General features: G+C 71.4%; 55 protein-coding genes and 1 tRNA gene (1 of these 56 only partly in view). 9 read left to right on the top strand and 47 right to left on the bottom strand.

Annotated features, from left to right (window positions below):
- Positions 1-599 precede the first annotated feature (599 nt).
- From DQ239_RS08765 to DQ239_RS08755, 3 genes are all read right to left on the bottom strand, one after another.
- The gene (locus DQ239_RS08765) at positions 600-1,457 is read right to left on the bottom strand and encodes an HNH endonuclease (protein ID WP_113834011.1); all 858 of its coding nucleotides are present in this window, start codon (positions 1,455-1,457) and stop codon (positions 600-602) included.
- Entirely contained in the window at positions 1,457-3,028 is a 1,572-nt protein-coding gene (locus tag DQ239_RS08760) for an AAA family ATPase (RefSeq protein WP_158544809.1), read from the bottom strand. Before DQ239_RS08760 ends, DQ239_RS08765 begins: the two co-directional genes overlap by 1 nt.
- A gap of 218 nt (positions 3,029-3,246) precedes the next feature.
- Entirely contained in the window at positions 3,247-3,606 is a 360-nt protein-coding gene (locus DQ239_RS08755; protein ID WP_113834009.1) for a hypothetical protein, read from the bottom strand.
- 236 nt (positions 3,607-3,842) lie between these two features.
- Here DQ239_RS08755 and mobF point away from each other — a divergent pair, with 236 nt between their 5' ends.
- Together mobF and DQ239_RS08745 are read left to right on the top strand one after the other, a co-directional pair.
- The gene (gene mobF, locus DQ239_RS08750) at positions 3,843-9,368 is read left to right on the top strand and encodes a MobF family relaxase (RefSeq protein ID WP_233488955.1); all 5,526 of its coding nucleotides are present in this window, start codon (positions 3,843-3,845) and stop codon (positions 9,366-9,368) included.
- Between the two features lie 309 nt (positions 9,369-9,677).
- Entirely contained in the window at positions 9,678-10,700 is a 1,023-nt protein-coding gene (locus DQ239_RS08745; RefSeq protein WP_199582783.1) for a nucleotide kinase domain-containing protein, read from the top strand.
- Here DQ239_RS08745 and DQ239_RS08740 read toward each other — a convergent pair.
- From DQ239_RS08740 to DQ239_RS08645, 21 genes are all read right to left on the bottom strand, one after another.
- On the bottom strand, positions 10,686-12,182 hold the full coding sequence (locus tag DQ239_RS08740; RefSeq protein ID WP_147252052.1) for a MazG nucleotide pyrophosphohydrolase domain-containing protein: 1,497 nt from the start codon (positions 12,180-12,182) through the stop codon (positions 10,686-10,688). The two genes, DQ239_RS08745 and DQ239_RS08740, sit on opposite strands and share 15 nt — an antisense overlap.
- The gene (locus tag DQ239_RS20315) at positions 12,182-12,736 is read right to left on the bottom strand and encodes a C1 family peptidase (protein WP_158544808.1); all 555 of its coding nucleotides are present in this window, start codon (positions 12,734-12,736) and stop codon (positions 12,182-12,184) included. Before DQ239_RS20315 ends, DQ239_RS08740 begins: the two co-directional genes overlap by 1 nt.
- A gap of 181 nt (positions 12,737-12,917) precedes the next feature.
- Positions 12,918-14,240, bottom strand: a complete 1,323-nt coding sequence (locus tag DQ239_RS08730; protein WP_113834005.1) for an ImmA/IrrE family metallo-endopeptidase — start codon at positions 14,238-14,240, stop codon at positions 12,918-12,920.
- 6 nt (positions 14,241-14,246) lie between these two features.
- The gene (locus tag DQ239_RS08725; protein WP_113834065.1) at positions 14,247-14,642 is read right to left on the bottom strand and encodes a helix-turn-helix transcriptional regulator; all 396 of its coding nucleotides are present in this window, start codon (positions 14,640-14,642) and stop codon (positions 14,247-14,249) included.
- Positions 14,629-15,054 carry a holo-ACP synthase gene (acpS, locus tag DQ239_RS08720; protein WP_158544807.1) on the bottom strand — a complete coding sequence of 142 codons (426 nt, stop codon included), beginning with the start codon at positions 15,052-15,054 and terminating at the stop codon, positions 14,629-14,631. The genes DQ239_RS08725 and acpS overlap by 14 nt, the downstream gene beginning before the upstream one ends.
- 4 nt (positions 15,055-15,058) lie before the next feature.
- Positions 15,059-15,910: a hypothetical protein gene (locus tag DQ239_RS08715; RefSeq protein WP_113834003.1), complete on the bottom strand. Its 852-nt coding sequence runs from the start codon at positions 15,908-15,910 to the stop codon at positions 15,059-15,061.
- Between the two features lie 6 nt (positions 15,911-15,916).
- A complete protein-coding gene (locus DQ239_RS20110; RefSeq protein ID WP_147252050.1) occupies positions 15,917-16,351 on the bottom strand; it encodes a hypothetical protein in 435 nt (144 codons plus the stop codon).
- A gap of 315 nt (positions 16,352-16,666) precedes the next feature.
- On the bottom strand, positions 16,667-17,041 hold the full coding sequence (locus DQ239_RS08705; RefSeq protein ID WP_233488953.1) for a hypothetical protein: 375 nt from the start codon (positions 17,039-17,041) through the stop codon (positions 16,667-16,669).
- 113 nt (positions 17,042-17,154) lie between these two features.
- Positions 17,155-18,663 carry a TraM recognition domain-containing protein gene (locus DQ239_RS08700; protein WP_113834001.1) on the bottom strand — a complete coding sequence of 503 codons (1,509 nt, stop codon included), beginning with the start codon at positions 18,661-18,663 and terminating at the stop codon, positions 17,155-17,157.
- A 4-nt stretch (positions 18,664-18,667) separates the two neighbouring features.
- Positions 18,668-19,783: a hypothetical protein gene (locus DQ239_RS08695; protein WP_233488951.1), complete on the bottom strand. Its 1,116-nt coding sequence runs from the start codon at positions 19,781-19,783 to the stop codon at positions 18,668-18,670.
- The gene (locus tag DQ239_RS20865; RefSeq protein WP_233488950.1) at positions 19,717-19,959 is read right to left on the bottom strand and encodes a hypothetical protein; all 243 of its coding nucleotides are present in this window, start codon (positions 19,957-19,959) and stop codon (positions 19,717-19,719) included. The genes DQ239_RS08695 and DQ239_RS20865 overlap by 67 nt, the downstream gene beginning before the upstream one ends.
- Complete coding sequence (locus DQ239_RS08690) at positions 19,959-20,264, bottom strand: hypothetical protein (RefSeq protein WP_113834000.1); 306 nt, start codon at positions 20,262-20,264, stop codon at positions 19,959-19,961. Before DQ239_RS08690 ends, DQ239_RS20865 begins: the two co-directional genes overlap by 1 nt.
- A complete protein-coding gene (locus tag DQ239_RS08685) occupies positions 20,261-20,824 on the bottom strand; it encodes a conjugal transfer protein (RefSeq protein WP_233488948.1) in 564 nt (187 codons plus the stop codon). The genes DQ239_RS08690 and DQ239_RS08685 overlap by 4 nt, the downstream gene beginning before the upstream one ends.
- A 59-nt stretch (positions 20,825-20,883) precedes the next feature.
- A complete protein-coding gene (locus DQ239_RS08680; RefSeq protein ID WP_233488946.1) occupies positions 20,884-22,029 on the bottom strand; it encodes a peptidoglycan DD-metalloendopeptidase family protein in 1,146 nt (381 codons plus the stop codon).
- A gap of 3 nt (positions 22,030-22,032) precedes the next feature.
- A complete protein-coding gene (locus DQ239_RS08675) occupies positions 22,033-23,553 on the bottom strand; it encodes an ATP-binding protein (protein ID WP_113833999.1) in 1,521 nt (506 codons plus the stop codon).
- A 35-nt stretch (positions 23,554-23,588) separates the two neighbouring features.
- Entirely contained in the window at positions 23,589-25,118 is a 1,530-nt protein-coding gene (locus DQ239_RS08670; RefSeq protein WP_113833998.1) for an SCO6880 family protein, read from the bottom strand.
- On the bottom strand, positions 25,115-26,590 hold the full coding sequence (locus DQ239_RS08665; protein WP_113833997.1) for a type IV secretion system protein: 1,476 nt from the start codon (positions 26,588-26,590) through the stop codon (positions 25,115-25,117). Before DQ239_RS08665 ends, DQ239_RS08670 begins: the two co-directional genes overlap by 4 nt.
- On the bottom strand, positions 26,583-27,353 hold the full coding sequence (locus DQ239_RS08660) for a hypothetical protein (RefSeq protein WP_348519325.1): 771 nt from the start codon (positions 27,351-27,353) through the stop codon (positions 26,583-26,585). Before DQ239_RS08660 ends, DQ239_RS08665 begins: the two co-directional genes overlap by 8 nt.
- A gap of 74 nt (positions 27,354-27,427) precedes the next feature.
- Positions 27,428-27,718: a hypothetical protein gene (locus DQ239_RS08655; RefSeq protein WP_113833995.1), complete on the bottom strand. Its 291-nt coding sequence runs from the start codon at positions 27,716-27,718 to the stop codon at positions 27,428-27,430.
- Complete coding sequence (locus DQ239_RS20860; protein WP_113833994.1) at positions 27,715-28,782, bottom strand: hypothetical protein; 1,068 nt, start codon at positions 28,780-28,782, stop codon at positions 27,715-27,717. Before DQ239_RS20860 ends, DQ239_RS08655 begins: the two co-directional genes overlap by 4 nt.
- Positions 28,779-29,537 carry a hypothetical protein gene (locus tag DQ239_RS08645; RefSeq protein WP_113833993.1) on the bottom strand — a complete coding sequence of 253 codons (759 nt, stop codon included), beginning with the start codon at positions 29,535-29,537 and terminating at the stop codon, positions 28,779-28,781. The genes DQ239_RS20860 and DQ239_RS08645 overlap by 4 nt, the downstream gene beginning before the upstream one ends.
- Before the next feature lie 1,069 nt (positions 29,538-30,606).
- Between DQ239_RS08645 and DQ239_RS20305 the strand changes: the two genes are divergently transcribed.
- The 3 genes from DQ239_RS20305 (at position 30,607) to DQ239_RS08630 (ending at position 32,041) form a co-directional block, all read left to right on the top strand.
- Entirely contained in the window at positions 30,607-31,056 is a 450-nt protein-coding gene (locus tag DQ239_RS20305; RefSeq protein ID WP_158544805.1) for a flagellar protein FlhE, read from the top strand.
- A gap of 96 nt (positions 31,057-31,152) precedes the next feature.
- Entirely contained in the window at positions 31,153-31,662 is a 510-nt protein-coding gene (locus tag DQ239_RS08635) for a hypothetical protein (RefSeq protein WP_147252049.1), read from the top strand.
- Positions 31,663-31,765: 103 nt separating this feature from the next.
- Positions 31,766-32,041 carry a leucine zipper domain-containing protein gene (locus DQ239_RS08630; protein ID WP_113833990.1) on the top strand — a complete coding sequence of 92 codons (276 nt, stop codon included), beginning with the start codon at positions 31,766-31,768 and terminating at the stop codon, positions 32,039-32,041.
- Here DQ239_RS08630 and DQ239_RS08625 read toward each other — a convergent pair.
- From DQ239_RS08625 to DQ239_RS08570, 12 genes are all read right to left on the bottom strand, one after another.
- Positions 32,034-35,363, bottom strand: a complete 3,330-nt coding sequence (locus DQ239_RS08625; RefSeq protein WP_113833989.1) for a LysM peptidoglycan-binding domain-containing protein — start codon at positions 35,361-35,363, stop codon at positions 32,034-32,036. The two genes, DQ239_RS08630 and DQ239_RS08625, sit on opposite strands and share 8 nt — an antisense overlap.
- Positions 35,360-35,788: a hypothetical protein gene (locus DQ239_RS08620; protein ID WP_233488943.1), complete on the bottom strand. Its 429-nt coding sequence runs from the start codon at positions 35,786-35,788 to the stop codon at positions 35,360-35,362. The genes DQ239_RS08625 and DQ239_RS08620 overlap by 4 nt, the downstream gene beginning before the upstream one ends.
- On the bottom strand, positions 35,785-36,249 hold the full coding sequence (locus DQ239_RS08615; protein WP_113833988.1) for a pilus assembly protein TadE: 465 nt from the start codon (positions 36,247-36,249) through the stop codon (positions 35,785-35,787). Before DQ239_RS08615 ends, DQ239_RS08620 begins: the two co-directional genes overlap by 4 nt.
- Positions 36,246-36,659 carry a TadE/TadG family type IV pilus assembly protein gene (locus tag DQ239_RS08610; protein ID WP_233488941.1) on the bottom strand — a complete coding sequence of 138 codons (414 nt, stop codon included), beginning with the start codon at positions 36,657-36,659 and terminating at the stop codon, positions 36,246-36,248. The genes DQ239_RS08615 and DQ239_RS08610 overlap by 4 nt, the downstream gene beginning before the upstream one ends.
- A gap of 74 nt (positions 36,660-36,733) precedes the next feature.
- Positions 36,734-36,970 carry a hypothetical protein gene (locus tag DQ239_RS08605; RefSeq protein WP_113833986.1) on the bottom strand — a complete coding sequence of 79 codons (237 nt, stop codon included), beginning with the start codon at positions 36,968-36,970 and terminating at the stop codon, positions 36,734-36,736.
- A gap of 23 nt (positions 36,971-36,993) precedes the next feature.
- A complete protein-coding gene (locus tag DQ239_RS08600) occupies positions 36,994-37,902 on the bottom strand; it encodes a type II secretion system F family protein (protein ID WP_113833985.1) in 909 nt (302 codons plus the stop codon).
- Positions 37,899-38,762: a type II secretion system F family protein gene (locus tag DQ239_RS08595; protein ID WP_113833984.1), complete on the bottom strand. Its 864-nt coding sequence runs from the start codon at positions 38,760-38,762 to the stop codon at positions 37,899-37,901. Before DQ239_RS08595 ends, DQ239_RS08600 begins: the two co-directional genes overlap by 4 nt.
- Positions 38,759-40,174 (bottom strand): ATPase, T2SS/T4P/T4SS family, encoded by a 1,416-nt coding sequence (locus DQ239_RS08590; protein ID WP_233488939.1) that lies wholly within the window; start codon positions 40,172-40,174, stop codon positions 38,759-38,761. Before DQ239_RS08590 ends, DQ239_RS08595 begins: the two co-directional genes overlap by 4 nt.
- A gap of 101 nt (positions 40,175-40,275) precedes the next feature.
- Positions 40,276-41,019 (bottom strand): hypothetical protein, encoded by a 744-nt coding sequence (locus DQ239_RS08585; RefSeq protein WP_233488938.1) that lies wholly within the window; start codon positions 41,017-41,019, stop codon positions 40,276-40,278.
- A 43-nt stretch (positions 41,020-41,062) separates the two neighbouring features.
- Positions 41,063-41,641, bottom strand: coding sequence for an SAF domain-containing protein (locus tag DQ239_RS08580; protein WP_233488936.1), 579 nt, complete (start codon positions 41,639-41,641; stop codon positions 41,063-41,065).
- A 137-nt stretch (positions 41,642-41,778) separates the two neighbouring features.
- Positions 41,779-42,735: a hypothetical protein gene (locus DQ239_RS08575; RefSeq protein WP_113833980.1), complete on the bottom strand. Its 957-nt coding sequence runs from the start codon at positions 42,733-42,735 to the stop codon at positions 41,779-41,781.
- Complete coding sequence (locus DQ239_RS08570; RefSeq protein ID WP_233488934.1) at positions 42,723-43,373, bottom strand: hypothetical protein; 651 nt, start codon at positions 43,371-43,373, stop codon at positions 42,723-42,725. The genes DQ239_RS08575 and DQ239_RS08570 overlap by 13 nt, the downstream gene beginning before the upstream one ends.
- 229 nt (positions 43,374-43,602) lie before the next feature.
- Between DQ239_RS08570 and DQ239_RS08565 the strand changes: the two genes are divergently transcribed.
- Positions 43,603-44,238 (top strand): peptidase, encoded by a 636-nt coding sequence (locus tag DQ239_RS08565; RefSeq protein WP_113833979.1) that lies wholly within the window; start codon positions 43,603-43,605, stop codon positions 44,236-44,238.
- A gap of 107 nt (positions 44,239-44,345) precedes the next feature.
- Here DQ239_RS08565 and DQ239_RS08560 read toward each other — a convergent pair whose 3' ends face one another.
- On the bottom strand, positions 44,346-45,302 hold the full coding sequence (locus DQ239_RS08560) for a hypothetical protein (protein WP_147252047.1): 957 nt from the start codon (positions 45,300-45,302) through the stop codon (positions 44,346-44,348).
- A gap of 545 nt (positions 45,303-45,847) precedes the next feature.
- Between DQ239_RS08560 and DQ239_RS20600 the strand changes: the two genes are divergently transcribed.
- Positions 45,848-46,099 carry a hypothetical protein gene (locus DQ239_RS20600; protein ID WP_199582777.1) on the top strand — a complete coding sequence of 84 codons (252 nt, stop codon included), beginning with the start codon at positions 45,848-45,850 and terminating at the stop codon, positions 46,097-46,099.
- Positions 46,100-46,193: 94 nt separating this feature from the next.
- Here the strand turns inward: DQ239_RS20600 and DQ239_RS08550 are convergent, their stop codons facing one another.
- The gene (locus DQ239_RS08550) at positions 46,194-46,910 is read right to left on the bottom strand and encodes a GAF and ANTAR domain-containing protein (RefSeq protein ID WP_233488932.1); all 717 of its coding nucleotides are present in this window, start codon (positions 46,908-46,910) and stop codon (positions 46,194-46,196) included.
- Between the two features lie 434 nt (positions 46,911-47,344).
- Here DQ239_RS08550 and DQ239_RS08545 point away from each other — a divergent pair, with 434 nt between their 5' ends.
- Complete coding sequence (locus DQ239_RS08545) at positions 47,345-47,578, top strand: helix-turn-helix domain-containing protein (RefSeq protein ID WP_113833976.1); 234 nt, start codon at positions 47,345-47,347, stop codon at positions 47,576-47,578.
- Positions 47,579-47,640: 62 nt separating this feature from the next.
- Here DQ239_RS08545 and DQ239_RS08540 read toward each other — a convergent pair whose 3' ends face one another.
- The gene (locus tag DQ239_RS08540; protein WP_158544803.1) at positions 47,641-48,864 is read right to left on the bottom strand and encodes a tyrosine-type recombinase/integrase; all 1,224 of its coding nucleotides are present in this window, start codon (positions 48,862-48,864) and stop codon (positions 47,641-47,643) included.
- A gap of 111 nt (positions 48,865-48,975) precedes the next feature.
- A tRNA-Asn gene (locus DQ239_RS08535) sits at positions 48,976-49,048 on the bottom strand.
- Between the two features lie 145 nt (positions 49,049-49,193).
- Here DQ239_RS08535 and DQ239_RS08530 point away from each other — a divergent pair.
- Positions 49,194-49,403 carry a hypothetical protein gene (locus DQ239_RS08530; protein ID WP_113833974.1) on the top strand — a complete coding sequence of 70 codons (210 nt, stop codon included), beginning with the start codon at positions 49,194-49,196 and terminating at the stop codon, positions 49,401-49,403.
- A 1-nt stretch (position 49,404) separates the two neighbouring features.
- On the opposite strand, the gene DQ239_RS08525 is transcribed toward DQ239_RS08530, so the two are convergent.
- The 7 genes from DQ239_RS08525 to dusB form a co-directional block, all read right to left on the bottom strand.
- Positions 49,405-49,959 (bottom strand): hypothetical protein, encoded by a 555-nt coding sequence (locus DQ239_RS08525; RefSeq protein WP_113833973.1) that lies wholly within the window; start codon positions 49,957-49,959, stop codon positions 49,405-49,407.
- Positions 49,956-51,839: a DNA primase gene (dnaG, locus tag DQ239_RS08520; RefSeq protein ID WP_113833972.1), complete on the bottom strand. Its 1,884-nt coding sequence runs from the start codon at positions 51,837-51,839 to the stop codon at positions 49,956-49,958. The genes DQ239_RS08525 and dnaG overlap by 4 nt, the downstream gene beginning before the upstream one ends.
- Complete coding sequence (locus DQ239_RS08515; RefSeq protein ID WP_113833971.1) at positions 51,839-52,348, bottom strand: hypothetical protein; 510 nt, start codon at positions 52,346-52,348, stop codon at positions 51,839-51,841. Before DQ239_RS08515 ends, dnaG begins: the two co-directional genes overlap by 1 nt.
- A gap of 9 nt (positions 52,349-52,357) precedes the next feature.
- On the bottom strand, positions 52,358-52,987 hold the full coding sequence (locus tag DQ239_RS08510; RefSeq protein ID WP_113833970.1) for a YdcF family protein: 630 nt from the start codon (positions 52,985-52,987) through the stop codon (positions 52,358-52,360).
- Between the two features lie 54 nt (positions 52,988-53,041).
- Positions 53,042-55,747, bottom strand: coding sequence for a pyruvate, phosphate dikinase (ppdK, locus tag DQ239_RS08505; protein WP_113833969.1), 2,706 nt, complete (start codon positions 55,745-55,747; stop codon positions 53,042-53,044).
- Positions 55,748-55,825: 78 nt separating this feature from the next.
- Positions 55,826-56,254: a hypothetical protein gene (locus DQ239_RS08500; protein WP_113833968.1), complete on the bottom strand. Its 429-nt coding sequence runs from the start codon at positions 56,252-56,254 to the stop codon at positions 55,826-55,828.
- Positions 56,251-56,772, bottom strand: the final stretch of a protein-coding gene (gene dusB / locus DQ239_RS08495) for a tRNA dihydrouridine synthase DusB (protein ID WP_113833967.1). Its footprint extends 639 nt past the window's final position; 522 of the gene's 1,161 nt are visible here — the last part of the coding sequence; its start codon lies off the right edge, out of view — the gene reads right to left on this strand; it ends in the stop codon at positions 56,251-56,253. Before dusB ends, DQ239_RS08500 begins: the two co-directional genes overlap by 4 nt.

Below are 56,772 nucleotides of genomic sequence, written 5' to 3'. Positions count from 1 at the left end.
GTTCGTGTTCGATCCGCTCGCCGTCGACCCGGACGCTGTAGGGGTCGAGGTCGACCTCGATCCGGGGCAGCGCGGTGTTTCTACGGCAGGTCCTCCTTGATGCGTCCGCGCACATTGTCGACGGCGACCAGCAGACGACGGGTGCTCAGCTGGTCGGCCACGCGTCGTCGATGGCGGCCTGGGAGACGAAGACGACCGCGGGATCGACAGCCGCCGGGTTGGCGACGTTGTAGCCGAGCCGCGGCAACGGGGGTGAGGATCAAGGCGTTCGGGTCACGAGGGCGGCGACGGCGGCCAAGCGCCTCGTGGGACACGGTGTTGCCCCGGGGCCAGGAGCAGCACGTTGACCGGTCAGGGGTCGACGGCAGCGGGCATGCGCTGTAGCCACCACGACCCCGGAGTGGTCAGCGTCGCCTTGGAGCCCCCGGTCGGGCCGGTGCCGCCGCCCACCACGGTCGTCGTCCCTGCGGCTAGAGGAACCGACGCAGCGGACCGCACGTATCCGCCCGCGACGGCACTGAGGAGTGCACAGCCAGCAGAAGCGTGAGCAGGGACCGGCCAGCGACGACAACCGCGAGGCAGCCGCGCCCGGTCCTCGGTCAGTCGATCGCGATACCTTCACTGTCCGGGATGTAGCGAAAGCCCCCGGCGCAGAAGGACCAGGAGCCGCCGAGCGCCTCCATCAGCGTCGAACGCCAGTGGTTCACGCCGCGAAAGCCGGCGACTGAGCGCGCCAGCTTTTCAAGATAGCGCTGCACGGCCTGTGCTCCTCCGGTGGTGAACTCCTCCTGGCAGGTCAACTTGATCTCACCCATGGCCGAGATCGCGTTGTCCCCGTACAGGTCACCCAGCCGCAGGACAGAGAAGTGCCTGGCGAGCAGCTCGTAGGTCTCGGCCGACATCGTGGGCGACTGGATGACGGCGAAGTCCACCACGAGCACGCCGTCGACCAGCTGAACCTCCGCGGTCAGCCATCGCTCCGTCGGGAGCCGGTGGTGATAGGGATGGAGGAACAACGGTTGCCCGTCCTGGCGGTACCGGTCGCTCTTCATGTGGTTGCACCGCCCGCAGGCAGGAGCCAAGTTTGCCTGCAGGATGGCGAACTCGGGGTACACCGCCTTGGGCAAGTAGTGGTCGATCTGGCCGGCCTGCTGGTCGGCGCAGAGTACGCATCGGGCGCTGCGCTTCAAGATGGCCGGCTTGACGTCGGCCGTGCTGGTGTTGTCCAACGACGCCCAGTTGCTCTCCATGGCCCGGTGGGCGACCGACGTTCGGTCAGTGACCATCGGAACGAGCTGGACGAGGCCGGCGCCGGCGGCATGGTAGGCGACATAGGCAGTCGCGATCTCGGAGACGTGGTCGACCAACCAACTCTTGCCGACGCCGGCATTGCGTGACGCGATGACTGTCTCTAACAGAACGCCGTCATCGAGGGAGGGTGCAGCAAGGGACAGCATCAGTCGCGGGGGGCGGCCGAACGCCGGTATCGCACGACCATGGCGCGCCCCTGAGCGCTCAGTCCAAGCCGAAACATGCCCTCGATCTCGGTGACCGCATGCCGGCTGGCCAGCTCCCGAAGGGTGCCCTGAAAGTCGGTGGCCGAGCTGTCGAGGTGAAAGACGCTGCGGGTGATGGCGCCGATCCCTTCGGCGAACGTCTCGATATCGACGGCGGACAGCCTGGTCTCCTGACCGAACCGCGAAAGAACGTGGACGTGGTCGGCCGGGATCTCTTGCAGGACGACAGGGCTGTGGGTCGCCACCACAGCGAACGAGTCGTGCGCCTGCAGGAGATGGTGCACGGCTTTGAGCAAGGCAGCCACGAGCGGTGGATGTAGATGCGCCTCCGGTTCGTCGAGCAGGACCAGCGAGCGCTGCCGGAGGTTCGCCGCCAGCTGAGCGACGATGTTGAGCACGAACTTGTGGCCGGTGCTGGAGTCCGCGAACTCGCTGTGAACCCTGTCCGCGGGCAGGGTGACCAGTTCGGCCGGGTTAATTCCGATCCGCCCGAACGACGGCTCTGCGGAGAGATGCCGCAACGCTTCGAGTAGGTGAGGACGCTGGCCGGGATGATCCCGCGCCTGGCCGAAGGCGTGCTGAAACTCGGCGGTCAGCTCGTCAATGCCCTTGAGTTCCAGAGTTTCTGCCGCTACGCGCTGCCCCTCTGCCTCGTTTGCGGCTGACGCATCGCCCTCGGCCGAATTGTCGCCCGCAGCCAGGCCCCGCCCCGTAACCTCTGCCGAGGTCGAGCTGCTGAGGCGTCGCAATCCGCAGTAGGTGTAGCCGAAGAAGTTCGTCTCCCCCGGCTGCTCGACCGACGGACGCGACGGTGGTCGGACGAAACTGTCGAACGCGCTGTAGGACACGGCGATCACTGCACCGAAGAATGTGTCTTCGCCGGTGAGCTGCCCGAGTTCGCCGCCCGCCGGCTCGGAGAGCAACTCGGCGTCCCGCACTCGACTGGCCGCTGAGGCAAGATCGGCGAGCAGCTTCGTCTTGCCGACCCCGTTGTAGCCGATGACGACGTTGACGCGTCCGGGCAGTTCTCGGGTGTCATCGAACCGGAAGGCCGCGGTCGGTGCGTCTGCGCGGCCGGTCAGGCGAAAATCGAAGGACAGGACCCCAGGAGCCCTTTGGCGATGCTGAGCCGTGCGGAGTTCGGCGTCCAAAGCCGCCTCCGCTTGGCCGTAGCGTAGCAGCGATTTCCGCCACGCGCTCTCCCGTTCCAACTCCGCGATCTCTCTCGGGGACAGCAGGGTCACGTCCCGAATTGCGCGCAGGTAGTCGGCTCGCAAGTCCGGCCGGACTCGCAGCATCTCGTAGTACAAGGGGTCCTGCCCAAGGGAGTAGTAGTCCTTACTGAGCTGCGTGAAGGAGGTCGGTACGTCGGTGCGCCCTGCTTCTTGGCCGCGACGAAAGATCTTCACTCCACCGAGCACGACCGTCTCGCCGGACCCGAGTATCAGTTGTGCCTCGAACAGCGTTTTCAGCCCGAAGTCATCCCAGTTGTCCTCCCCCAGGTATGCCACGGCCGCCTCGCCCCGCCTCGGCATCGGGCGCACGGACCGCTGGAATCTCATGGGACACCTCACATCGGAAGACACGATTGCAGTACGGAAGAGGACCGCTCCGGTCAGCACGAGAGTGCCGCATCCAGGACCCGCCGGTTCGGCGCCGGCCGGGCGAAGCGAGCCGGTGGTCTGCCGGCTCGGATATACCCCGCCCCCCGGCGCGAGTTATTCAGCGTTCATGTCTGATCCGGACCAGCGGTCGAGCCGTTGCCGCCGTCTCGATGCTTCAAGCCCAGCTCTCTGACGATGCGCTCGGCGTCCTGGGCGGCATACCCCTTGACGACCGTGTCGCCGACGCGCACAGAGCGGGAGACATTCCGCCGCAGGTAGGTAGTGACGACGCCAGCCAGCGCGGCCCACGCCGCTGGTTCCTCGACGGTTGCAACCAGGAGGTCCATCACGGGGCCGTGCGAGTGCTCCATACCTTGGCTGTGAGCCAGCCCCGCCTCGTCGAGCAGGCGCCGAATCTCTGCACTGTGCTCCGGTGGGACCCGAAGCTTGACGTCGCCGCTCCACCCAAACGGCTCAATGATCAAGTTGTCGGTTCCTGGCTCAGCTCTTCGCACCGGCATGCCCGGATCGTTCCTCCAGAAGGCGGGGCCTGCAAGCGCCAGAAACTGCCGTGAATCACCCGCGTTCACACCCGCCGCGAGGGAGCCGGCCGAGGGAGGGCCACATCATCACGCGCACGCAGCCATCAAGATCATCGGCCACACACCTAGTGCATCCAGGATGATCTTGATGGGACAGCGCTTCCTAGCGTCAGGTTGTGATGACGTTGCACAAGCTCACCGCGGGCGATGGGTACACGTACCTGACCCGCCAGGTGGCCGCGCACGACGCCACGACACGCGGATTCGGGAGCCTCGGCGACTACTACAGCGAGAAGGGCGAGACGCCCGGCGTCTGGATGGGCCACGGCCTTGCCGGTGTGCCGGACTTCCCGCTCGGTGAGCGGGTCACCGAGGCGCAGATGGTGGCGCTGTTCGGCAAGGGACGTCACCCCAACGCCGAGGAGCTCGAGCAAGCGGCGCGACTCGCGGGCAAGGACCCGCAGCAGGTCGATCAGGTCAGCCGACTGGGCGCACCGTATCGCGTCTTCGAACAGGCCAACGAGTTCCGCCGTCGCTGCGCCGAGGAATTCCGTGACCACAACTTCGCCCGCGGCTTGGACGCCGTCACCCCGGTTCCGGAGGAGGACCGCGCGCGGATCCGAACGGCCGTGGCGAGCGCGATGTTCGCCGAGAGCTACGGCCGACCGCCAGCCGACGCCCGGGAGCTGTCCGGCCACCTGGCCCGGATCTCCCGGCAGGCCACGACGGCGGTGGCCGGCTACGACCTGACCTTCAGCCCGGTCAAGAGCGTCTCGACGCTGTGGGCCATCGCCCCGCCGGAGGTCACAGCCGTCATCGAGCAGGCGCACGCCGACGCCGTCGCGGACACGCTGGCGTGGCTGGAGGACCACGCGACGTACACCCGTGTCGGCCGCAATGGGGTGGCCCAGGTAGAGGTCCGAGGACTGATCGCGGCGGCGTTCACCCACCGCGACTCCCGTGCCGGCGACCCGGACCTGCACACCCACGTGGCGATCAGCAACAAGGTACAGACGCTCGACGGCCGGTGGCTGGCGTTGGACGGGCGACCGATCTACAAGAACAAGGTCGCCGCCTCCGAGCGGTACAACACCCGACTGGAGGCGTTGGTCGTCGACCGGCTCGGCGTCCGCTTCGCCGACCGGCCCGGCACCGAGCCGGGCAGACGACCGGTGCGGGAGATCGTCGGTATCGACGGGCCGCTCCCCCAGCTCTGGTCCTCACGGCGGCGGGCGATCGAGGTACGCCGCGCGGCACTGGCGGTGCAGTTTCAGGCCGACCACGGCCGCCCACCGACCACGGTCGAGGCGATGTCCCTGGCTCAGCGGGCCAACCTGGAGACCCGCCAGGCCAAGCACGAGCCGCGGTCCCACGCCGAGCAGCGCGCCTCCTGGCGGGCGCAGGCGCTGGCCACGCTGGGCGGCGAAGCTGGACTACGCGCGTATCTGAATGGTGTCCTGCGCAGTACCCGTGGCCGCCCACGCGGCCCCACGCGCGCTTGGGTGACCGAGACCGCCCAGCAGGTGCTCGCCGTGGTGAGCAGCGCGCGAGCGACCTGGCAGGAGAACCACGTCCGCGCCGAGGCCGAACGCGAGGCCCGGGCCGCCGGAATCGGACTGAGCGACGTGGATGGGGCGGTCGACGCGGTCGTCGCCACCGCGCTGTCATCCCCGCTGTCGGTCCGACTGGACGGCGGGGTGACACCGGGCCGGCGCGTCGCCGACGAACCCGCCCCACTGCGCCGCTCCGACGGCACGTCGGTGTACGTGGTGGCCGGCTCGGCGCTTTACACCTCAAGCGAGATCCTCGCCGCTGAGGAGCTGATTCTCGCTGCGGCCGGCAGACGCGACGGGCATGTCACCCCTGCTGCGGCCGTCGAGGTCGCGCTCGTGGAGTCGGTCGCCAACGGGGTGACGCTGAACCCGGGCCAGGTGCAGCTGGTCCGTGAGCTGGCCACGTCGGGCGCGCCGGTGCAGCTGGCACTGGCGCCGGCCGGCACCGGCAAGACCACCGCGCTGCGGACGCTGTCGGCCGCCTGGCGCGCCGGCGGCGGCAACGTCGTCGGACTGGCTCCCTCGGCGGCGGCGGCCACGGTGCTGCGCGAGCAGATCGGCGCCAGCACCGACACGCTGGCCAAGCTGATCCACGCGCTGACCACCGACCTCGACGTCCCACCCTGGCTGCCCACGATCGATCCGGGCACCCTCGTGGTGGTCGACGAGGCCGGCATGGCCGGCACTGCAGACCTCGCCCGCGTGGTCGAGCACGTCACCGCGGCCGGTGGATCGATTCGGCTGATCGGTGACGACCAGCAGCTGGCCGCCGTGGGCGCCGGCGGAGTGCTGCGCGACCTCGCCGCCACCCACGGCGCGGTCAGTCTCTCCCAGGTCGTCCGCTTCACCGACCCGGACGCCGGCAGCGCCAACCACGCCGAGGGCGCGGCATCGCTGGCGCTGCGCGAGGGCGACCCGGCGGCTCTGGCCTACTACGTCGACCACGGCCGCGTACATGTCGGCGACCTCGCCACGGTCACCGAGGACGCCTACACCGCCTGGGCCACCGACCGCGCCGCGGGACGCGACGCCATCATGCTGGCTCCCACCCGTGAGCTGGTCACCGAGCTGAACGCCCGCGCCCGCACCGATCGCCTGGCCCGGCAGACCGAGCCGATCGGCCGCGAGGTCACCCTGGCCGACTCGATGTCCGCCTCCGCCGGGGACGCGGTGATCACCCGTCGCAACGAGCGCACCTTGGCGCTCGGCGCCACCGAATGGGTGAAGAACGGTGACCGGTGGACCGTCACCGCCGTCCACGACAGTGGAGCCCTCGACGTCGTCCACCAGCGCACCGGCCGGCACCTCACCCTGCCCGCCGGCTACGTCATCGAGCACGTCATCCTCGGCTACGCCACCACCGTGCACGGCGCCCAAGGCGTCACGGCTGACACCTGCTACGCCGTCGCCAGCGGCACGGAGACCCGCCAGCTGCTGTACGTGGCGCTCACCCGCGGCCGTCACGCCAACCACGTCTTCCTCCTCACCGCCGGGGACGGCGACCCGCACACCGCGATCACCCGTGACGCGCTGCTGCCGCCCACCGCCGTCGACCTGCTCACCCGGGTCCTGGGACGCGACGGCAGCCAGACCTCGGCCACCAGCCACAGCCGGGCGCTGGCCGAACCAGCCGCCCGGCTCTCCTCCAGCGCCGACCGGTACTCCCACGCGCTGAGCACCGCCGCGGAGGACCGGCTCGGGTCCCACGCGCTCGTGGCGATCGACAGCGCCGCCGAGGACGCGGTGCCCGGACTGACCGCGCAGGACGCCTACTCGGTCTTGCGCGCGCATCTGGCGCTGTGCGCCGTCGCCGGCCAGGACCCGGTTGATCTCCTCAGGCGGGCGCTGGCATCGCCGCGCGGCCTGCACGACGCCCGCGACACCGCGGCGGTTCTCGACTGGCGCATCGACCCCACCGGTCACCACGCGGCCGGAACCGGTCCGCTGCCGTGGCTGCCCGCCATCCCCGAGACGCTGCGGACCGACCCCCGGTGGCGCGCCTACCTGACCCACCGCGCCGACGAGGTCGCCGCGCTCGCCACCGCCGTCGCCAATGAGGCCCGCGCCTGGACTCCGGCCAGCGCTCCCGCCTGGGCGTTGCCGCTGCTCGACCGTGACCCTGACCTCGTCGCCGACCTCGCCGTCTGGCGCGCGGCCCACGGCGTCAACGGCGCCGACCGGCGCCTCACCGGCCCCGCGCTGCCTGCGGCCGCCGAGGCCCGCGCCCAGCGCACCCTCAACGCCCGCATCGAGCGGCTGCTCGGCGAACCGGGCACGGCCGCCGCAGAGTGGTCGGCTCTCGCCCACGGCATCGGCCCGCGCCTCACCGCCGACCCCTACTGGCCGACCCTCGCCGAGCGTCTCAGCACGGCCGAGCGCGCCGGTATCGACGTCACCTCACTGGTCCAGGCGGCCGCCGGCCGTCCCCTGCCTGACGAGCAGCCGGCCGCCGCGCTCTGGTGGCGGCTGTCCGGGCACCTCTCCCCCGCCGCACTGGCAGGCGGTGCCGTCTCGGCACAGACGCTGCGCCCGGACTGGGCGCCGGCTTTGACCGCCGTCGTCGGTGGTCCGGCTGCCGGCCGGGTGTTCGGCGATCCGGGTTGGCCCGCGCTGGTCGCCGCCGTCAGCTCGGCCTGCCTCACCGGTTGGTCCCCAGAGCAGCTCTTGGACACCGCGTACGACCTGCTGCGCGCCGGTCACCCCGACGACGAGCCGCTGCGTCCCGAGGAGTTGACCACCGGGCTCGTGTGGCGGATCGGCCTGCTCACCGATCCTACGTCCGGTGGGCTCACCAACGCATGCCCGCCGCTCGACGACCTCGACCAGCTCCCGACGCCGGACGGCGTCCTCGATGAGGACTGGCTGGCCGGCCTCGCGGAACCTGAGGACCTGGACGACCCCGCTGATGCCGGTCGCGCGATCGGCCGGGCCGAGTTGGGCGACGCGCCCCGCGCCGCCCGGCGGCGCCTCCTCGAGCTCAACGAGCAGGCCGCTGGCTTCTTCGCCGCCCGCTTCCGCGACTCGTGGGCGCCGTCCTACCTCATCGGACGGCTCGGCACCGACGTTGCCGCGGACGAGCGGGTCACCCTCGGCTACGCGCCCGCCGGGTGGACTGAGCTGACCGACCATCTGCGCCGCTTCGGCGCCACGGACCCCGAGATCGTCGCCGCCGGCCTGGGCAGCTACGCCTCCACCGAGCGGGTCATCGACCGCTTCCGCGACCGACTGGTCTTCGCCATCCGCGACGGCGCGGCGATCCACGGCTGGATCGGCCGCCGCAACCCCGCGTACGACGGCGAAACAGCGAGTCGAGCCGTTCCCAAGTACCTGAACACCGCCGAGACAGACCTGTTCACCAAGGGGCGCGAGCTGTACGGCCTGACCGAAGGCGCCACAGCCCTGGCGGCCGGCGCCGTCCCGGTCATCGTCGAGGGCCCCCTCGACGCGCTGGCAGTCACCTTGGCTGGCGACGGCAGGTACGTCGGCATAGCGCCCCTGGGTACCGCGTTCACCGATGCACAGGCCGACCGGCTGCGCCCCTTCATCGGCGAAGGACAACCGGGGGTCATCGTCGCCACCGACGCTGACTCCGCCGGACAGCAGGCCGCGCAACGCATCTTCTGGCAGCTGACCGCCCGCGGCGACGACCCACGCCACCTCGCTGTCGCGACCGGCAAGGACCCCGCCGAGCTGCTGCAGATGGCCGGCCCAACCGCCCTCATCGGGGCCCTCGCTGCCTCCCCCAGCCTGGCGGGCACGCTCATCGACGCCCGCGTTGCCGTCTACGCCGACCGGCTGGACACCGTTGAGGGTCAGGTCCACGCGACGCGTCGCGCCGCCGAGGTCATCGCCGCTCTGCCCACCACCAGCTGGCCTGCACACCTCACCGAACTGGTGGCCCGCACTGCCATCGCACCCGACATCGCGCTGTCCGAGGTCTTCGACGCGATGGCCCACCGGATGGCTGCCGGTCATGAAAGCCGGAAGATGTCGCTCGATGGGCTCCAGCGCTCCGTCGACGCCAAGTCGCGGACGTCCAGTCTCGAACGGCCGGCGAGTACCGCGCCGGGAGCGCCCGACGACAGCGTGCAGGCGGCTCGGTTCGTCGCATCCCGGCGGTGCGCAACTCGCATGCCGACCGCCCCGAGGTAGCCCGAGCGAGGGTGAACTCCGCCGTTCCGCCCGACTGCCCAGGCTTGCCATCGGACGCCACCCCGGCCGGTCGTGGCGATCGTCCCCGGACTGCATAGCCGGCAAGGGCTCTGCACCTCTGACTCGATCGCTTGGCCCCCGACCTGCCGCACCCACGGAGCTGACCGCGACACCGTGGCACGACGGCCAGGATCGCCCGAAGCTTGTCAGCGGCGTCCCCTAACATCCGCAAGGACCCGGCTCCCGTCCGGCAGCCGGACCGCTGCATCGACGAACCGGGCCGGGCGCTCACGTAGGGCAGGTCACCGGATGGAGATGACGACGCGGGTGTGGTCGGGACGGGTCGCGGGGCGCCACGTCGTCGCCTCGGAGGTGCTGGCCAGCTACTGGACCTTCGCGGCTGAGCGCCAGCGCGTCTATCACGCTCGGCTGTCAGGGCAGTCCGCGCCGTGGACTTCCGACCCAATCGTCGCTCAGTACCGGTTCACTAACGCCTATCGCGCCGCCGATCGTGTATCGCAAGCCCTTATTCGCGTGCTCTACGACGGCCCGCAGGCCGCACGTGATGTTCTTCTCCGCACGCTATTGTTCAGGTTCTTCAACAGGCCTGACACGTGGCGGGCGATCGAGGCCGAGCGTGGCGAGGTCACCGCGGCAGACTTCGACGTCGACTCCTACGCCCGCATCCTCGACGATCTAATGCTGAGAGGCAGCCGAGTCTATTCGGCTGCCTACATCATCCCGTCTCCACCGTTTGGGCATGCCCGGAAGCACCGGAACCACCTGGCGCTGGTCGAGCACATGATGGCTAGTGGCCTCGACGGCAAGCTAGCGCGCGCCAGGAGCTTGGAGGACGTTTTTCACCTGCTCGCCTCCTACCCGTCGCTCGGGCCGTTCCTGGCCTACCAGCTGACGGTCGACCTCAACTACTCGACTTTGCTCGACTTTGACGAGGATGATTTTGTCGTGGCCGGGCCCGGGGCGATCAGTGGCCTGAAGAAGTGCTTCCCTGACGCTGACGGAGTCGCAGCGTCGGATCTCATCCGGTGGATGGTGGACACCCAGGAGCAGCAGATCGAGCACTACGGGATTGACTTTCACGACCTGTTCGGTCGGCGACTGAAGCTGATCGATTGTCAGAATCTTTTCTGCGAAACCGACAAGTACGCCCGCATCGCGCACCCCGCGCGGCGAGGAATCGGTAATCGCACACGCATCAAACAAAATTTTAGCGCCATGGGCCCGCTGTCGCTGCCCGCGTTCCCGCCCAAATGGGGTCTCGACCCGACACCGGTCGGCGCCAATCGAAACCGTTCATTAGCTCTCGCCTGACTCGACCAAGCCGCGTCGGCGCAGTTCCTCCGTGATGAACGCGTGCGTGTCCGGAACGCTCATGGGGGGAACGACAACGACTTGGTCGGGGGCGGCCGCGGCGAGCGCCTCGTATCCCTCTCTCACGCCGGCGGCGTTGTTGTCGTCGGACACGTGCGCGGTGAGAAATAGGAAGACGACATCTGCCTCCAGGTCCGACCACACGTCGTCGATGAGCGAGCGAAATGTGGTCTCTGAGAGGCCGAGGTTCCCCCCGGTCGCATACCAGCCGTAGGCCCAAGTTGACCACCACCAGCGGTCGAGGACGAGAGTTCCGCGTCGCGTCGCGTCGATCAACTCGTCGATGGACTCGCTGTGACAGGACAGGTGGGCCAGTTGCCGCGCGAGTGGCCCTACGGGCGGTCGGGTCTCCAGCAGGCGGTAGAGGCGGCGGGTGAAGTCAGCGACCCCGGACGGCATGTGCACGAACGAGGTCGAGTTCCGATCGACCACAGATTCGAGCAGGTCGCGCTGGGTGCTCTTACCCGCCTTGTCGAGGCCTTCGAAGACGATGACCTTTCCTGGCTTCAGGATCAGCGTCGGCGCAGGCTGTGGTTGCGGGGACGGTGGCGTGAAGGTGAGCGTACGGGCGCCCAAGTCCGCGCGGACTGTGCCGCCCCGGTGCTGCCGGAGGGCACGGAACATCGCGTACCCGCCGAGGATGGCGTACTCCCAGTCAGCCGAGCTTCGCTGAGCCACCTCCAGGTGGCTGGTCATCTTTCGGCAGGCCTTGATGACGTCGGCGGGAACACGATCGCCGGTGGCGAAGAAGCTGTGCTCGGAGGCCACGGAGAAGACGTAGGCCGCCAGCCCCTCCTCGATTACTGCGGCCCTGCCGCCGTCCTGAACCCGGTTGGTGTCCGGGCTGCTGCGTCGTTTCACCTCGAGCAGCCCACGCATGGTCGGCGACCAGCCGAGAAGCGCCATGTGACCCAGGTGAAGGGCATCGTGGTAGCGATAGTCGTCGTTGTCGTCGCTGTTGTCGTCGAGCGGGTCGCCGACCGCCTTCTCGCCGCGGTAGATCCGTACCACCGGTACGGGTTCGGCTCCTCGATCGGTCTCAAGCGACTCGACGAAGGTGATGTCGATCTGACGAGGGAGCTGTTCGGCGGGGTCAAGCCCGTCGTCGAACAGGACGTGCGGCGGTGGTGCCGGCGGCCGGACATACCGCTCTTCGGTCTTGTGGAGGTTGTCTGCGAGGACTTGTCCGAGGTCAACGTCGCACCGCCGGGCGAGTGCGGCCGCGTACCAAAGGAGATCCCCGAGTTCTTCGCGCACTTCCTCCCGGAAGCCGCGATAGCCTAGGGCGTCTCGCTCGCGCTTCTTCACCTCAGCCGCGAGATTCCCGATCTCACCGGCGAGCCCGAGCAGAGGCAGCGTGAAGTCGTCGGGCGGCAGGATGTCGGTGCGGCGCGCCTCCCGCTGGTAGTCGTCGATGTCCATCACGGTGCTCCGTTCGTCGGGGCCGGGGGGATGAGCACGGCGGCTTGCACTGCGTTCGCGACCAGGTAGTCCAGCGGCAACCAGCCGTACCCTCCGGCACCCCAGTACGGCCCCCAGCTGTTGCGGATCAAGAGTCGACGACGGGCATCCGAATGAGTGGCCGCGCCGACGGCCAGTACAGCGTGGTAGTCCCCCTCCGGGCTGCGGATGTCGGGGAGCTCGATGGACCCGTCTGGCCCGGCGTTCTCGAACTCGCGGGTCACCTCCACGATCAGGACGACGGGGTGTCCGGCGGCGAGTGCCTCTTCGAGTTGGTCCTCGACACCGTCGTGGGCGAGGTCGAACTCCAGGACCGTTGCTCGGTGCCACGGCGGCTGCCCGACCGCTGTGGGGGGATCCTCGGTACCCACGCCCAGGTGCCGGTTCCAGGGCCAGGAGGCCAGCGACGGCTGGCCGGAGTCGCGGAGTGCGACGGCGCCATGCTCTAGCAGCATTCCGCCGGTGGACGTGTGCCCACGAACGGTGCAATGCCACCAGATCGCCTCGGGAGCCATGGCCGCACCGCCGCCGTTCCCTGAGTACGCGTTGACGAGGGTCCCATGAGCGTGACTGAGGGCGAAGGGAAGGCAGACCGGTCGCGGACCCTGGTCCATCAGGGCGCCGGTAAGCAGGTGCCGGAGGTCGACGTCGGGTCGGTGGGGCGGACCAGCGCCCGGTTCCGATTCCGACGGAACGTCACTCCCGGTCATGCGTGTCCTGCTCGTCCTCGTCGAGGTCGATCGAGAGGAGTGCGCGGCGGCGCAACACGTCCGGGCTCGGCACGACCTCGACCTCCAGCCGGTACGTCTCCACCGTCGGCGCCGCTGGGTCGTAGGCGGAGCTGTAGGCGAGCTCAACGGCATCTCGCCCCTCGCTCACAGACCGCAAGGCCAGCAGCCGAGTTCCGGTGCCGGCGATCGAGACGGCGTCGTGCCCGCCGCCGGTCCGCACCGCGGACGCGTCGCCCCCCGATTCTGGAGGGCCACCCTGGGCGATTGCGCGACGCGCCGCCCGTCGCTGCGAGGCAGCCACGGAGCGGCGAGCGGCCTGGAACTGGTCGTCGACCACGGCCAGAGGGTGGGTCAACGCGGGTGGCGTGCTTTCCGGTGTGGAGGGCTCGGTCGGCGGCAGCAGGCGGACCGCGCCCGTGTTTCCCGGCACCCGGGCGAGCGCCCGCCCTACGGCGACAGCACTTGTCGGATGGAGCGGCGGGGACGGTAGCCAGTCGGGGTCAGCGACGACCGCGTCGGACTCTTGAATCGGCGGCGGCTGCCTGACAGTGCGCCCCGCGCGGCGTCGGAAGTCGTCGTCGGTAAGCCAGCGGTAGCCGGTCGTCCGGTTTTCGGGGAGAAGGACGACAACCTCGTCGCCCTCCGTGATGCTCAGCGCAGCCCCCGCCGAGTCCCAGCCAACGGGCCAGACGTCGACGGCGCCGTTCGGCTGATGACCTCGGCACAGCTCGGCCTTGATCGTGGCGGGCCGAATCTTGAGCAGCGCGTCACGTCGCGACCGGGTGATGATCTCTAGATTGGCCAATTGACGTGCCGCGGCCTCGTAGCTCGACCCGATGTCCCGAGCCAGGAGATAGACGACTTCCGGTGTCGCGGTTCGGGCGTCTTGGATGCCGTAGCGCGCGCACATCGCAAACACCAGCGGCGGCGGCATCAACAGCTGACTGGCAAAGATCTGAGCGAGGAACTCGCGGTCGGCCGTCGGGTGGTAGACGTCGTCCGCTGTGTCGAAGGTCGTCTCGCCGTAGTCGAGAATCCAGTGCGCGATCTCGTGAGCGGCGGTGTAGCGCTGAACCGCCGCTCCGCGCTGAGTGCTCAGCATGACCCCACCGTCGCCATGGGGAACCACCGCGCCGAGGAGGTTGTCGAGACGGTTGAAGACCAGCCACAGACCCATCTGGTCGATGATGGTGAAGACGTCGACCGGCGCCTCCTGATCGACGTCTAGGTCTGCCAGCAGCCTGTCGGCTTCCTGCAGCGCGTGCCGCATCTGCGCACGAGTCACCATGATCGATTAGCCGTCCTCAGGCGTGATCCGGCGTCGGGCTGCGGCGCGCGGCCGTACTCCGGCCTCGGTCGAGGGCTTGGCCGCGGCAAGAAACTCTGCGAACCGCAACACCTGTGCCCTGTCCTCCGGAGACAGCTCCGCGGTCGCCCGGTAGAGCGCCCGATCCTCCGAGACCGCAGGTTCGACGTCCTCTTCACCGAGGATCCACGCCACGCTTCGCCGGTAGAGACGCGCCAGCCGCCGCAGCTCCAACGCGCTCACATTGCGCCTGCCGGCTTCCATGGCGATGACGCTCGTCCTCTGGATGCCCAGCGCGCCGGCGACATCCTCCTGGGTGAGGCCGAGGGTTTCCCGTGCCGCTCGGAGTCGTCGCCCCACCGCCTGCTGCTCATTCGGTTCCATGGTCTCCACCTTCCTGGTGGCAGCGCGCGCATCCACCTGACGAGCGAGGCGTCGCGACGACGACAGCGATGGCGAGGTCATCCTCATGGCTCATCGAAACGGCGAGATCGACCTGCAGCTCTTCGGCCAAGGCCCACGCGGACCCGCGCAGACGCACGGCCGGCTGTTGCCCGTCAGACCCTGCGATCTCGATGTCGGTGGGGTCGATGTCGCCGATGCCTCGCCCGAGGGCCTTCATCACGGCTTCCTTAGCGGCCCATCGCGCGGCGAGTCTGGGCGCGGAGCCGTCGCAGTGCACCAGCTCGTCCACCGTCCAGCACAGCTGCTGGAAGGACGAGCCGCCGTTTGCGAGCATGGCTTCCAACTGCCCGATCCTGACGATGTCGACTCCGACCCCGGCGGATACCTGCATGTGCCTACGCCCCGGCTCGGGCGTCGGCCAGGAGGGCTGTGACACCTCGCTTGGTGTACGTGCCTTGCTCGGCGTCCGCGAAGGTCGCATTCACCATCAACTCACCGACCCCGAAGCCGGTCTGTTGCGCCAGGAAGCCGAGGAGTCGACTCAGGCCAAGGAGATTGCCGTACGCCTTCGTCATCAGGTACTGGTGACGATACGTGGCCGCCATGCTGAGCCGCCCCTGGTAGAGCGTGAGATCGACGTGGACGAGGCAGGGAAACCCCCGCTCTCGCCGGTCGCTGGCGGCGTAGATCTGCAGCCCAGGGCAGTCGTCGATGAGCTCGGCCTCGCCGCCTACCGCGACGTCTTCGAGATTGCGCTGCGCCTTGCCCGTGTCGAGGCTCCGGCGCAGGCGTGTGACGCGGTCCGCGAGTTGGTTCCTGCCACCCCCCGCCTTGCCCGGCCAGCTCACCATGCGCCCGAAGTAGGTCCCTCGATTGTTCGCCTGGTCAGTGGTCAGGAGGGGGAGCACATCCACATAGGCGTCGTAGAGACCTGCAGCACTCGCATCCAGCTTCGCGCGCTCCTCTGCATCAAGGTCGACGCGGTAGATGAGTCCTGTGTCGGCGTAGAGATCACGCGGGAAGATGGTGCCCGCCACGGTTTCGACCGACTGAAGTCGCACGTCGCCGCGGTGGCCGACTGTGAGGACCTCGTCGATGGCCGCGCGCACTTGGCCACACTCGGCGGCGAGAGGGTTCTCGACGGTGGTGATCACGTTGACGGCGTGCCCGCCGCTGGCAACGACATGCTCGAGTGTGCGCAGCCATGCCTCACTGAGGTTTGGGGCGGGCTCGATGTAACTACTCATGCGGATCTACTCCATGTCTCTGCGGATTGCGCGGATCAGCAAGTTCGCCACGCCGCCGATGCTCCTCAGGACGTCGACGTCCTGGACCTGTGAGAGCTTCACGAGCTTCCGTCCTGGGGCGTAGGCCTCCGAGACCTGCCCGATCAGCCACACCGCGACGAGGCTGGGGATGCGCGCGGTGCCGTTTGCGTGGAGGTCACCGCCCACCACAGCCGCCGACGACGGTCCGCCGAGTTGAGCGCAGAGCTCCTCCAGCGTTTGCTGCAGAGCCGCTCGGTCCAGCACTCGTAGAGCGGCTCTGGTCAACCCGGTCACCGAATTGACGCGCTGGGCGAGGTCTTGCGCCCCCGGCGTCGAAGGTGCCATCGGCACGGCAGGGCTGGCGGTCGGGAAGAACGTGCTTCCCGCCGTCGACAGCCCGATACCAACGTTCGATGTCACCACACCACTGTCGCAAAATCCGACACTGCATGTCAAGTCGAGCCGTCGAAACAGTTGTGGCGCCCGGCGTTCTACGACCAACCAGCACGACGCGTGGGCGCGCGCCCACGTTCGGCCGGGCCCGCGAGGCCCGCGCCGATGGCTGCCCAACGTTGCCGAACCGACGGACGGCGCCGAGCGCAGCGCGAGACCGCCACCAGCAGCAAGTCGACTTCAACGAGCTACCGGCCGCCATCACGACGCTGTACTTCAAGGTCAACTTCTACAGGCAGCAAGAAGAGGACGATCAGCGGCGGCCGGCTCGCCCTCCGCTGATCATCGAGGCGGGGCCTCGAGAGACGCGGCATAGCGGCTCTCGGCCGGCCAGTCCTGGTGTCTGCCGGTCCGACAGGTGCTCTCACCGAGGCGTTCGGTCATGCGGTCGCTGAACAGCGGGAAGGCGTAGCGGTTCCACTCCTCCACCGGCTCGGGGCCGGCGGCGTTCTCGGCCGTCCAGCGCAGGACCGCCAGGACCGGCAGCTCGCGAGCGATGTGAGGGTGGCGGGGCCAGCAGGCCGGGACCATCTGCGCGGGCCGCCACGCGTACTCGTGGTTGATCCACGCGACGACGTCGTCGCACCAGCTCCAGACCGCAGCGCCGAGCTCGGCGCTGCAGCTGGCCGGCTCCCAGGGGCGTTCCAGGTCCGCCACGGCACCTGTGCGGGCCACTCCCCCGCGGTCACGTCGCCGAGCGTCCTCCAGCAGCTCGAGAGCATGCAAGACCGCGAGCGGTGGCGGTGGGAACGGCAGCACGATCACGACGACTACGCCCCGGGCAGCGATCCGAACGGCCGCTCGGTGTGCTCGTCCTGCCTCGGGCCGAGCCGGTGGTCGCGGGCATACGCGAGAGCAGCAGCGGTGCGCTCTCCAACATCCGAGGAGTCGGCCCGGGCCCGGTTGACGTCCGCTCGTGCAGCGTCCAGCTCCCGCTTCAGTCGCTCGCCGTCCTTGCCGTCGAAGCAGCGCTGCAACCGCGCGATGATCGGTGGCGCGTTGCCGGCGACCACCAAGGCGTGGCGCTCCCGTATGCGGCGGATGTCGCCGGGCCGCAGGACCCGCACGTCCTCACCGGAACGCGAGGTGCCGACGCCGCCGGGTCCGTCGGTGACGGTCTGGCGGCTGATCCGCACGTCATCGAGCAGGTCGGACAGCTCCCGGTAGAAGTGGATGTCCTTGCCGCCGCCGAAGACGACGAGGTTGTTGGTGAGCCCGAACAACGAGCGGGCCTCGTCCTCCCCGTAGGAGACGACCATCTGCTTCCACGTCTGGGCGGCGTATATGAACGAGAGGCCGAGCGCGCGTTCGTTGGCCATGCGCACCCGCAACGTGGGCAGGGGCGTGGTGGAGGGCAGCTCGTCGAGGCAGGCCAGGAAGCAGGGGGTCAGCCGCCCGTGCGTCGAGGTGGTGGCGGCCCGCAGAGCGGTGTCGAGGACGTGTTCGGCGACCGCGGTCATCAGCGGCGCCGCTGAGGCATAGGGGTCCTCCCGGCCGAGCAGGTACACGGTGCCCTGCCGGGCGATCAGGTCGGTGAGATCGGTAGCCGCCCGTCCGGCCGAAGGCACGCAACGGGCACGGATCTCGGGCTGGAAGAACAACGCCATCGCCTGCTGAACCGTGGTGACGGTGTTGCCGACGGTGTCCGGGCTGCCGTGCAGTGCCCCGGCGAGCAGCCCGTCCCAGAACCGGGCGGCGTGCGGGTGCTGCTGCAGGATCTCGGCGGGTTGCTCGGCGGCGACCGGGTTGGCGACCCACTCCAGAACGTGCTCGAGGGTGCGGCCGGTGAGCGCTGCGGCGTGCAGGAAGCCCTGCAGGACCTTGGCGGTCTCCGCGGCGTAGAACCGGGCGGCGTTGTCCTGCCGACCGCCGGTGACGGCTCCGGTGACGGTGCCGGCGGCGAAGGCCTTCGCTCGTCGCTCGGCGATCTGGGGGTCCACACAACCGGCGATCGGGTCCCACACCAGCTCGGGCAGCCCGGGCGCGGCGCCGAACGGGTCGAGCACCGCGATGGGGCGCGGTGGATCGCCGGGGTGCGGCGGCTGCTGGCGTCGTCCGGCAGTCAGCAGCAGGTCGTCGAGCTTGGTCAACGTCGCCAGCCCGGCGCCGCGGTGGGCCAGCAACGCGGGGGCGAGCAGGTCGAGGGTCTTGCCGGACCCCTGCTCGCCGTAGACCCCGGTGGTGCGGTCGTACCGGCACCACAGCTCCACCCCGTGCGGAACCCGGGACCGGCCCAGCCGCCAGCCCACGTCGGTCGGGTCGAACGCCTGCCTGAGCATCGGGTCAGCGCCCCCGGCTCGGACCGGGCCGGGCTCGGGCCGCCTGCCGCTGCTGATGGGCCTGCTGGCGGGCCTCGCTCAGCGCCACCGGCGTCTGCGGGTCGTCGAGCAGCGCCCGATTCGCCGCCCAGGCCCGCTGCGGGAAACCGGCCGTCGCGCGTACACCTGGGCCGGCGGCGTGATCGGCGACGGCGAGGGACAGCAGCCGGGCGTTGTGCAGGGCACCGGCGACGGGCTGCAGGTCGACCGCGTCGGCGCGGACGAGCCCACCGAGCTGATAACCGCGCAGGTACGCCGCCACGCGCTCGTCGCGCGGCGGCATGTCACGGGCGTAGCCGATCAGGGTTCCGGTATCGGCCCAGTGCCGGACGGTGCGGTACAGCAACTGGTTCGCGAAGGTCGGCAGGTGCTGAGCACCGGCCGCGACCGACGCGCGCAGCGACGCCGTCCACGTGGCCGGGTCGGACTCAGCCTCGCTCAGGACGGCATGGAGCCGTCCGGCCGCGGTCACGCCGGACGGCGCGTGCGCGTGGGGACGCCGGCTGCCGTCCTCGTACGGACGGAGAGCGACCCGGACCGCACGCCAGGCGTCCGACGCCCTGCTCGGTCCGGCAGCTGTCGCGCCGGCTGGGCCGAGGCGTTCGGCAGCGAAGCTGAGTGTCTGGACGGCGATCGTGTAGGCCGAGACCTCGGCGACCGACGGTGGATCACTGCCCCGGGCGGTCGCGCGCAGCAGGACGCCGACGGCGTCGGGGACCACGGTCGCGGGATCGACGGACCGATCGGCCGCTGGGCCCGGGACGGGGCGGTCGAGGATGGCGGCATCGGTGCGTGTCGACGGTTGGAGCGCGGCTGTCTGCTGCACCAGGACCGCCTGGTGCCTCACCTCGGCCAGCCACTCTGCCGCCGGGCCGGCGGGCAGTCCGCGGGCGATCACCGCAGCCAGTGGCGTCACGGTCTCGGCGACGGTAGTGGCGACGGCCCACCGGCTGGCGACGGTGGTCTGGGCGTGGAGGACACCGACGGTGTCGGCTGCGGCGGCCGCTATCCGGGTCAGCGTCGACTCGGTCGCCGGAGCGCGAGCGGCCAGCTCGGTGCACGCGGCGGCGAGGGCGCCCACGCGTTGTTCCCGCTGGTCACGGCGATCGGAGAGACGCCGTCGCGACGCAGGTGCGCCAGCGCTCGGCCGAAGTGGCCGAGCGCGGTGGCGGCGTCGGCACGGACGGCCGGGCCGTCGTCGACCGAATGGGCGCCGTCGACGAGTGCGTCGAGGAGCTGCCCGAGGGAGGTGGCCATTAGCGCGGTGCCCGGAGCGCGCGGTGACCGTGCTGCGCGGCGGCGAGGACGTCGGGGTGCGCGAAGTCGTGCGCGGGCAGGTTGCCGAGGACGCGCAGCGCCTGCTCGATCAGCCGGTCCGGGTCGGTGCTGTCCGTTGTCGCGGGCACCGGGCCGGGAGGCGCCAGAGTGGTGGCCGCGGTGAGGCAGTGCAGCTGGGCGGTCGGCCCCGCCTTCTCGTTGCGGGCGGCTGCGGCGAACAGCGCCGCTGCCTCGGCTCGGGCGGTCAGCAGGTCCGGCCGGTGGCCGTTGTCGGTCGAGCTCATCGATATGACTCCTTCTCGAAACGGGCGGTTGAACGAGATGCCGCCGTCGACGGTCGTGGCGCGGTCGACCCCGAGTAGGGGCTCGCGCCGGATCTGTGGGCACGACGGCGAACTGCATCGCCGCCTGTGGACAGCAGACGGCGGAGGCAGCCTCGGCCGCGTCGAGACGGGTAGCGGTCCGGGCGGATGACGGCGCGACCGGCGCGGAGCTGGCGCAGCCCCAGTGCTTGCTCGGCCTCCCGGCGCGTGGCCATGCCGCCGCGGGCGTCGCCGGGCCGCCGGTAGCGAACAGCCAGGACGGCGGTCGTGAGCGCCCCGCTCACCAGGACGAGCTCGGCTGCGGCGATACAGGCGTACGCCGGGACGGGCCCGGCGACCTGGCGCAGCTGGTCGGGCGGCAGACCGCGGCCGGGGTGGCCGTGCAGCAGTCCACCGAGGACTCGCACGACCGTGTCGGTGCCGTGCGGCCACACCCAGCCGCCGCCCCACAACGCCGAGGCGATCCCGAGTCCGGCCAGGGCGGCCAGCGCGACGGCGATCAGGGTGCCCCCGGCTGCCACGACGGCCAGCTCCCATCCTCGACCGATCGGGTGGGGATCGCGACGCCGGGGCGGTGTGGTCACGCGCCGGCCCCCGCGTGGAGGGACAGGTCGACTCCGCGTTCAGCGAGCCAGGGCGCCGGGTCGACGGGCGCGCCGTCGAGGCGGACCTCGAAGTGCAGGTGGACGCCGGTGCTGTTGCCGGTGGAGCCCTGGAAGCCGAGCAGCTCACCGGCCGGAACCTGCTGCCCGGGAGTGACGGTGTAGCCCGAGAGGTGGGCGTAGCGGGTGGTCACTCCGTCGCCGTGGTCGAGTTCTACGAGGTTGCCGTAGCCGGCCAGATCGAGGCTGCCGTCGCGGTCGCAAAAGGCGCTGGTGCACGCAGCGGTGAGCACGGTGCCCGCCGCAGTGGCGTACACCGGACTGTCGCGCGGCCCGGCCAGGTCGACGCCGGCGTGCTGGCTGCCCCATCGCGGCCCGTAGCCGGAGGTGAGGACGCCGGCGCTGGGGCGGGCCCACGCTCCGTCGGGCACCGACAGACCCGGGCAGACGCCGTCCACCGCCCCGGCCGTGTCCGCAGCCACCGCCTGGGAACCCGGCCACAGCATCGCCGTGAGTTGCTGGGCGAGCGGCTCCCAGCGGGCGTAGGCGCCGCCGGCGGCCGAGATCTGCACGGCCTGCGCGGCCTGGGTCAGCGGAATGGTCTCCCAGTCGGGCACGTCGATGAGGCGGGTGTAGAACGCCTCGGCCGCGTAGACGGGATCCATCAGCTGGGCGACGGTGCCCCAGCCGGCGATCCAGCGCTGCTGGAAGGTGTTGACGCTGTCATGGTCGGACCCGAGCCCGTCGTGCGGGTAGCTCAGGCTGGTGACGGTCACCGCAGCCTGCTCGGCGGTGAGCTCGAGGCTGCTGCCGTCGTTGGCCAGCATGCGCAGCCGCGACTCCTGCCAGGCGGTCGCCAGCGCCACCGTCGCGGCATGCGCGGGCAGGCCGCGCGCGGCGGCGACGTCGGCGATGGTCCGCGCGTGACCCATCTGGACGGCGTCCAACGCGATGCCGGCGACTGTGGCCCCGGTGCCACCGGCCCCACACGTCGTGTCGGGGCGCGTGTCGCTCGACGCTGCCCCACCGAGGAGGAGCAGCACGGTGGACATGGCCAGCAAGGGCAGGACGAAGATCGCGGCACCCGCCGCCACCGCCGTCCGGCCGACGTCCGTTCCGGCCACGGGCTACGCCACCCCCGCCCGGCGGGCAGCCACCGCAGCTGCCTCCGCGTCGCCAGACGTGGAGGCCGTGATGGCGTCGTTGGTGTCGGTCAGGGCCACGTCGATCGAGGTGCGGACCGTCTGCACCTTCGCGACGTGGCTGCCGACCAGCCACAGCGCCCTCCCTCGCGCGGCGGCGGCCCAGTCGGTGACGATGCGCTCGGCCATCGGGCTGAGTCCGAGCAGGTCGGAGAGCTCGTCGCCGATCTGGTCGTCCTGGCCAAGCAGCACCTTGGTGGCGCACAGGTGCAGGAGGTCCTTGGCGATCGCCACGGCCTGGCTGCCGGCATCGCCGACGGTGAGCATGTCCGACGGCTTGTGTGCGACGACGACCTGAATGCAGCCGTCGTTGCGGGACAACCGCAGGTCCGCATCCAGCGACCGGACGGCGTCGGCGCCCAGGCGCATCTGCTTCCAGCACTCGTCGCGGATGACGATCCGCAGGTCGCCAGGCTCGGCGAGCTGGGTCATCGCTCGGCCCCAGGAGTTCAGGCAGGTCAAGGCCACGCCGACGGCCTCGTCGCCAAGCGGGTCCAACCGGGACAGCGACAGCGACTGGATGGGGGCGCGCCAGTCCACCGAGATCGTGGTCGGTGCGTCGAACAAGCCGGCCAGGTGCCCGGTGACCAGCGCGCCGAGCGCGTCGCGCACCGGTCGGGTGTCGTCCAGGAACTGTTGGCTCGTCGCGTAGCGGCAGGCGTCGACCAGTTCGGCGCTGGGGGCGCGCAGCGCCTCCCACACCTGCGGGATGGTGATCTCGCGCATGCGGTCGGCGCCGGTGGTGTAACCGGTCAGGTCCCGGATCACCTGGCCCACGGCGGTCTCGGCCGTCGGCCCGAACGGCACGTGCTGGGACCCGACCAGACCGCGGAGAAGCAACAGCCAGCGGGAGAACACCATCGCCGCGCGGCGTTGCGCCTCCGCGCGCGGCAGTCGGGTCCAGTCGTTGCCCAGCGGACCGAAGTCCAGCGGATTGATCCGCGCGGGCATGCCGTGGCCCACCGCGTGGGGCTGAACCTCCAGCGCCCGGCAGAGCGGCTCGTACTCGTCCTTGACGTCGCCGAGGACCAGCGTGCGGTAGCCGTAGGCCATCTGACGCAGGGCGAACATCTTGACGGTGGCGGACTTCCCGCGGCCCGGCGCTCCGAAGAAGATCATGTTCGGGTTGGTGACGCCGGCGACCGCCTGCAGCGTCCAACCGATCGGGTCGACGGAGAAGGCGCCGCCGGAGAGGTAGTCGATGCCCAGCAGCGCGCCGGTGGGAGGCAGTCCGTTGCCGGCGATCAGCGGCCACACCCCACCGGCCTGCTCCGACGTCATCCGGTAGACGGCCAGCGGCGCGGGCACCGGGCACCAGCCCGTGGCCCGACCGGTCCGTCCGTGCCGGCCGACCAGGAAGGAGAGCGGGTCGCCGTCGTCCGACCGAGCCGGACCTGAGGCGAGCGGCGGCAGCTGGTGACCGAAGTCCGAGACGAGCTTCGCCACTCCCCTCCCCCGCACGCGCCCGGCGCGTCGGCCGATCACTTCGTGCCTCGACGTCGAGGCAGGCCGATGCCGAGCGGGATGCAGGCCGCGGCGAAGCCGGAGTCCTGAGCCAGGTCCAGCCGCAACGGCTTGAATCCGCTTCCGGTGATGCTCGACTCCAGCCGGCGGCCGTAGTCGGTGATCGACCACGTCCCGGGCACCGTCACCGATGCGGCGATGCCAACACGGACGAGCGCGTTTCCCTCGGCGAGCCGGACGTCCTGGCCCTCGACGCGGGCTGCGTCGCGGCGGTGGGACGCGCGGACCTGAAACCCGCCGCGACGTCGGATCTCGGTCGCCAGCTCCGAACTCATCGACTCGTTGCCCACGAGACGGTCGGCCTTCGCCGAGCTGACCGGCTCGAAGAACACCGTGGCGCACCGCCGCTCCCCTGCCGTCGTCGGGGTCAGCACCGGTGCCAAGGCACCCATGACGGCGCCCTTGTCGGGCAGCAGGACGGTGCAGATGGCCGAGTGCCAGGCGTCATGGGCGTAGTGGCGACGCTCGGGGTTCGGCGCGACGGTCGGTCCGGCGGCTGCCATCGGCAGGGCCGCGGCGACCTGCGGATCGGAGTTGGCGTCGAACTCGGCCGCCGCGAGACCGGCCCGATCACCGGGCGCGAAGCCGGTGCGAATGGCGGCGGCCAGGCCGGGAGAGTCCAGCCAGGTGACGCTCGTGCAGCCGACGGCACCGACCAGCCGAGCCTCGACCTCACCCATCACCCCGTACAGAACGCGCGCGCGGCCGTCCACGCCGCCGCCGGCCTCCTTGGCCGCGCGGGCGATCCGCCGCTCCGGGACGACGACGGTCACGAAGGCCTCGTGACGCACTCCGGCGGACGTCATCACTGCGGCGAGTTCGGCGTTGGCCGCCAGCGCCAGCCCTGGAGCGCTCCGGCGCAGATGGGTGCGCTGCCACGCCTGCCGTTCGGCACCGTCCTCGGGCAGCGTGCGGATCTGCAGGGCCACCACCGACACCAGCTCCGCCGTGGCCGCGCCCTCCAGCAGCTCGGCCAGGCCCGCCCCCAACCGGGCGCGGGCGGCGGCCTCGGACAGTCCGATCCCGGGGTGGGCGATCCTGGCGACGGCGGCCCAGGTGCGCTCCCGGTGGTCGGCCACGACGGCCGGGCGGACGAGTAGCGGCCCGAACGGTGGGCCGTCGTACGTCCGGATACCCGACAGCACCCCGGGCAGGTCGGCCTCGTCGAGATCGTCGGCAGTTCCGGCGGCGGCCTTGGACTGCCAGTCCGTCCAGCCCAGGACGGCTCCCGTCCAGCTACGCAGGCACTCGAGGGCCCACTGGAACGCCGAGCGGCCCCGCACCGGGACGGCGACCAGCACGATGAGGACCGCCCACACCGGGGCCCATCCCAGCGCCAGCAACCACTTGGCCGAGCCCGCGGCCAGCAACAGCGGCAGGCCGCCCAGCGCGATCACCACCCACGACCCGCCGCCGAGACCCAGGAACCAGCCCTGCCTGTCCTTCGACCACGACCCGTACCGGACCGGCCGTGCCGGGGCCGTCACAGCGCCACCGTCGCAGCCTTCTGGGCGGCTGCGGCGCCGCCGGAACCGCCGGCGGCCGTCCCCTCCTGTGCCCAGCCCGCCAGGCCCCCGCGGGGACTCCCGGGAGGGGGTCCCCCATCGGACGGCGGTGGACCCGGCGGCGGAGTCGATGGACTGCCACCATCGGCTGCCGGTCCACCGGCCGAGCCGCCGTCACCGGAACCGCCGTCGGGACCTCCGCCCGTGTCGCTCGACGACCGGCCTCCGCCCCGCCGGCGGCTGCCGGCATCGCCGGGCGGCAGACCGTAGGCGGGGTGACCGACACCGGCCGAGCCGAGCACGTCCGCACCGACGGCGACCGCACGGTGCGCCAGCGAGGTGCCCGCACCCACCGCGGCGCCGACCCCACCGAGCATTGCGGCCAGCCGACCCGACGACTGGGCCTCCGCTGCGGCCTCCCCGCCGGACCGGCCGTCACCGCCGCTGCGCGCTGCGGCGCCACTGCCCACGGACTGGCCGCCACCGCCGGACAGCACGCCCGACAGGCCGCCCGCGTCGGTCCACGACTGGCGCAGCGCCGCACCGGATGCGGTGCCTGGGTCCACGAACGCCAGCAGCCGGAACAGCACCAGCGGGCAGACCGCACCGATCGCGATCATGACCGCGCCGACGATGGCCGATCCCGCGGCCTGGGCGGTCGAGTCACCGTTCCCCGCGACCACCCCGGCGGAGAGCTGGACGCCGATGCCGAGGACCAGCGACGCCACCGGCGAGATGAGCAGGCAGGAGATGAACCAGCGCAAGCTCTTCCAGAACCACGCCTTGGTGCTGTCGCTGAGCAGTCCACCGGCGGAGATCGGAGCCGTGGCGGCCAGGATGATCAGCGCCGCCTCCCGGACGAACATGATCACCAGGTAGAAGAACGAGGCGGGGATGAGGAGGAGCAGCGAGGAGATCCCCAGGACGGTGGCCACCGTCGTGTCGACCACCTCGCGGGGCCAGGAGTCGCTGGGGTCGAAGGCCGACAGGCTGTCGATGTCCAGCATCGCCTGGAGGATTCCGCGGGACAGCCCGGCCGCGGCGGTGACTAGGGCGCCGGCCATTCCGAGGTAGCCGACCCAGACCAGTCCGAACTGCGCCATCCCGAGCAGCACCCGGCCCAGGGACTGGCCGTCGCGACGGATCAGTGCCACGGTCAGCTGGACGAACATCATGATCACCGCGACCGACGCACCGATCCACAGCGTCGTAGGAAGCACCGCCGCCATCGGTCCCTCCGCCGAGAGGTCCGGGGTGGTGAATGCGTCGATGATCTGGAAGGCCAGGGTGAGCAGCCAGAGCCCGGCGGACCAGAGGGCGATCATGGCGGCCTTCCACACGCCGGCGACGGCCTCGGACGCGGCGTCCCCGAGCCAGTGGAGCGGATTGAGGTCGATCGCCAGCACGGTGGTGCTCTCGGCCGCCGCGTCGCCGGCCAGGAGAGTGCTACCCATGGCGCAGCTCCCGGTAGCCGACGTCGATCGCCAGGTCGGTTCCGGGCCACACCGATGGCGGCTGCGCGGGTTCGTCGCCCGGTCCGATCATCCAGCGGTCGCGGTGCCAGACCATCCGTTGGCAGTCGGCGGTCGCGCCGCGGGCAGTCTGCAGCAGGGTCACGTCGAGCTCGAAGTTCACGCAGGGCACGACGAAGTCGGGCCCTGCGCTGCCCTTGAATTGACCCATACGGGGCGTGAGGACGATGGCGAGCTGCTGTGATCCTCCGCCGGACAGGCCGGCGGCAGTCAGGAGCGTGCTCATCGCCCGGACGCCGGACCAGCTCGTGGTCGTCGGGCCACCGGGCATCGCCCAGGCGACGATCACGTCGCGCGCGCCGGACAGCGAGCCGGACTCCAGTGCGGCCTGGTCGATGGCTGCCAGCTGCGCCATCGCTCCTTCGAGGGTGTGCGGGAAGCCGGTCGGCACGCCCGCCGGGCCAGTGTGGGTCGCGCGCGGCAGCACGATCGGCGGGCCGGAGTCGCGGTTGGAGAGTGGCGCGGGACGGGAGGCGGACTCCGGCACTGCCGGCATCCGCCTGGCTGCCAGCGCATCGCGAGCCTCGACGGCGGGCAGCCTGCCGGTCGGATCAGGTTCCGCCGTCGAGCCTGTCACGTTCCCGACCGAGCCGCTGGCGTCGTCGCCGTCTCCGGTCGGGGCGACCGCGTGGACCACGGCCAGCACCAGGCCTGCGGCCAGCGCCGCGACCGTCAGCGCTGCCATGGCCAGGAGGGTGAGCATCTTCCGTTGCGACCATTGGGCGCTGCGCGGCTCTCGGCCGCCTCGGCGGAGCGCCATCAGCAGCCGGTCCCGACGATCGACTGGACGATCACGTACCCGACGACGTAGAGGATCGCACCGACCAGGCAGATCAGGATGCCGTCCATGCCCAGCCGGGCGCCGCGGGGATGGTGGGTGACCCGCCCCCAGATCAGCATCCCGACGCTGGCGAAGAAGCAGATGCCGAGGATGGCGAGGACGCCCCACTTCACCCAGGACTGGATCTGGTCGGCATAGACCTGCACCCCAGGCGGTGCGGCCGGACAGACGGCGGCCGCCGTCACTGTGTCGGCGAGCAGGGTTCTCATCGACGCGTGTCCTCCGGAGTCGGTACGGGGTCGGTGGCGGTTGGCGCCTCGGTCGCGGCCCGGTGAGGGCCGTCGTCGAGCAGCTCGAGCAGCGCGCGGCCGGCCCCGCGGAGAGGCTTAGGAAGCGGGGGCGAGGTGGGTCCCGTGACCTGGAGGCGTCGATCCATCGGCACGGGCACGACGCGACCGGCGGCCCGCAGCGCGAGCAGGCGAGGGCCCAAGCTGCCGGTGACCTCGCCGGACCAGCGGCGTGGACCGACGGCCGCAACCACAACCGATCGCGTTCCCAGTTGCTCCAGCAGCTGCTCGGTCAGCCGCACCCCGGGCACGGTGGGCCGGCAGACGACGACGGCGCGGCTGCGGCCGGCCAGACGGGTCAGGTTCTGCGGAGCGGCGAGACCGACGTCGACGACGGTCAGCGGAGGGCTGTCGGAGACTGGCGGGACCGGCCAGTCACCCGATGCCGTGTCGGTGGCGCGGCGGTCGATGGTGACGCCGGCGCGCAACCCGCGCCGCCACGCTCCGGTGACGTCGGTACCCAGCTCTTCCGAGGCCGCAGCGACCAGTCCCGACCGGAACGGGTGCGCTGTGTCGACGAGGTGTATCCGTTGGCCGTCCGCTGCCGCGGCGTCGCTGATCGCCAGGGCCACCGTGGACGCACCGGCGCCGGCGTGAGCGGCCACGATCTTGATCCAGCCGGCCTCCAGCTCAACGCCGTGAGCCTCGGGGTGCCTGATCCCGGCGGCACGGGCAGTCCCGCGGGCGGGCCCCTCCCCTTCGGTGCCACTGCGGCCTCGAACCGGGGGGCTCGCCTCCGCCCTTCTCGGACGTCGCGCGGCCGGGACCGACTCGCTCGTCGAGGCGGGCCGCTGGGAGCTGCCTTTCCTCGGGCGCGGCGACGGTGCGGCGATCCCTGCTGTGTCGGGTCGCGGCCCTCGGGACTGCAGCTCTCGCAGGACCTGCTGGATCTCAGCGACGGACAGAAGGCGGTAATCGCCCCGGAGGTCGCCGGAGTTCTGATCGGCGCCATCGGTCATGCCGACGGTGGGCAGGGGTGCGGTCACGCCACGGCCCCCAGGTACTGCGGAGCCACGTCGCGCAGGGCGGTCAGGGTGCGGCGCCGCCGGCGGTACAGGGTGCGGGTCGTGATGCCGTGCGCGGCGGCCACCCGCTGGTCGGCGCCGCGCTCACGACGGGCTCGGGCGCGCTCGGTGGCCACCAGCAGCGCCACGTCACCGGAGTCGACTCCGGACCCCACCGCCCACTGCAGCAGATCGGCGACATTGACGTCCTCCCGCTCGTCGTCGGCGGTGGCTCGGACCAGCCGAGTGACGTCCCCGTCGACGGTGAGGAGCTCCCCCCACTCGGGGTGACGTCGGCTCCGGGGGCGCAGCTCGCGGAGCACCATCCGCCGCGTCTCGGCCCGCAGGTTCGCCGCGACCGCACGCGGACGCCGCTGCCAGGGATAGCGCCGGACCTGGCAGGCGAGCTCGCCGACCACCACGGCGACGATGTCGGGACTGAGATTCCTCAGTTGCGCGGCCATCGTCCACACCAGGCCACTGAGCAGGTGCAGGATCAGCAGCAGGGCGTCGTCGTCTCGGCCGCCATCGACGGCGGCCAACCGGACCAGCGCGGCAAGGACGACGTCGGTGCGGTCAGACTCGGCGTCCCCGGACCAGACGGCGAGCACCTCGGCGACGGTGGTGAGTTCGGCCAGGTCCGGCTCGGCGTCTGCCCAGCGGGTCAGGACGGCGTCGGCGTCAAGTCGTGCGGCCAGCGCCGGCCAACTGCCGACGATGGTGGGGTCGTAGAACATCTGCGGGTCCTCCGGCATCAGTGCGATGCCGTCGACGCTCCGAAGAGACGTTCAACGGACTGTCACCCCCGACCGGGGTGACATCAGGACGAGCACGGCTCGGCGACAGGTGACCAGCGCCGTGTCGCGAGCATTCCTTCGCTCACCGGGGTGCTGGTGCCGTGACGGATCGGCTTGCCGGAGTGACGTACGCGGTGTTGGCGGCGGGTACGAACTCAGCTGCCCAGGCAAGAAGGCGGACGCCGCATGACGTTCCTCAACGGGAATGGCAACCGCACGGGTCTGCTGGGACAAAGTCAAGCGAGCACCGCAACGCCGAGGACCGCAGGCCCAGGGCCGTTGCGATTCCCGGACGCCATTGCGTCGGTAGGACAGATGTCGAAGAAGGGTTCGGCGCCGATCGCGGTGACCGCCTCCCGGGCAAGAGCCAGTTCGTGACGCTTCGGGTTGAGCCCGGCAGGGGCGGCGTCCAAGCGGGCCAGCAGTGCTGGCCGCTCGCGGTGGGACTTGATCGGATGAACCGCGCGACACTGGGCCAACCGCGAGGGACAGCGCGCGGTAGGCCCGGACGCCAGTCTCGCGCTGCTCGCCGTACACCCGGAAGCCCGACGTCGTCTGCGCGACGGGCGGCAGGACGTCGGTGGCCTCCAGCTTGCGGACTTGCCCGACGAGCAGCGACCCATGCGGTGGGATGAAGGTGGCGGACTCGGCGAGCTTTGGCGCGAACCCCATGGATGAGGGCATCGTGGTCGGCGAAGACGCCGACCCACGTCGGTCGACCGTTGGATCCCCCGGTCGAGACGTTTGGATTAGGGCGGCCCTCGCCTTCTCCGAGGCTTCAGGACCGCCGCCGGAGCGCGGGCTTCCTTGTCCACGCCCTCGCGTCGAGGTGGCGTGTGGGGCGGGTGCGACGCCTGCGACTCGCCACGAAGACCCGACACGCGTCTGGACCAGGCAGTTTCGAATCTGCTCATTGACCGGACGGGAGGCGCCTTCAACGATCAGATCGTCGGTGACTCGGAACCGGAACGGCCGGTCCGCCGGGGCCACCGCGAGCCAGGAGGTTCTCATGATCAAGCGGCTTCTCACGATCGCGATGGCTGCGCTCGCCATCGCGCTCGGCACAACGGTGGTCGACTCGGCCACGGCGCCGGCCACAGCCCTCGGCACTTACAGCCTCGACGGCGTCGGCCCGACGATGTACCAGACCAACCGCATGTACTCGACGCCGAATCAGCCATCCCCGGCGGGCGTCACCGGCACGGTCGACGGCATCAACGTGCGCTACAGCTTCAACACCGCCAACGGCGCCCAGCCGCCCGGCCTTTCGGTCCAGCTCTGCAACGCCCAGCGCTGCGCCCCGATCACCTCCAGCGGCCAGTGGACGTACGCATTCGCCGGCGACCCCGCGAATAACGTCTGGGCGCTGCGGTTCTACTCGAGCGCCAGCACGACGTACACCTTCAAGCCGACTCCGTACTACGGGGGCAACTACGCCTACCAGGTCAACTACAACTGACCGAAAGGCCCCGCCTCGTCGCTTGACGGCGCTTCGCGTCGGTCCCGCGATGTGCCGATACCAGAGACACCACGAAGTATCGAGAGGGAGCATCGCATGCAGGTCGGACGACCATCCATCCAAGTCCAGGGCGCAACTCCGCCACACGCGCCATCAACGAACAACCCGCGCGGCGCCGCTGCAACCGACGACTTCGGTGCCGCCCTGGCCTCAGCAGCGCAGACGCTGCCGAGCGCGGTGAGTGATGCCCAGCGATACGCCCCTCAGCCTGGCAACTCGTTGACCTTCTTGACGCCGGCCGATCGCCAGATGCTCGCGGCAGCCACCGGGTCCACCATCTCGTCCGACGGCGTCGTGCAAAGTTCCGTGCGTCAGCCGGTGCATCCGCTGATCCTGGAGATCGCCATGGATCGGGAGTCTGGGCGACTGCAGGGCGACGTGACGCCGTCGTACCTGACCGACCTCTTCGGCAAGTACAAGCATGACGCGGCGCTCGGTAGCTCCTTCACCGATGACGTGCTCGGCAAGGCGCTCGATCACCTGAGCAGTGAGCGCCGCCGCCGCGAGGGAGGCGAGCCGGCCTCAAATTTTAGTCTGCGCCTTTAGCTGACTGACCAGCGGTCGAAGGCGTGTGACCCCGCGAGCCGACGGAGCGATCCTGTAGAGGGAGGACCTCTGAACGTGGAGTGGAGCTGCTGAAGGCGACCACTTGCACGATCCAGGGGTCCTCTTGACCCACGCTGATGCCGCTCAGACTCCGCGTCGACGTCTCAAGATCGTCCAGATGATCGTTAAGGTCGGCTGGACGGTCAGCTATGCCGCGACGGTTCTAAAGTCTTCCGACCCACCGCCAACCGGTGAGTGCGCGCTACGCACCGCCGGCTCGGCCGGCATGACCGACCGTTCCAGCCGGCCGCACCGCTGCCCGCGACGCACACCGGCGTCGATGCTGTGCGTGATTGTGCACCTGACGGTGGTCAGCTAGCTCGACCAGTCCACTGGCGCCGGAAGAGGATCTCAGCGGTTCGGGGTGGCAGGTCTTCCTCCACCTCGGCGTCGTGGTTCGCCAGGATGCGGGCGACGTAGGCGTCCGCTTCGGCTCGCTTGTCCTGAACGTCGCAGGCGGCGACCAGGTCGAGCAGCGGCACGTCTTCGTAGCTCCCGGCTTTCAGGGCCACCTCGGCGGCGGCCTCGGCGAGCTCGGGTTGGCCGACGGCGAGGTAGTGGGTGGCGACGATGTGGGCCACGTCGACGATCATCGCGGCGTATTCGTGGTCCAGTCGAGCGTTGTCGTCCACCAACCAGCCGTAGCCCCCGGCGGAACCGGTCCGCGGCGCGGGCAGGTCGAAGGGGCGCCCGGCGACCAGGCCGAGCGCCGCGCACAGGTCGCCGATCCCGTCGGCTCCTCGGGCTTGCCCACGAACTCGCAGTCGGCGGAACAGTTCCGCGTCGATGAGGATGCCGTCGATCCGGTACCGACCCGCCGCCGCGGCGGTGAGCCCGGAGGGCAGGTAGTCGGCGCCGGTATGCGGATCGGTGCCGAGCCAGGCTCGCACGACGGAGATGGACTGGCGCACCTTCGTCTTGCCGACGACGTCGGGCTCGTCGGGCCAGATGGCGGTGGCGTAGCGCTCGCTGGTCACGCCACCCGGCCGGGTCGCCAGGTAGGCAACGATCTCGGTGTAGAACTGCCGCCGCGGATTGCGTTCCGGCAGCGAGCCCTGAGCGCGCACCTGGACCGGGCCGAGCAGCATCAACTTGGGTCGCGCACAGGACAAATCGGCCCAGTCGGCCAGGTCGTCGTCCAGGCCAGGGTCGGCGCTCTCCACCTGGCGCCGGATGCCCTCATCGGTGGCAGGGGCCAGCGCCTGCAGGTCCTGCTCGGTTGTCGCCGCCTGGTCCAGGTAGGTCTGTGCGGGCAACGGCAGCACGGAGCTCGTCGCCGGCAAGGAGTCCTTCAACTTGTCTGGCGCCGGGTCGTCAGCCGCGACAGAGTCCGGTCGCTCGCGCCGCGATGTGCCGGCCTGGTCGACGCGTAGGCCGCCGCAGGCGTCGGCGTGCGCGTCCCAGGACCGGTTGCCGTGGCTCGGCGGGACGGGCTGGTCCTCGGTGACAGACGCCAGGGCGAGCACCTGAGCCAGCTGAGCGGCCTCGTGGGCCGGGACCTGTTGGGCGATCAGCTCGAGGTCCAGTGCCGGAATGCGGAGAAGCCCGTCGTCGTCGATGGTCAACCGCCAGCGCACGTCGTCGGCAAGATCGGTGTCGTGAACCAGCACCACCGCGACCGCGCTGCGGGCCGGCTGCTGCCTAATCGCAGTCACCAGCTCGGCCAGGCCGTCGCCGTCCTCGGCCGCGTGCGAGGCAACCAAGAGCACGTGCGGCGCCCAGGCATCGGCCGCGACGTCGTGCAGCCGGCCCCCGAGCACGTCGGTGGCGGCAACCCGTATGGCGTCCGTGACCGACTCCAGCCTCCCGGCGAGTGCCGCGATCGCCTTCTCCACGTCTACGGAGTAGGTCAACCGGTCGGGGTTGATCTCGGCCAACTCCTCGCCGAAGCCGACCATGGTCACCTGCAGCATCTCCGACCAGCTGTTGTGCGCCAGCTCAGCGGCGAGGAACCGCGCCAGGTTCAGGCAGCGCTCGGAGTCGCCGGACAGGGAGATGGCCCCGACGCGTTCGAGGTCGACGAGCCAGTGCTCCCCCGCGGCGGTGTAGCCCACGGACGCGAGCGTCGGGAACGGGGCGAAGAACCGTGTCCGCCGGTGCTCGTCGTACGTCAGCGGGTCGCCGCGTCGGATCGACCAGCGGGTCCCCGCCGAGTCCACGGTCCACGGCTCCGGTGCCTGCGGCGAGGGGCTCGCGAATACCAGGGTCAGGACGTCCTCGGTCATGCACACCGCGACGACGTCCGGCAGATGGGCACCTTCGGCTTCCGCCAGATCCTGCACGAGGCTGCGCAGCGCTTGGTCCAGCCAGCTCACGTCAGCGCTGCCGGCGCTTCCCGCCATCAGCAGGGTCCGCTCGGCGTCGAGGAGTTCGGGCGGGGTGCTGCTAATGACCCGGCCGGGACGGCGGTGCCGGAACTGGCGTCGCCGATAGCGCAGCAGAGCAGCGAGTGAGGTACCAGCCAGGAGCAGCCCACCACCCGCGAAGGCGACCATCGCCAACTCGGATGCGCTCTCGTCTGTCGTGTCCTCGTCCTGCTGGCTGGGCGACGACTCAGCAGTCGGCGCGGCCGCTTCCGACGGCGTCGGGGCCGGGGTGTCCGGCGCCGGCACGGACGTCGTCGGGGCGTCACCGGACGGCGGGGGCAGCTCCGTCGTCGGGAGAGGCGCAGGTGCCGGCGGCAGCGGTGGGCTCGGTTCGGGCTCCGGGCTGTCCACCGGCGTTGGGATGCTGAGCCTCCATCCCGGCCGGATCAACGATGGATCGGTGAAGGTCGCTCCGTCCGGCTGGATGCGTCCACGGTTCAACTCCCAGGCTTGCCGCCAGTCCTCACCGCTCCCGGTGACCTCCTCCGCGAGGCCCCACAGGGTGTCCCCGGGTTCGACGGTGACCTCCTCGGGAACGGTCGCGCCGGTGGGCTCCGGACCGCCCTCGGCCGGCGGCAGGCCGGAAGCGTCCGCCGGCAGGACAAGCACCGTGCCGGGGCTGATCTCGTTGTCCGGACCGACGGCGGTGGCGTTGAGTTCGACGATCTCCGGATAGCGCAGCGGATCGCCCAGGTAGCGCTCGGCCAACGCCCACAGGGTGTCTCGGCGCTGGACCTGGTACGTCGAGGGCGTCGCAGTCGGGGCCGCCGGGCCCTCCGGAGCCCAGTGCGCGGACGTCGTCTGGGTAACCCGGACGCCGATGTCCTGCTGCGCCGACGCGGACAGACCAGTGGACACGGTCACGACTGGCAGCGGCGGCCGGGCAGATGCGGTCCCGGACGGGGATGCGCTGGCGAGTGCAGGGGCGACGGTCAAGCCGACGGCGACCGCGGTCACCAGCGCGGCCGCCGGCCGTTGGAAGATCCGCAGCCCCGGCAGTGGTAGAGCCGGCCGATCGCGGACCAGCCCCCACAGCTCCGCCGCTGTCGACAGCGTGAACAGCGCCCAGCACACCCAGACCCCCGTAGCGAGGACAATTTGGGCGAGTCGTCCGTCGTCTCGAGCCCTCAGCGAGGTCACGACCTCGCCGAGGGACGGCAGGCTGTGCGGCACCAACTGCAGGGCCGCGAGGAGCAGCGGGACGCCGACGACGACCGCGATGAGCGCGACCAGCGCACCCACGGCCTTGATGAGGCGGACGGCGCGCTCTGTCACGACAAGCCCTCCCCTTGAGTGACGCCGACCAGCAGTTGTGCGGTGTGGGTGCGGGTCTGGCTGACCGGGATGCCGAGCAGGGGTGTCGAGGCGGTGACGGTCACGCTGACCTCGACCACGCCGGGGCCGAGGACGTTCACCGTGCCGACCGCGCCGGCCTGCTCGAGGTAGTCGCGGGCGGCGTTCACGGCCAACGTGGCGTCCGCGCTGCCTCCGGTAGGAACCGGGCCGACCGCGATGCTGGCCGCCCGGGCCGCCTCGGCGGAGTACGTGTCGGCGCGGTTGGCCGCTTGGATCGCCGTGCCGGCGTCCACGAGGCCGGTCACCAGGACGCTGGCGATCAGCACGATGAAGCAGAAGAGGACCGCCACCGACCCGCGCTCGTCGTCGCGGACTAGGGCGTCGGTCCGCCCCGGGCGGGTCACGACAGCTCCCGGGCGGGGTCGAGAGGGCTGGTGGCGGTGTCACGCAGGGTGCGCGAGCCGGGCAGTCCGGCCACCCCGATGTCGGACAGGCCGACGGTGCATGCCACGGTCACGGTGACCGACGCTGGAACGCCTGGGGCGCTGTTGAACCCGGTGGTGTCGACGCTCACCTGGACGTCGGCACAGTGCAGGTTCCGGTCGGCCAGCGCGTCGGCGGCGCTGGCCGTGGCGACCTGCTGAGCGGCGCTGGCTGAGCGGGCGAGCGAGGCGTCTCGGGCGGCGATGCCGGCGACGCCGCTGACGCGGTCGCCGGCCAGTGCGATCCGGGCTCCGATCACCAACATCGCGAGGATCAAGATGCCGACCGGCAGCAGGATGGCCAGCTCGACGGACTCGGAGCCGCGATCATCTCTCCGCGGCGGGCCGGTCGGAGCGGTGACCAGCTGCAGACGGCGGTTCATGGCGAGTCCGGCGTGGTGAAGCGCTCCCTGCCGCGCGTCACCGTGACGTCGACGGTCGGGGCGAAGCCGGGCAGCGGTATCACGTTGGGCACCTCGGCGGTGACGTGGACGGTGACCGTGGTGGCGGTGTCCTGTTCCTCCACCGAGTAGCGGGTGATGGTGCCGCTGCCGAGTCGGGCCAGGTACTGGTCGGCCGCTTCTTGTCCCGCTCCCCCGGCCGCGCCGCTGACGCTGGCTGCCCGCGCCCCAGCGTGCGCGGCGGCGTCGGCAGCTTCGCGGGCGAAGTACCACATCGCCAGCTGCGGGCCGGCGAGCAACAGGGTGACAATGATCGGGAACAGGATGGCGAACTCGACGCTCGACGAACCCCGATCGCTCCCGCCACCGCGGCTCGGCAGGCCTGGACGCACGACCACACCGCACGGCGGTACCGCGGTGCGTCTCCGGGCACGGGATCCAGGCATGGCGCTGCTGGTGCGTCTCGCTACTGGAACAGCGCCGTCTTGCTGGCCACGAACGCCACCGCGGCGACGGTGACCGCGCCGCCGAGCGCGATGGCCAGGATGACCATGAAGGCCTTCTCGGAGGAGTCTGAGCCGCGGTCGTCGCGCACGTGCTCGGCGCGCAGCCACGCGAACGCCGTCAGGACTGCGGCGTGCAGCGCAGCCTGGAGAGCCAGGACTGCGCGAAGGCGATCGCGACGGGTTGTGAGCTGGAACATGGGACCTCCCGTTGGTGGTGCGGTCAGGTGCTGACGGCGAACATGCGGAGCAGGAACGGGACCAGGACGAACAGAGTCAGCCCGGTGACGAGCAGCGCCAGCGGGCGGGACATCCGCTCGCTGACCTCGTTGGCCTGGCTGCGAGCATCGGACAGTTCGGCGTGCCGGAGGGTGCGGGCACTGGCCAGCAAGGTGTTGTAGACCGACGCCCCGTCGGCGGCCACCGCGGCGATGTCGGCGAGGCTGCGCAGCTCGGGAACCGCGAGCTCGTCACCGAGGTCGCGCAGGTCGCTCCAAGGCTTGCGACCGGACAGCGCGGCGCGCCGGATCGCGCGCCGCATGCGGACGAACGGCAGGCTGCCCGAGATCTCCGCGGCCTCCTCGAGGGCCTGCTCGACCGATCCTCGCGCCCGGCGCTCGCCGGCCACCAGGGTGAGGAAGGACTCCAAGTTGCTGCGGAACTCCGCCCGCGCCTTCCCCGCCGCCTCCCGGGCCTCGGCCGACGGGAGCAGCCACCCGACCGCAGCCAACCCCAGCCCGACGGCGCCGGGCACGACGAACGGCACCGGCATGTCGACCAGCACGGCGACGAGGCCGAGCACCGCGGGGGCGAGCAACCCGGCGAGGGCGAGGGTTAGCTTGCGCGCGGCAAGCTCGTTGCGGGTCTGGCCGAGGATGGCCAGGTCGGCATCGGGGACGCCGAGGCGCCCCTCGACCACGCGAACCATCGCCGACGGCAACCAGGTCCGCCGGTCCCCCGCCGAGTTCGACGTCGTTCCCGACGGGGGCGAGGTTCCCGCGGTCGGGCTGGCCGAGAGCTGTTCGAGCGCCGCGATCAGCGCCGGCGGCGCGGGACGCAGCGCCCGGGCCGCGAGGACGAGACCGAGCGCCACCACCATGCCGGCCAGGGTGGCCGTCTGCAGCCCGGTCACCGGTCCACCGTGACCAGATCGGGGTCGACGAGCACACGCGGCGGCCGGGGCGGGTCGGACAGGCGGCGCATCCACCGCAGCGCCGTCCCGAAGAGCACGACGTCCAGGAGCAACGCCACCTGCCCAAGAGGCGTGGAGTAGCCGGACAGGAAGGTACGGGCGAACAGCGTCATCGCGACGACCAGGAGCAGGGTGACCACCACGATGGTGCGCATGTTCGCCCGTGGCTTGGCGCGCTCGGCCTCCACCTCGCGAACCATCCGCGAGCGGTCGTCGAGGTCTGCGGCCAGCGCGGTGAGCACCTCGGCCAGACCTGGCCCGCCGTTCCGCTCCCGCAGGATGAGCACCATGGCGATCTTGTCGGCGGCCGGGTCGTCGACCTCACGGGCGAACTGCCGCAGCGCGGACTCCACGCCCTGAGGCCCCATCCGGGTCACCAGGTTGGTGACCGCCGGCGCGATCGCCTCCGGCGCCGAGCTCAGCGAGCGGCGCAGCGCATCCCGGGTCGAACCGGCAGCGCCCGAGCTGATCAGGTCCGCCAGCCGCCGTGTCCAGTCCGCCAGCGCCTCAGAGGTGGCGATCATCCGCTTGGCAGCCTTGCCGCCGCCGAGCACCTTGGGGATGAAGACGGCACCACCGGCTGCGGCCAGCGCGGCGACCGGCCAACCGGTGATCAGCAGCGCGAGCACCCCGGTTGCCACCGCGCCGAGGTGCAGTGGCGTGATCCGTCGCCGGTGGGAGCGGCGCACGGACAGCGAACCAGCGGACAGGCCGACCCCACGGACCGCCGCGACCGCGGCGACCAGACCGCCGGAGACCAGCAGCCCGGCGAGGACGAGCAGCAGCATCCCGGCGGTCACGACGCCCACTCCTGCCGGCGGAGGTCGGTGGGCCAGTCGGAGGCATCCGGGTGCAGCCAGTTCGGGTCGAAGCCGACCGCGGTCAGCCGTTCGGCCAGCGAGTCGCTGAGCATCCCCGGCCCGGTGGCCCGAGCGCGGCCGTCGTCGGGTCGCGGCGCGAAGATCGGCTTGAGGTCGGGGCGACCGGAGTCGCCGATCGCACCCAGTTCGTAGATGCCGGACACGAACCGGGCGTAGCCGTGGTCGCGGTGTACGTGCACGACCAGGCCGAGGGCGGCCAGCGAGCGCAGGACCAGCTCCGGTGACGGGGTCGGGTGTGCCTTGAGCGCGTTGATCAGGACCTTGTCGAAGACGCCCTCGGCCGACGGGGAGTGGACCGTGCACATCACCGAGGCGATGCCGCTGGTCGCAGCCTCCAGCAAGGAGGTGACGTAGGCGCCGCGGACCTCGCCGACCAGCACCCAGGTCGGCGAGGCCCGGAGCGCCAGGTGCAGGGCGTCCCCCATGTCGAATCCGCCCCTGCCCTCGGCGTTGGGCAGCCGCGACTCGAAGGGGCGGCAGACGGCGTGCCGCTTGACCAGTCGCTGCTGGTCGGGATCCCACCGCGGCAGGTGCAGGCCGAGCTCCCGCTCGTCCTCCACGGTGATGACCACGTTGTTCCACGGGATCGCGTTGCCGAGCGCGCGCAGCAGGGTCGTCTTCCCGACGCCCGGCGCCCCGGTCACGAGCGGCGAGACGCCGGCCTCGATCACCGCGCGCAAGAAGGCCCGGATCGGTGAGTCGACCATGTTGAGCCGGTGCAGGTCGTCCAGGCTCGGGTCGGAGAAGCGGTGCACCCGGATCACTCCGGCCGGGCGGGGCAGCACGTCCATCGCGGCCTGCAGGCGCGCGCCCAGCTGGGTGACGCCCTTCAGACGCACGTTGAGGATGGGGCTGGCCGAGGAGAACTCGCGGCTGGTCTGCCCGCCGTCCGAGCGTGATCCGATCGACCGCAGCAGCTGCTCGAGTTCCTCGTCGGTGGAGGCAATCGGCGGACCGGCCACCAGCTGGCCGTCCACCGTGCGCAGCACGGTCGGGTCGCAGCCCTCGAAGTGGATGTCCTCCACGTCGTCCCGAGTCAGCAGCGGTGCCAGCCGCCCCAGTCCGTCGAGCTCGGCCAGTACGGCGGCGAAGATTCTGTCCTCGGTGGACACCGCGGGGACGGCCCGGCCGCGGTTGGCCTCGTGCAGCAGCCACTGGTCGTATTCGTCGCGGATCAGCTTCTTGGTCAGTTCCCGACGCGGACCGGCCGCGTAGTTCTTGTCCTCCGCTGTCAACCGCGTCGACACCCGGTCGCGCAGCTCCCCCACGACGCGGTACTCGGCCTCGGTGAGGTCCGCGGCATCGGACGGCGTGGTCTCGGCCCGGTGCACGTCTCCCGGGACGTCGGCTCCGAAGCTGGGCAGCAGCGGGCGCGTTTGGACCTGCAGGGGCTCCGGTGCTGTCGAGGATGGCGCCCGAGTGTTCTTGCGGCTCATCCGGCCACCGCCTCAGCCATCGAGGATGCCTCGGCGGAGTCAGCCAGCTCGCCGGCTAGGGACGACGCCGCCCGCATCAGCGCGGACCGCCGCAGCGTCTTCATGCTCGAGACCGCGCCATCGGAGAGGGCAGCTGCCGTGCCCGGGTCGTAGGGCAGCACCCCGGCGAGCGGCAGTTGCAGCGCCGTGACCACCTCGCCGGCCGAGTACGGCCCGGTTCCGACCACCAGTGCGGCCACGTTCGCCAGGTCACCGAGCTCCTGACGCACCCGCCGCACGGCGTCCTGTGCCGCGTGCACCGACCGCACGCTGGGCCGCACCGCCAGGAGCACCTGGTCAGCGGCCCGCAGGACCGGCCAACATCCCCGATCGGTGACCAGTCGTCCGGCGTCCACCATGGCGTCCCGGCCCATGGCGGTGGTCGACGCTGCCAGTGCCAGCGCGAGCCGCTCCCACGTTTCGGAGGTGAACGAGGCCCCCTGCGTGGCCGTCGTGAAGCCGGGGATCAGCGACACCTGCGGATGCTCGGGGACCTGCGCCGCGTGCTCGGCGAACAGTGTGGCGGCCGCCGTCGCCGGCAACCCTCGACGAGCGGCAGCCGACCAGGACAGCAGGCCCCGGTCGACGCTGACCCGTCCGGCCAGCAGCCCCGGTGCCAGATCGCCGCCGGCGTGATCGCAGTCGGCGAGCAGCAGCGGTCGGGGCCAGGACAAGGCCAGCGCCCACGCGGACGTGGACACGCCAGGGGCTGCCTTGCCGGAGGCCACGATGGTCAGCACCCGGTCACCGCCCCGTCGGCAGCAGGATCAAGGCCAGGCTGCCGGTGGAGGCGAGCTGGGCGACCGCCGGACCCTCGTCCTCACGGACCCGCACGTCGACGACTGTCACCTGGGTGGTCGGGTTCACCGGTCCCACCTCGGCGACGGTTGCCTCGGTCGGCCGATCGGACGTCCCACCCATGGCATCGGTCCCACTGGTGGAGCCCGCGGCACCGGGAGTCAAAACGATCAGCACCTGCTGCCCCGGCGTCACTCCTCGGGCGGGAAACTGACCTTCCTTCAACGGCAGGGCGACCAGCATCTCCCCGGCCGCGAGTCCGGTGCCCGTGCCTACCTGGGCGCGGGTCAGCAGCTGGCCACGGGTCAGCGGGACCTGCGCCACCATCCCGACGACCTCGGACTGCTGGGCCGCCGGGACGGGTGACAGGTTGGGGTCCGCGGTGACGTTCGCGATCGTCAGGTCGTCGGCGGTGATCGTCGAGCCCACCTGCACGTCCCGGGCGACCGCGAGCACCTCGGTCTCGGCAGTCAGCATTCGGCCGGCGGCGAAGGCGATCAGGGCACCGAGCAGGACGACGAGCACGCTGAGGACCAGTGACTTCCGGCTGGTGCGCCGCCTCGCCGCTGCGCTCCGCAGCGTGGGGACCGGTGGCGGTGCCGCCTCCCGTACCGGAGCCGCGGAACGCCCGGCTGACGTCGTCGTCGCCTCTGCTCGTGCCGTCATCCGGTCACCACCGCCTGCACCTCCGCAACCGCGAACGTCGCGTTCGACGTCGTCGTCAGGTCCGGCAGAGTGCCGCTCGCTCCTGTCGACGACGTCCAGGCGACCGACCAACTGATGCCGTAGGTCGCCGTCACCTGCTCATCGGGCTGGTGGATCGACGAATGGGGATACCGGTAGTGGCAGCCCGCCGGGGATGGCGCCCATACGCCGTCGCCGCGCTGCCACGCCAACCCGGGGCCGGGACACGAGACCGCCTCGGCCCCGTCGCCTGGGGTGAATGTCAGGGCGGTCGGCGTCACCGTCACCTGCGCCCAGACGCCGCCGGCGTCCGCCCGTGCGGTCAGCGCCCGGAACGACTCGGGGTCGGTCCAGAACCACGTGAAGGCGTTGGCAACGGTGAAGGGCCGCCCGTCCCGCAGGGTCCCGGCCGGGTAGCGACCGGTTGTCGGCTCCGGGAGGGTCAGGGTGCGCAGCGCTTGCTCGGCAAGCACCGCGGGGTCAACGGCTGCGGGGCCGGCCGGCGCGGTGGCCGACCAGAACGAGAACCCGTTCGTGCCCGGAAAGGCCCCACCGTCGGTGTAGAAGGTGCACAGGTAGATGGCGCCGTCGGTGTGACCGCCCCAGATCGGCAAGTCCTTGGGCGGTGGCTCGAGCATCGGCTGGGCGTAGCACTGCAAGCTCTGGACCCACCACGATGGGCCCTCCTGGCAGGGGATGGCGGCGCCGGTGGCGTCCAGGGTGCAGGAAGCCTCCTGACTCTCACCACCGCTACCGGAGCCCACTGCGACCGGCCGACTTTCCGGCTGCTGAGCGGACTCGGCCTCCACCACGCAGATGCCGTGCGAGTTGTACTGCTGGCAGGCGACCGGATCGGCTATGGCCGTGCCCGAGTACACGCCTTGGGCGCAGAGGCCGAGCAGCGCCCCGGACAGCGCGACCGTCACCCGTCGCATGACTGCGCCTGCCTGTTCGGAGCCTCGCTGACCCGCCATCCGGAGGCGTCCGGATAGTCCGGGTTGACCACCGTCAACCGTGCGACGAGGTATCTCGGGCGGTCGGCGGGGACGACGGAGGTCCCGGACGCATCGGTCGCCTGCACCTGCTCCACGTCGACACATGCGGTGACCACGACGGTCGGGGCTGCTGATGACGGCGACGCCGCCGAATCGGTCGTGAGGTCGACGCTGTCGGCAGTCGCCGTCACCAGCTCGGATCGCCCGACCTGCCGGTAGCCCTGCGAACGAAAGGTTCCGATGGCAGTGGCCTGATTGGTGGCCTCCGGCGCGACGGCCACCTCGTAGAGGTCGTCGAGGGGTCGCGTCGGGTCCAGGTAGAGGTCGTCGATCGTCTGGACGTAGGTGGGGAGGAACTCGACGGCCTGTGCTCGTGCTTCGTCGGCCGGATCGGTCGCGGACGGTGCGGCGCTCGACGACGGCCCCGGGGTCGTCGTCCTGGTCGGTGCAGTCGAGGCCCCGCCGCCGGACGACGAGCAGCCCGAGATCGTGAGCACGGCAACCACCGCTGCCATGACCGCCGTCCGCGTCACCTGCACGCGCCCTCCGCTCCGCTTCCGGTCCGCCTGCTCGTGCATCGAGACTTCCTCTCCCCCGTGAACTCGGTGTGATCTCGAGCACCATGACACCCGTTCGGGTGACTCAGAGTCACGATCGCTCTGCCGGTCGTCCCCCAGATGGGTGTATCGCGGGGCCCTGTCAGGTTTCTGCGCCGCACACTCGCAACCCGCTCCCTCGCGTCTCGGCACGAGGTGCCAGCGCATGGGAGCAGTCGCTCGCGGACCGGCGGGGAGGCACCTGGCGCGCATGGACGCTGTGTGGCTGGGTGTGGTGATCGCAGCTGTTGTCACTGGGGCGGCCACACCCGTGCTGCTGGCACGCGGGCTCGCGCAGCTGGCGCGACGGGACGCCATGAGCAGGGGTCTGGGTCTGGCGGGGGCTCTCGGCGGGATCGCAGCCGGGGCGGCGGCGGTGGCGGCGACACAGCGGATGGGGATCTGGGAGCTCGCGCCGGTCCTGCTGCTCTGGGGGTGCGCCCTCGTCGCGGCGGCGTGCTGTGACGCGGTCACCCAACGCGTCCCGACCGCACTCGTTCGGCAGGCCGGCGTCCTGACCTGCGCTCTGCTGACGGTGGCACTGGCCGTGCACGGCGACTGGCCGGGACTGGCGCTCAGCGGGGTCGCGGCGCTGGCGTCGGGGCTGACGTTGCTCCTGTGCTGGCGATTCGCGGGAGCGGGTTTCGGTGACGTCCGCCTGGCGACGCTCGGCGGACTGGGCCTCGGTCATGCCACACAGCGCGGTCTCTTGTTGGCCTTCGCCGCGTTCACCTTGATCACCGTGACGCAGGCCGTCGTGACCGTGATGCGTGGTGGGGACCGTCGGAGCACGATTCCCTACGGCCCTGCTCTCGCGGTGGGCTTCTTGCTCGCGGCCGCTGCCTGACACGACCGGGCGCCTGGCGATCGATCCTCGAAGCAGGATCTTCGGCACATCGGCAGGGCGCCGCTCCCATGAGCCAGTTCGGTGGGCCCGGCCAAGCCTCCTGGACATCAGCCGCCGGTCTCGTCGACTCCTGGGGTCGTGCTCTCGCCTCGACGTCTTCCACGCCCGGCGGGCGACGGGGGACGCCGGGTCTCACGTGCGACGGGGGTGCTGTCGAGTTGGGCTTCGGCCCGATCGGCTCTGCTGCGCTGCACGGTGAGTTCCTCGCGTGCGGCGTTGAGGTCACCGCGCAGCTCGCCGAACTCCGCCTGGAGTCGGCGGTGTTCCTTCTCGTGACCGGCACGCAGGTCGTCGACCCGCTGCTCACCGTGGGCCTTCTCGCGTTCGGCGCCGCTAACGGCGGCGTCGCGCTCGGCAGTCATCGTCGCCAGCTTCCCGCGCAGAATCCCGACCTCCGCATGAAGGTCCGCCGCTCGCCGTTCGGCCAACGCCACGTCCCGGCGTAGCGACTCCACTGCCTCCTCGGCCCGGGCGGCGCGCTTCGACTCAACCTCGATCCGCTCGACGGCGTTGCGGACGCGTTCCTCTGCCTCGGACTGCGCGACCAGGGCGGCCTCGGCTCGTTGCGTCGCGGCGTCCCGGCCGTCGTGCGCCTCGACCAGCCGCGCCTCGGTGACGGTCAGCCGCTGTGAGACGTCGGCCAGCTCTGCAGTGGACCGCTGCCGCTCCCCCTCCACGGCCGCGTGGGCGGCGGCCAGCTCGGCGATCGCCCCGTCTTGTTCGGCCTGGACCTCCACCAGCCGCTGGCGAGCCTCTTCGAGCCCGGTACTGAGCTGCTCGCTCAGCGCAGAGGCTTCCTCCGCAGCGGCGTCGGCCTCGGCGCGCTCGGCCTCGGCGCGCCGTTGCGCTTGCTCAGCCCGGCTGGCGCGCGCCTCGGCGGTCGCCACCTGCTCGGCCGCCTGACTCGCCGCGGCCTCGATTTGCAGCTCGGCCGCTTCCGGATCGGCCACGGTTCGTAGCTCCTCGAGCAGCCCCTGCAGCTGCTGATCCAGGTGCTCGACCATGCCGGCGACCTGACCGTGCAACTCACCGGCCCGCTGCCGCGCAGCGTCCACCGGCCGCGACTCGACCCCGGGCGCGTGCCCGGACTGCGCCGCTCGCAGTCGGCGGCGTGCATGCCAGGCGGCGGTCCGGTTGTGCGCGCTGTCGTCGCAGTACTCCGGCGGGCGGCCGGCCCCGGCATGCGATGCCGCCGCCGGCCGCTGGCAGCCGGGAAAGCGACAGATCCGTCGTTCCGTTTCCGTAGGGTCGCTCATAACGTAAAGCTGCACCGACGTAATGACGGCGGAATGCTTCTGCGGCGGTCCTGTGGACGAGAAATCCACTTCCACATCTCGGGTTGCGCGGAGCGTGAGTGCGCTCCAGGCGCCGGCCGTGCCCAGCCGGCGGGGTTGGTAAGTTTCCACGAGCCCTGGACGATGAGCCGGTGGGACCTCTCGCCGCCGCGGTGCTGCCCCTGCTCCGAACTCGTGCCGACCTGCACCGATGGAGTCCGGCGAACCAGCACGGCATGGTCCTGCACGATGCAGTTGACCTGCTCGAGCAAGCCATGCCTACCGAAGAACCGGTCGAGGTGCACGCGGTGACCCGCAAGGCGCTGACCAGCGCCATCAAGGTGATCGCACGAGCCGACGACTCCTCCGGGGTCATCGGTGACGCTTGCCGCCGGCTGCTCGCTCTGCACCCGCGGACTGCGGCCGCCGCGTCGACTCCGCCGGGCCGGCTGGTCGACTGGATGATCGCGTTCCAGTTCGACGTCGACTACTTCGAGCTCGACTCTAAGCAGTGCGCCGACCTGTGAATCCCCCTGCTCGACCAACAACCCCGGTACGACGCGGACGACATCCTCGCCGCCCCCCGGGCGGCTGCTCCATCGGTCGGTGCACACGGAGCAGTCAGTCGCCGGGCAGCTGACCGGTGCTGGTGAACTCCTCGGCGAGGTCGTGAAGCTTGCGGTTGGTCAGCGATGAGGTGCGGACCAGCACACCGAATGCCTGGTCGGCGGTGAGCTTGTGCCGCTCCATCAAGATGCCCTTGGCCTGACCGATGACGTCCCGGTTGCGCATGCCGGCGTGCAGGTTCTGCTCGTGCTCTGCGCCGGCCAGCGCCACGGCGGCGTGGGCGGCGAACATCAACCCAACCTCCTGGCTGTCCTCGTCGAGGACCCCGGCCTCGCGGGCGTAGACGTTCAGCGCACCGAGGTTGTCACCCTCGACGAACAGCTGGAAGCACATCATGCTGCCCGCGCCCAGGTCCGCGGCCCGCGCGGAGAATCTCGGCCAGCGTTGCTCGGTGCGCACGTCATCGACCCGCACCACCTGCTCATCCCAGACCGTGTCCAGGCAGGGCCCCTCGCCCAGCTCGTCCTGCAGGCCATCGACGTCCTTGGGCAGCTCGCTGGTCCACGCCCGAGGCTCCACCTTCCGCCGGCCAATCACGTAGCTGATCCCGCACTCGGCCGCCCCGGGCACCGCACCCACCGCGGCGGCGGTGATCGCCTGCAGCGTGGCCTCGATGTTGCCGTGCTCCTCCTGCAGCTGACGGGCCACCCGACTCATCAACTCACCCAGGGGCTCTGACGGCTCAGCAGGCGGCTCCGGGGTGTCGGTCACCACGCGAAGGTACTGCGCCGGCCGACCCGGCGCTTCCAGCCGCGAGTAACGCGGCGGGAGGATCGCGGTGCACCGCACACCAGCTGGCAGCGCAGCGGCAAGCGCGGGACAGCTTCAAGGCGCATGGTGGTGACTGGCCCGTTGCGGCCCTGAAGGCCGCGGCGGGCCAGACTTCACCAGTCAAACAGCCGACTGGTGGAGTCCCGCCGCGTTCACCGGACCCACTCAGCCACGCAGCACCCGAGCGCCCCAGCAGCTCGAGAGCACCGTGCCCGTGCACCCGACCGGCATCCCGACCACCGTCGGGTTAGCGCCGCTCACCACTGACGTACTCGAGTGCTCAACACTCATCGGGCGGTCTACCGGCGACTCCCCTCCCCAAGCTGCCCATCTGTCAATGTCTGGCCCTAATTTGCAGGCCAAGCCTGACCAGCATGCGTTGGAACGACCAGGAAGGTTCGTCCATGGACAGTCCCGATGACCTGCTGACCACCGCTGAGGTTGCTCAGATAATGCGCTCACCGGTATCGACGTTGAGGTACTGGCGGCATCTCGGCACTGGTCCGCACAGCTTCCGGCTAGGCCGTCGGGTCGTCTACCGCCGCGCTGACGTGACCGCATGGCTCCTCGAACGGTCGGAAGCGGGACGTGCGGAACGAGCAGGCTGAAAAGTCAGCGTGATCGCCGCCCTGCTCTCGTGCCAAAGATCCGCCGGCGGCGCCCGCGCTGGTCAGCGACCGAGCACTCGAGCGGCCTCGGCGCTGACCACCTGGCGGCCGAAGTAGACGTCCAGGGTCATCGACGGGTTGGCGTGACCGAGCTGGTCGGCCACCTGGCGCGGAGTGAAGCCGGCTTCGTCGAGTCGGGTGGCGACGGTCTTGCGGAAGGTGTGCGAGGTGACCCACGACCACGGCCCCTCGGTGCACCGGACCGGTCGGCCGCCAGGCACCGGGCGCACGCCGGCCCCAGCGCACGCTTCGCACTCGAAGCCGTCCAACAGCTGGCGTAGGTCGGTGGAGACGTTCGTCGGGTCCCGCAGCGTGCCGGACACGGGCGTCGGGAACACCAGCGCGGTGTCCGGCCGGAGCGGCGAGGCCAGCCGCCGACGCACTATCTCGACCGCGAACTGCGGCACCGCGACGATCCGCCAGCCGGCCGCGGTCTTGGTCCGAGGCTGCACGGCCATCCCCTGCTTCGGCACCCGCACCGCGGTGGCGTTGACCTCCCAGGTGCCGGCATCCAGGTCGAGGAGCGGCCGGCCATCCGCCTTCCCCGTCCGCAGCGCCAGCGCCTCGCCGATCCGGGCACCGGTGGCGAGCATCCAGTCGACCAAGTCGGCGAGGTCCAGCGCGGCAGCCCGTGGGCTCGAGTGGAACAGCTCGACCATCCGCCCGGTGTCCTCGACCGACAGCGCCCGCGGCGCCTTCTTCGCGGTCGTGTTCAGCCGGGCGCCGGCGTCACGCACGGGATTGGACGTCACCGCGCCGTCCGCGATCGCCAGCGCGAACATCCCGGACAGGCACGCTCGAGCCGTCTTCGCCGCTCCCGGGCCACTGCGCTGGGCGATCGTGGTCAGCGCCCGGTTCACGGTTCCCGGGGTGATCTCACGCAGGCACAACCGGCCAAACGCCGGGATCACCTGGGTGCGCACCGTCGAGCGGTAGGTGCGCTCGGTTCCGGTCGACCAGCCGTGCTCGGCGGCCAGCCAGGCGTCGGCCAACGCCGACACCCGCGTGCCGGCGGTGAGAGCACCGGTGCCGCCGGGTGAACGGCGGACGGTCAGCTCCACCTTGAGCGCACGCTCCGCGGCGGCCCGGGAGGCCGCAGTCTTGGAAACCAGCCGCACCTCGCCGTCCCAGTCGCGGAACTTGACCCGTGCCTTGACCATGCCGTTGGACATGGTGGCGAACAGGACTCTGCCGCTGGTGCCCAGCGGCAGCGGTGGACGGCCCATCGGGGCACCTCCGGCGCTCGGTATTGAGTGCCTAGAGAGTGCCAGCTCCACCCTTGCCTCGGAAGAGGAAAGGCCCCGACCGGCGTCTCCGCTGGTCGGGGCCTCGTTCTGCTCCCCCGACTGGACTTGAACCAGTAACCCTGCGATTAACAGTCGCATGCTCTGCCAATTGAGCTACGGGGGATGAGCGGGCGCGAGCACCCGCTGGCGCCGACGAGACTACCGCAACGGTCCGGGGCGGCCTCGCCCCCCTCGGCCGTGTCCGACGGCGACGATGCTCACAGGTAGCGTCATCGACTGTTCCGCTCCCGTTGTCCTGGAGGTACCCCGTGGCCAAGCTGTCGTTCCTGGCCGGATTCGGCGCCGGCTACGTGCTCGGGGCCCGCGCCGGCCGCGAGCGCTACGAGCAGATCCGCCAGGGCTGGGACCGCGCGAAGGACGACCCGCGCCTGCAGAGCCTGGCCGGCATGGCGCAGGCCCGGGCCGACGACGCCCTCTCCTCGCTCCGGGCGAAGATGGGCACCGACACCCCCCGCTGAGCTACTCGGGCTGCTCGGCCGCCACGAGGTCCGCGAGCTTCTGCCGGGCCGCATCGCGCGCCACCGGATCGGCGCGGTCGGCGTCGTCGTCGAACACGACGGTCCACTCGCGTCCCGGCCGGCCGGGGATCCGCCGGGCCACCAGCAGCACCCCTCCCCTGCCCGGCAGCGGGAACCGCTGACTGGCCACGACCGTCTGGTCGACCCGCCGGCGCACGACGGCGGGCAGGTCGCCGGCGTCGGCGAGCACGTGGCGCTGCTCCGGCTGCCGCGCCTGCACGCCCGGCTCCACCTCGGCCAGCGGGACGACACGCAAGACGCCGCCGGTCTCCCCCGCGGCCAACCACGACGCGGAGCCCACCTCGTGCCACGGCAGCGGCTCCCCGGCGGCGCCGTCGGCAGCGAGCCGGCGCAGCCCGCGGTCGGTGGCCACCAGCCACCCCTCGTCGCGGGTGAGCGACCCCCACGCCAGCACCTGCTCGTCGCCGGGCAGCGCGGCACGCACCGCCTCCGGCGCGCGGGCGAACCGGCGCCGGACCGCGTCGAGCAGGCTCACTCGAGGCCGCCGATGGCGCGCTTGCGCAGCGAGATTGCCAGCTGCTCGAGGTCCATGAGCTGCTTGAACGCCTTCATGTACTCGTCGCCGCTCTCCACCGGGTTCATCCGCTGCAGGCGGCCCTTGAGCGCCGCGACCTCGCGCACGGTGGCCATCTCCTGCAGCCGCGCCATCACGGCGGTCACGTACCCGGCGTCGGCCTCACCCGTCGACCGTAGCGGCTCGACGGCCAGCGCCGTCAGCTGGGCCCGGGCGCTCTCCCGGTCGCACTGCTCGGCGACCAGGTCCAGCCAGGCCGGCCCGGTCACGGTCGCGCCGGCCGCTCCCCCGACGGCGCCGACGGCAGCGGCCACCGCGGCGTAGTCCGGATCGGTGTAGGCCGACGACGGCACGGCGTCGAACGCCGGCCCGGCGAGCTCGGGCACCTGCAGCGCGGCCTTGACCGCCTCCCGCTCGATGGCGATCGCGGCATCGTCCGGGGTGCGCTGCGGCGTCCGCGGACGGCCGCGGGACGGCTGCTGGGCGCCCTCGCCGGTGTGCCGGCGCACCCGCGCCAGGACGTCGGCCTCGTCGGTGTCGCCGATGAGCGAGGCCAGCCGCCGCGCGTAGGCCGGCCGCAGCGCGTGGTCCTTGATCTGGGCGAGCAGCGGAGCGGTCTTCTCCAGCGCCGCGACCCGCCCCTCGACGGTGTCCAGGTCGTAGTCGGCCAGCGTCGTCTTGAGCACGAACTCGATCAGCGGCGACCGCCGGGCGATGAGGTCGCGCACCGCGGCGTCCCCCTGCTCCTGGCGCAGCTCGCACGGGTCGCGTCCCTCGGACTCCACCGCCACGAAGGTCTGCGCGACAAAGCGCTGGTCCTCCTTGAACGTCTTCATCGCGGCGGCCTGCCCGGCGGCGTCCCCGTCGAAGGTGTAGACCACCTCGCCGCGGAACTCGTCCTGGTCCATGAGCAGCCGGCGCAGCACGCTGATGTGCTCGCCGCCGAACGCCGTGCCGCACGAGGCGACGGCGGTGGTGACGCCGGCCAGGTGACAGGACATGACGTCGGTGTAACCCTCGACGATGACGGCCTGGTGGCGCTTGGCGATGTCGCGCTTGGCCCGCTCGATGCCGTAGAGCACGGTGCTCTTCTTGTAGAGCGGCGTCTCCGGGGTGTTCAGGTACTTGGGGCCCGGGTCGTCGTCCATCAGCTTGCGGGCGCCGAAGCCGATGACGTCGCCGGTGATGTCGCGGATGGGCCAGATCAGCCGGCGGTGGAAGCGGTCGATCAGGGTGCCCCGCGACGACTCCTTGGCCAGGCCCGCCGTGACCAGCTCCTGCTGGCTGAAGCCGGCGCCGCGCAGGTGCCGGGTGAGCGCGTCCCAGCCGCCGGGGGCGAAGCCGCAGCCGAAGTCCAGCGCCACCTGCCGGTCGAACCCGCGCTCGGCGAGGAACTGCCGGGCCGGTGCGGCGTCCGGGGTGCGCAGCTGCTCGGCGAAGAAGGTCGCGGCGGCGGCGTTGGCGGCGACCAGCCGGGCGCGCTGGCCACCCGAGGCGCGGTCCGGACCGGCCGTGGGGCGCCCGCCGTCGTCCTCGTACTTGAGCTCGATGTTGGCGCGGTTGGCCAGCAGCTCCACGGCCTCGGAGAAGGAGAGGTGGTCGATCTGCTGGATGAACGAGATGACGTCACCGCCCACCCCGCAGCCGAAGCAGTGGTAGAGCCCGCGGCTGGGCGTGACTTGGAACGACGGCGACTTCTCGTCGTGGAAGGGACAGAGGCCCTTCATGCTGCCGCCGCCGGCGTTCTTGAGCTGCAGGTGCTCGCCGACGATCTCGTCGATGCGGGACCGCTCGCGGACCAGCGCGATGTCGGCGGCGCGGATGCGTCCTCGGCCGGCCATCAGTCCCCTCCTCCGCCGCCACCGTCGCCGAACGCGGCAGCGCTGCCGTCCGCCGAGCGGCCGCGGACGACCATCTCCAACCACAGCAGGAAGACCTGGTGGTGCAGGGGCATTCCCGGCACGGCGGTCAGCGTGGGCCGCGGCGACCAGCCGCCGGTCGAGCCGCCGTGCGCCACCTGCCGCCCGCCGGACACGAACCGATGGGCGGCCGTCCAGAACGACAGCTTCTCGACGTCGACGCGGGTCCCCTCGAGGTCGGCGACCCACGTCCCCTTCCAGGACGAGACCTGCCGCGCACGCAGCCGGGCGGACTCCTCGGGGTCGACCGCCCAGCGGCCCCGCAGCTCACCCCGGCGCTTGCCGAACAGCCACTCGTGCCCGCCGATGACCACCCTCGCCTGCTCCTTCCAGCCCGACGCCTGCAGCGTGGCGACGACGGCGCCGTCGGCCAGCACCGGGCGGCCACCGCTGCCGCTGCCGAGCAGCCGGGTACTGCCGAGTTCCAGCACCGCGCCTCCTCAGCCGATCCCCGGGGCTCCGGCGACGGACTCCCCGGTCACCCGGTAGAGCAGGTAGGCGGCCGTCTCCCGGAGGATGTAGCGGAACTGCGTGACGCGGGTCTGCACCGCCGGCCCCTGCCGGGTGGGCGAGCTCTCGGCCGTGATGCCGGCGTCGGCGGCCATGCGCTCGGCGCGCATCGCGTGCCAGGGGTCGGTGACCAGGACGGCGCTGGACCAGCCGCGCTCGGTGAAGGCGTCCGACACCGCGCGCATGCTCTCCAGGGTGTCCACGCCCACGGGGACGGCGAGCAGCGCATCGGCGGGGATACCGGCGGCCGCGAGGTAGTCGCGCCCCGCCTCGGCCTCGGTGAACGCGTCACCGAGCGCCTTGCCGCCCACCGTGACGATCGTCGGCGCCACGCCGTCCTCGTACAGCGCGAGGGCGTGCTCCAGCCGCGCCTCGAAGATCGACGAGGGGACGCCGTTGTACTGCGCCGACCCCAGCACCACGATCGCGTCGGACTGCGGGCGGGAGTCCTGCCGCGCCGTCCACCAGATCGCCAGCGCGGTGGCCGCCACGAGCAGCAGCGCCGCGAGCAGGGCGGCGCCGACCACCCGTGCCGCCAGGCTCCGCAACCGCACCCCCACGCGTCATGGGTACCACGCCGGACCGACCGGAGCGGACGGGCGGGGATGCGCGCGTCAGGAGCCGGCCCGGTCGCCCTCCAGCGCAGCCCGGCCGGCCTCCAGGCGGGCCACCGGCACTCGGAACGGGGAGCAGGAGACGTAGTCCAGCCCCACATGGTGGAAGAAGTGCACCGAGTCGGGGTCGCCGCCGTGCTCGCCGCAGACGCCCAGCTTCAGGTCCGGGCGGGCGGCCCGGCCGGCCTCGGCGGCGATCTGCACCAGCCGCCCCACGCCGTCCCGGTCCAGCGACTCGAACGGCGAGACGCCGAAGATGCCTTTGTCCAGGTACTGGTGGAAGAACGCGGCCTCGACGTCGTCCCGCGAGAAGCCCCAGGTCATCTGGGTGAGGTCGTTGGTGCCGAAGGAGAAGAACTCCGCCGAGCCGGCGATCTCCCCGGCGGTCAGCGCGGCCCGGGGCACCTCGATCATCGTGCCGAGCAGCCCGGGCACCTCGCAGCCCTCGCGCTCGAACCCCTCGGCGAGCACTCGCCGGGCCTCCTCGCGGATCGCCTCCAGCTCCTGCACCGCCCCGACCAGCGGGATCATGATCTCCGGCCGCGGGTCGCCACCGGCCTTCTTCCGCTCGCAGGCCGCCTCGGCGATCGCCCGCACCTGCATCGCGAACAGCCCCGGCACGACCAGTCCCAGCCGCACGCCGCGCAGGCCCAGCATCGGGTTGGACTCGTGCATCCCGCGGACGGCGGCCAGCAGCCGGAGGTTGCCCTCGTCCGGCTCGCCCCGCTCCTCGGCCACCGCGACGCGCACGGCGAGCTCGGTGAGGTCGGGCAGGAACTCGTGCAGCGGCGGGTCGAGCAGCCGCACCGTGACCGGCAGCCCGTCCATCGCCTCGAAGATCTCGAGGAAGTCCTGCTTCTGCAGCGGCTCCAGCGCGTCGAGGGCGGTCTGCCGTTCGTCGTCGCCGTCGGCCAGGATCAGCTGCTCGACGAGCTTGCGCCGGTCGCTGCCCAGGAACATGTGCTCGGTGCGGCACAGCCCGATGCCCTGGGCGCCGAAGCGGCGGGCGCGGGCGCAGTCGTCGGGGGTGTCGGCGTTGGTGCGGACGGCGAGCCGCCGCACCTCGTCGGCGTGGGTCAGGATCCGGTGCACGCTGCGCACCAGGTCGTCGGCGTCGTCGGAGGCCGGGTCGATCTCGCCCTCGAAGTAGCGGACGACGGCCGACGGCTCGACCGGCACCTCGCCCAGCCAGACCTTGCCGGTGGACCCGTCGATGGAGATGACGTCGCCCTCGCTCACCACGGTGCCGTCAGGCGCGGTGAACCGCTTCGCCCGCGTGTCGACCTGGAGCTCCTCGGCACCGCACACGCACGTCTTGCCCATGCCCCGGGCGACGACGGCGGCGTGCGAGGTCTTGCCGCCCCGGCTGGTGAGCACGCCCTCCGCGGCGATCATCCCGGACAGGTCGTCGGGGTTGGTCTCGCGGCGGACGAGGATCACCGGCTCCCCGCGCTGCTGCCACCGCACCGCCTCCTCCGAGGAGAACACCGCCTTGCCGACGGCCGCGCCCGGGGAGGCGTTCATCCCGTGGGTCAGCTCGGTGGCGTTCCCGCCGGCGACGAACCGCGGGAACATCAGCTGCGCCAGCTGGTCGCCGGTGACCCGCCGGACCGCCTCGTCCATGTCGATGAGGCCCTCGTCGACGAGCTGGGTGGCGATGACGAACGCGGCGGCCGCGGTGCGCTTGCCGACGCGCGTCTGCAGCATCCACAGCTTGTTCCGCTCGACGGTGAACTCGATGTCGCACAGGTCGCGGTAGTGCGACTCGAGCGTCGACATGATGCCCATGAGCTCGTCGTAGGCGCCCTCGTCGACGTGTTGGAGCTCGGCCAGCGGCACGGTGTTGCGGATGCCGGCGACGACGTCCTCGCCCTGCGCGTTCTGCAGGTAGTCGCCGTACACCCCCTGCGCGCCGCTGCCCGGGTCGCGGGTGAAGGCGACGCCGGTGCCGGAGTCCATGCCGAGGTTGCCGAAGACCATCGAGCACACGTTGACCGCGGTGCCGGCGTCACTGGGGATCCGCTCGCGCCGCCGGTAGATGACCGCACGGTCGGAGTTCCACGAGTCGAAGACGGCGTTGATCGCCAGGTCCATCTGCTCGCGCGGGTCCTGCGGGAAGTCACGGCCGGTGCGGTCGCGCACGATAGCCTTGAACCGGGCGACGACGTCGCGCAGGTGCTCGGCGTCCAGGTCCAGGTCCGACTCGGTGCCCTGCTCGGCCTTCACCTCGTCGAGGGCCTCGTCGAACAGCTCGCCGTCGATGCCCAGCACGGTCTTGCCGAACATCTGGATCAGCCGGCGATAAGAGTCCCAGGCGAACCGCTCGCTGCCCGACTGCGCGGCCAGGCCCTGCACCGACTCGTCGTTGAGGCCGACGTTGAGAACGGTCTCCATCATCCCGGGCATGGAGGCGGCGGCTCCCGAGCGCACCGACACCAGCAGCGGGTCGGCCGGGTCCCCCAGTGTCTTGCCCATGGCGTGCTGGAGCGCGGTGAGGTGCTCGGTGACCTGCGCGTCCAGCTCGTCGGGCGTGCCGCCGTGCTCGAGGTAGTACCGGCACGCGTCGGTGGTGATCGTGAAGCCAGGCGGGACGGGCAGCCCGAGGTTCGTCATCTCGGCGAGGTTGGCGCCCTTGCCGCCGAGCAGGTCCTTCTGGTCCCTGCTGCCCTCGCTGAAGTCGTAGACCCAGGTGGTCCCGCTCGTCATCGCCCCTGCACCTCCGCGCTCGCCGGCACCGTTGCCGCGTGCAGGCGATCGTGCCGCACCGGGGCGCGGGCGGCCCGGTCAGTCCACGCCGCAGATGCGCAGACCGTCCTCACCGATGACGGTGAACTCCGACGTCGTGCCGTCGTCCCACCCGACCGGCACCAGGCGCGCGTCGCCGTCCCGGCCCGGCTCACCCAGCTCGGGCGAGCCCACGCCGACGTAGGCGGCGGCGACCTCGTCGGGCGCCAGGCGGGCCCGCTCGTCCTCGCACAGCAGCGCGTGCGCGGTCTCGGTGTCGTCCGCGGCGAGGGCGGCCAGGAAGACGCCGGTGACCTCGGTCGCCTGCTCCGCCGGGGTGCCGCGCAGGGCCACGCTGGCCCAGACGGCCAGGAAGGCGGCGATCACGGTGCCGCCCAGGAGCAGCACCAGGATCTTGCCCGACCGCTGCGGGGCGCCGGTGTGCAGCGGCGCCGGGTCGTCGTCGTAGAGGAAGGGACCGCTGGTCATCCGCCGCTCGTCTCCAGTTCCGCGCCCACGGGGGGCCGGGGGTCGTCCCGGTCGGCCAGCCAGCCCTCGGGGAGGGAGACCGGCCGCGGCGGGGAGGTGCGCCCGCGGGGTGCCCCGAGGACGGCGGTGGGGTACGGCTGGTCCGGGATGCGGGCGAGGAGGTCGGCCAGCTCGTCGAGGCCGCTCACCATGGCCAGCGCGCGCCGGGTGTCCGAGCCCACCGAGAAGCCCTTGAGGTACCAGGCCACGTGCTTGCGGAAGTCCGAGCAGCCGTGCCGCTCGCCGTGCTCCTCGGCCAGCAGCGTGGCGTGCCGGTGCATGACGGCGGCGACCTCCCGGAGGCCGGGCAGCATGCGGCGGTCCTCCCCCGCGAAGGCGGCGGCCAGGTCGCCGAACAGCCACGGCCGGCCCAGGCAGCCGCGGCCGATGACGACGCCGGCGCACCCGGTCTCGGCGACCATGCGCAGCGCGTCGTCGGCCTCCCAGATGTCGCCGTTGCCGAGCACCGGGATGTCCAC

It is taken from the genome of Blastococcus sp. TF02-09, assembly GCF_003319105.1.
Classification (GTDB): Bacteria; Actinomycetota; Actinomycetes; order Mycobacteriales; family Geodermatophilaceae; genus Blastococcus.
This window is presented reverse-complemented; position numbering and strand designations above follow the sequence as displayed.

Coding starts and splice junctions, on each gene's coding strand:
- DQ239_RS08765 (WP_113834011.1), bottom strand. CDS start 1,457: ATGCTGTCCCTTGCTGCACCCTCCCTCGATGACGGCGTTCTGTTAGAG.
- mobF (WP_233488955.1), top strand. CDS start 3,843: ATGACGTTGCACAAGCTCACCGCGGGCGATGGGTACACGTACCTGACC.
- DQ239_RS08745 (WP_199582783.1), top strand. CDS start 9,678: ATGGAGATGACGACGCGGGTGTGGTCGGGACGGGTCGCGGGGCGCCAC.
- DQ239_RS08740 (WP_147252052.1), bottom strand. CDS start 12,182: ATGGACATCGACGACTACCAGCGGGAGGCGCGCCGCACCGACATCCTG.
- DQ239_RS20315 (WP_158544808.1), bottom strand. CDS start 12,736: ATGGCTCCCGAGGCGATCTGGTGGCATTGCACCGTTCGTGGGCACACG.
- DQ239_RS08730 (WP_113834005.1), bottom strand. CDS start 14,240: ATGGTGACTCGTGCGCAGATGCGGCACGCGCTGCAGGAAGCCGACAGG.
- DQ239_RS08725 (WP_113834065.1), bottom strand. CDS start 14,642: ATGGAACCGAATGAGCAGCAGGCGGTGGGGCGACGACTCCGAGCGGCA.
- acpS (WP_158544807.1), bottom strand. CDS start 15,054: ATGCAGGTATCCGCCGGGGTCGGAGTCGACATCGTCAGGATCGGGCAG.
- DQ239_RS08715 (WP_113834003.1), bottom strand. CDS start 15,910: ATGAGTAGTTACATCGAGCCCGCCCCAAACCTCAGTGAGGCATGGCTG.
- DQ239_RS08700 (WP_113834001.1), bottom strand. CDS start 18,663: ATGCTCAGGCAGGCGTTCGACCCGACCGACGTGGGCTGGCGGCTGGGC.
- DQ239_RS20865 (WP_233488950.1), bottom strand. CDS start 19,959: ATGGCCACCTCCCTCGGGCAGCTCCTCGACGCACTCGTCGACGGCGCC.
- DQ239_RS08690 (WP_113834000.1), bottom strand. CDS start 20,264: ATGAGCTCGACCGACAACGGCCACCGGCCGGACCTGCTGACCGCCCGA.
- DQ239_RS08665 (WP_113833997.1), bottom strand. CDS start 26,590: ATGGGTAGCACTCTCCTGGCCGGCGACGCGGCGGCCGAGAGCACCACC.
- DQ239_RS08660 (WP_348519325.1), bottom strand. CDS start 27,353: ATGGCAGCGCTGACGGTCGCGGCGCTGGCCGCAGGCCTGGTGCTGGCC.
- DQ239_RS08655 (WP_113833995.1), bottom strand. CDS start 27,718: ATGAGAACCCTGCTCGCCGACACAGTGACGGCGGCCGCCGTCTGTCCG.
- DQ239_RS08645 (WP_113833993.1), bottom strand. CDS start 29,537: ATGTTCTACGACCCCACCATCGTCGGCAGTTGGCCGGCGCTGGCCGCA.
- DQ239_RS20305 (WP_158544805.1), top strand. CDS start 30,607: ATGATCAAGCGGCTTCTCACGATCGCGATGGCTGCGCTCGCCATCGCG.
- DQ239_RS08635 (WP_147252049.1), top strand. CDS start 31,153: ATGCAGGTCGGACGACCATCCATCCAAGTCCAGGGCGCAACTCCGCCA.
- DQ239_RS08615 (WP_113833988.1), bottom strand. CDS start 36,249: ATGAACCGCCGTCTGCAGCTGGTCACCGCTCCGACCGGCCCGCCGCGG.
- DQ239_RS08605 (WP_113833986.1), bottom strand. CDS start 36,970: ATGTTCCAGCTCACAACCCGTCGCGATCGCCTTCGCGCAGTCCTGGCT.
- DQ239_RS08575 (WP_113833980.1), bottom strand. CDS start 42,735: ATGCGACGGGTGACGGTCGCGCTGTCCGGGGCGCTGCTCGGCCTCTGC.
- DQ239_RS08570 (WP_233488934.1), bottom strand. CDS start 43,373: ATGCACGAGCAGGCGGACCGGAAGCGGAGCGGAGGGCGCGTGCAGGTG.
- DQ239_RS08565 (WP_113833979.1), top strand. CDS start 43,603: ATGGACGCTGTGTGGCTGGGTGTGGTGATCGCAGCTGTTGTCACTGGG.
- DQ239_RS08560 (WP_147252047.1), bottom strand. CDS start 45,302: ATGGTCGAGCACCTGGATCAGCAGCTGCAGGGGCTGCTCGAGGAGCTA.
- DQ239_RS20600 (WP_199582777.1), top strand. CDS start 45,848: ATGCCTACCGAAGAACCGGTCGAGGTGCACGCGGTGACCCGCAAGGCG.
- DQ239_RS08545 (WP_113833976.1), top strand. CDS start 47,345: ATGCGTTGGAACGACCAGGAAGGTTCGTCCATGGACAGTCCCGATGAC.
- DQ239_RS08540 (WP_158544803.1), bottom strand. CDS start 48,864: ATGGGCCGTCCACCGCTGCCGCTGGGCACCAGCGGCAGAGTCCTGTTC.
- dnaG (WP_113833972.1), bottom strand. CDS start 51,839: ATGGCCGGCCGAGGACGCATCCGCGCCGCCGACATCGCGCTGGTCCGC.
- ppdK (WP_113833969.1), bottom strand. CDS start 55,747: ATGACGAGCGGGACCACCTGGGTCTACGACTTCAGCGAGGGCAGCAGG.
- DQ239_RS08500 (WP_113833968.1), bottom strand. CDS start 56,254: ATGACCAGCGGTCCCTTCCTCTACGACGACGACCCGGCGCCGCTGCAC.